Annotated in this window: 43 protein-coding genes and 1 pseudogene (1 of these 44 running past the window's edge); 17 read left to right on the top strand and 27 right to left on the bottom strand. The window is 34.9% G+C overall.

Annotated features, from left to right (window positions below; translation table 11 throughout):
* Positions 1 to 65: 65 nt before the first annotated feature.
* The 16 genes and pseudogenes from ACODSB_RS18095 to ACODSB_RS18170 form a co-directional block, all read right to left on the bottom strand.
* The gene (locus ACODSB_RS18095; protein WP_053471687.1) at positions 66 to 1,460 is read right to left on the bottom strand and encodes a RagB/SusD family nutrient uptake outer membrane protein; all 1,395 of its coding nucleotides are present in this window, start codon (positions 1,458 to 1,460) and stop codon (positions 66 to 68) included.
* Between the two features lie 10 nt (positions 1,461 to 1,470).
* A complete protein-coding gene (locus ACODSB_RS18100) occupies positions 1,471 to 4,449 on the bottom strand; it encodes a SusC/RagA family TonB-linked outer membrane protein (protein ID WP_488938063.1) in 2,979 nt (992 codons plus the stop codon).
* A gap of 343 nt (positions 4,450 to 4,792) precedes the next feature.
* Positions 4,793 to 6,724, bottom strand: a complete 1,932-nt coding sequence (locus tag ACODSB_RS18105; RefSeq protein WP_488938064.1) for a family 2A encapsulin nanocompartment cargo protein cysteine desulfurase — start codon at positions 6,722 to 6,724, stop codon at positions 4,793 to 4,795.
* Positions 6,708 to 7,502 carry a family 2A encapsulin nanocompartment shell protein gene (locus tag ACODSB_RS18110; protein ID WP_488938109.1) on the bottom strand — a complete coding sequence of 265 codons (795 nt, stop codon included), beginning with the start codon at positions 7,500 to 7,502 and terminating at the stop codon, positions 6,708 to 6,710. The genes ACODSB_RS18105 and ACODSB_RS18110 overlap by 17 nt, the downstream gene beginning before the upstream one ends.
* Positions 7,445 to 7,591: pseudogene (locus ACODSB_RS18115) on the bottom strand (cysteine synthase A); the annotation flags it as partial. The gene ACODSB_RS18110 and the pseudogene ACODSB_RS18115, both read right to left, overlap by 58 nt.
* A 193-nt stretch (positions 7,592 to 7,784) precedes the next feature.
* On the bottom strand, positions 7,785 to 8,609 hold the full coding sequence (gene epsC / locus ACODSB_RS18120; RefSeq protein WP_053471682.1) for a serine O-acetyltransferase EpsC: 825 nt from the start codon (positions 8,607 to 8,609) through the stop codon (positions 7,785 to 7,787).
* Positions 8,610 to 8,839: 230 nt separating this feature from the next.
* Complete coding sequence (locus ACODSB_RS18125) at positions 8,840 to 10,495, bottom strand: arylsulfatase (protein ID WP_488938065.1); 1,656 nt, start codon at positions 10,493 to 10,495, stop codon at positions 8,840 to 8,842.
* Positions 10,496 to 11,393: 898 nt separating this feature from the next.
* A complete protein-coding gene (locus tag ACODSB_RS18130; protein WP_488938066.1) occupies positions 11,394 to 12,653 on the bottom strand; it encodes a YeiH family protein in 1,260 nt (419 codons plus the stop codon).
* 114 nt (positions 12,654 to 12,767) lie between these two features.
* Entirely contained in the window at positions 12,768 to 14,381 is a 1,614-nt protein-coding gene (locus tag ACODSB_RS18135; protein ID WP_488938067.1) for a sulfatase-like hydrolase/transferase, read from the bottom strand.
* Between the two features lie 364 nt (positions 14,382 to 14,745).
* On the bottom strand, positions 14,746 to 15,453 hold the full coding sequence (locus ACODSB_RS18140; RefSeq protein WP_488938068.1) for a rhodanese-like domain-containing protein: 708 nt from the start codon (positions 15,451 to 15,453) through the stop codon (positions 14,746 to 14,748).
* Between the two features lie 88 nt (positions 15,454 to 15,541).
* Positions 15,542 to 16,609, bottom strand: a complete 1,068-nt coding sequence (locus tag ACODSB_RS18145) for a sterol desaturase family protein (RefSeq protein ID WP_053471677.1) — start codon at positions 16,607 to 16,609, stop codon at positions 15,542 to 15,544.
* 290 nt (positions 16,610 to 16,899) lie between these two features.
* Positions 16,900 to 18,822: an arylsulfatase gene (locus ACODSB_RS18150; protein WP_488938069.1), complete on the bottom strand. Its 1,923-nt coding sequence runs from the start codon at positions 18,820 to 18,822 to the stop codon at positions 16,900 to 16,902.
* Positions 18,823 to 18,882: 60 nt separating this feature from the next.
* Positions 18,883 to 20,778, bottom strand: coding sequence for an arylsulfatase (locus ACODSB_RS18155; RefSeq protein WP_488938070.1), 1,896 nt, complete (start codon positions 20,776 to 20,778; stop codon positions 18,883 to 18,885).
* A gap of 233 nt (positions 20,779 to 21,011) precedes the next feature.
* On the bottom strand, positions 21,012 to 22,580 hold the full coding sequence (locus ACODSB_RS18160; protein ID WP_488938071.1) for an arylsulfatase: 1,569 nt from the start codon (positions 22,578 to 22,580) through the stop codon (positions 21,012 to 21,014).
* Between the two features lie 4 nt (positions 22,581 to 22,584).
* Complete coding sequence (locus tag ACODSB_RS18165; RefSeq protein ID WP_488938072.1) at positions 22,585 to 24,057, bottom strand: RagB/SusD family nutrient uptake outer membrane protein; 1,473 nt, start codon at positions 24,055 to 24,057, stop codon at positions 22,585 to 22,587.
* 18 nt (positions 24,058 to 24,075) lie between these two features.
* The gene (locus ACODSB_RS18170) at positions 24,076 to 27,201 is read right to left on the bottom strand and encodes a SusC/RagA family TonB-linked outer membrane protein (RefSeq protein WP_488938073.1); all 3,126 of its coding nucleotides are present in this window, start codon (positions 27,199 to 27,201) and stop codon (positions 24,076 to 24,078) included.
* Between the two features lie 1,231 nt (positions 27,202 to 28,432).
* On the opposite strand from ACODSB_RS18170, the gene ACODSB_RS18175 reads away from it, so the two are divergent.
* The 16 genes from ACODSB_RS18175 to moaA all read left to right on the top strand — a co-directional run bounded on the left by ACODSB_RS18175 (position 28,433) and on the right by moaA (position 44,163).
* Positions 28,433 to 29,908: an MFS transporter gene (locus ACODSB_RS18175; protein WP_488938074.1), complete on the top strand. Its 1,476-nt coding sequence runs from the start codon at positions 28,433 to 28,435 to the stop codon at positions 29,906 to 29,908.
* Positions 29,909 to 29,933: 25 nt separating this feature from the next.
* The gene (locus ACODSB_RS18180) at positions 29,934 to 31,526 is read left to right on the top strand and encodes a magnesium transporter MgtE N-terminal domain-containing protein (RefSeq protein ID WP_488938075.1); all 1,593 of its coding nucleotides are present in this window, start codon (positions 29,934 to 29,936) and stop codon (positions 31,524 to 31,526) included.
* Between the two features lie 28 nt (positions 31,527 to 31,554).
* Positions 31,555 to 32,604: a hypothetical protein gene (locus ACODSB_RS18185; protein WP_053470288.1), complete on the top strand. Its 1,050-nt coding sequence runs from the start codon at positions 31,555 to 31,557 to the stop codon at positions 32,602 to 32,604.
* 150 nt (positions 32,605 to 32,754) lie between these two features.
* A complete protein-coding gene (locus ACODSB_RS18190; RefSeq protein WP_488938076.1) occupies positions 32,755 to 34,971 on the top strand; it encodes a molybdopterin oxidoreductase family protein in 2,217 nt (738 codons plus the stop codon).
* Positions 34,972 to 34,990: 19 nt separating this feature from the next.
* A complete protein-coding gene (locus tag ACODSB_RS18195; protein ID WP_053470286.1) occupies positions 34,991 to 35,560 on the top strand; it encodes a 4Fe-4S dicluster domain-containing protein in 570 nt (189 codons plus the stop codon).
* 9 nt (positions 35,561 to 35,569) lie between these two features.
* A complete protein-coding gene (locus tag ACODSB_RS18200; protein ID WP_488938077.1) occupies positions 35,570 to 36,079 on the top strand; it encodes a QcrA and Rieske domain-containing protein in 510 nt (169 codons plus the stop codon).
* A gap of 44 nt (positions 36,080 to 36,123) precedes the next feature.
* Entirely contained in the window at positions 36,124 to 36,372 is a 249-nt protein-coding gene (locus ACODSB_RS18205) for a DUF6755 family protein (protein WP_053470284.1), read from the top strand.
* A 162-nt stretch (positions 36,373 to 36,534) separates the two neighbouring features.
* Positions 36,535 to 37,707 (top strand): molybdopterin molybdotransferase MoeA, encoded by a 1,173-nt coding sequence (locus tag ACODSB_RS18210; RefSeq protein ID WP_488938078.1) that lies wholly within the window; start codon positions 36,535 to 36,537, stop codon positions 37,705 to 37,707.
* 170 nt (positions 37,708 to 37,877) lie between these two features.
* A complete protein-coding gene (locus tag ACODSB_RS18215) occupies positions 37,878 to 38,624 on the top strand; it encodes a sulfite exporter TauE/SafE family protein (protein ID WP_488938079.1) in 747 nt (248 codons plus the stop codon).
* Between the two features lie 254 nt (positions 38,625 to 38,878).
* The gene (locus ACODSB_RS18220) at positions 38,879 to 39,451 is read left to right on the top strand and encodes a molybdenum cofactor guanylyltransferase (RefSeq protein ID WP_488938080.1); all 573 of its coding nucleotides are present in this window, start codon (positions 38,879 to 38,881) and stop codon (positions 39,449 to 39,451) included.
* A 5-nt stretch (positions 39,452 to 39,456) separates the two neighbouring features.
* Positions 39,457 to 40,245, top strand: coding sequence for a uroporphyrinogen-III C-methyltransferase (cobA, locus tag ACODSB_RS18225; protein ID WP_488938081.1), 789 nt, complete (start codon positions 39,457 to 39,459; stop codon positions 40,243 to 40,245).
* A gap of 2 nt (positions 40,246 to 40,247) precedes the next feature.
* Entirely contained in the window at positions 40,248 to 40,487 is a 240-nt protein-coding gene (locus ACODSB_RS18230; protein ID WP_488938082.1) for a MoaD/ThiS family protein, read from the top strand.
* A gap of 10 nt (positions 40,488 to 40,497) precedes the next feature.
* Complete coding sequence (moeB, locus tag ACODSB_RS18235) at positions 40,498 to 41,568, top strand: molybdopterin-synthase adenylyltransferase MoeB (RefSeq protein WP_488938083.1); 1,071 nt, start codon at positions 40,498 to 40,500, stop codon at positions 41,566 to 41,568.
* 245 nt (positions 41,569 to 41,813) lie between these two features.
* On the top strand, positions 41,814 to 42,245 hold the full coding sequence (locus tag ACODSB_RS18240) for a molybdenum cofactor biosynthesis protein MoaE (protein ID WP_007807486.1): 432 nt from the start codon (positions 41,814 to 41,816) through the stop codon (positions 42,243 to 42,245).
* 9 nt (positions 42,246 to 42,254) lie between these two features.
* On the top strand, positions 42,255 to 43,169 hold the full coding sequence (gene moaCB / locus ACODSB_RS18245) for a bifunctional molybdenum cofactor biosynthesis protein MoaC/MoaB (protein ID WP_488938084.1): 915 nt from the start codon (positions 42,255 to 42,257) through the stop codon (positions 43,167 to 43,169).
* A complete protein-coding gene (gene moaA / locus ACODSB_RS18250) occupies positions 43,156 to 44,163 on the top strand; it encodes a GTP 3',8-cyclase MoaA (RefSeq protein WP_488938085.1) in 1,008 nt (335 codons plus the stop codon). Before moaCB ends, moaA begins: the two co-directional genes overlap by 14 nt.
* 273 nt (positions 44,164 to 44,436) lie before the next feature.
* Here the strand turns inward: moaA and ACODSB_RS18255 are convergent, their stop codons facing one another.
* The 3 genes from ACODSB_RS18255 to ACODSB_RS18265 form a co-directional block, all read right to left on the bottom strand.
* Positions 44,437 to 45,099, bottom strand: a complete 663-nt coding sequence (locus ACODSB_RS18255; RefSeq protein WP_488938086.1) for a hypothetical protein — start codon at positions 45,097 to 45,099, stop codon at positions 44,437 to 44,439.
* 428 nt (positions 45,100 to 45,527) lie between these two features.
* Positions 45,528 to 46,970: a rubredoxin gene (locus ACODSB_RS18260; RefSeq protein ID WP_053470273.1), complete on the bottom strand. Its 1,443-nt coding sequence runs from the start codon at positions 46,968 to 46,970 to the stop codon at positions 45,528 to 45,530.
* 291 nt (positions 46,971 to 47,261) lie between these two features.
* Complete coding sequence (locus tag ACODSB_RS18265; protein ID WP_488938087.1) at positions 47,262 to 50,780, bottom strand: molybdopterin-dependent oxidoreductase; 3,519 nt, start codon at positions 50,778 to 50,780, stop codon at positions 47,262 to 47,264.
* A 175-nt stretch (positions 50,781 to 50,955) separates the two neighbouring features.
* Here ACODSB_RS18265 and ACODSB_RS18270 point away from each other — a divergent pair, with 175 nt between their 5' ends.
* The gene (locus ACODSB_RS18270) at positions 50,956 to 51,660 is read left to right on the top strand and encodes a Crp/Fnr family transcriptional regulator (protein ID WP_488938088.1); all 705 of its coding nucleotides are present in this window, start codon (positions 50,956 to 50,958) and stop codon (positions 51,658 to 51,660) included.
* Between the two features lie 14 nt (positions 51,661 to 51,674).
* Here ACODSB_RS18270 and ACODSB_RS18275 read toward each other — a convergent pair whose 3' ends face one another.
* From ACODSB_RS18275 to ACODSB_RS18310, 8 genes are all read right to left on the bottom strand, one after another.
* A complete protein-coding gene (locus tag ACODSB_RS18275; protein ID WP_488938089.1) occupies positions 51,675 to 51,896 on the bottom strand; it encodes a hypothetical protein in 222 nt (73 codons plus the stop codon).
* 20 nt (positions 51,897 to 51,916) lie between these two features.
* Complete coding sequence (locus tag ACODSB_RS18280; protein ID WP_488938090.1) at positions 51,917 to 52,459, bottom strand: transglycosylase domain-containing protein; 543 nt, start codon at positions 52,457 to 52,459, stop codon at positions 51,917 to 51,919.
* A 59-nt stretch (positions 52,460 to 52,518) separates the two neighbouring features.
* Positions 52,519 to 53,139 carry a class I SAM-dependent methyltransferase gene (locus ACODSB_RS18285; protein WP_488938091.1) on the bottom strand — a complete coding sequence of 207 codons (621 nt, stop codon included), beginning with the start codon at positions 53,137 to 53,139 and terminating at the stop codon, positions 52,519 to 52,521.
* 444 nt (positions 53,140 to 53,583) lie between these two features.
* Complete coding sequence (locus ACODSB_RS18290; RefSeq protein WP_488938092.1) at positions 53,584 to 53,856, bottom strand: hypothetical protein; 273 nt, start codon at positions 53,854 to 53,856, stop codon at positions 53,584 to 53,586.
* 22 nt (positions 53,857 to 53,878) lie between these two features.
* Positions 53,879 to 54,583 (bottom strand): hypothetical protein, encoded by a 705-nt coding sequence (locus ACODSB_RS18295; protein ID WP_488938093.1) that lies wholly within the window; start codon positions 54,581 to 54,583, stop codon positions 53,879 to 53,881.
* A gap of 139 nt (positions 54,584 to 54,722) precedes the next feature.
* Positions 54,723 to 55,088 carry a hypothetical protein gene (locus ACODSB_RS18300; RefSeq protein ID WP_180858798.1) on the bottom strand — a complete coding sequence of 122 codons (366 nt, stop codon included), beginning with the start codon at positions 55,086 to 55,088 and terminating at the stop codon, positions 54,723 to 54,725.
* Positions 55,089 to 55,229: 141 nt separating this feature from the next.
* Positions 55,230 to 56,495 carry an alginate export family protein gene (locus ACODSB_RS18305; protein ID WP_488938094.1) on the bottom strand — a complete coding sequence of 422 codons (1,266 nt, stop codon included), beginning with the start codon at positions 56,493 to 56,495 and terminating at the stop codon, positions 55,230 to 55,232.
* A gap of 79 nt (positions 56,496 to 56,574) precedes the next feature.
* Positions 56,575 to 57,671, bottom strand: the 3' portion of a protein-coding gene (locus ACODSB_RS18310) for an MFS transporter (protein WP_488938095.1). The gene runs 403 nt beyond the window's last position; the window shows 1,097 of its 1,500 coding nt (coding positions 404–1,500); its start codon lies off the right edge, out of view — the gene reads right to left on this strand; it ends in the stop codon at positions 56,575 to 56,577.

Genomic DNA, 57,671 nt, shown 5'->3' on the forward strand with positions numbered 1-57,671 from the left:
CTTAATTAAATATTTTTGTCTAATTAAATCTGTATCGATTATTTAGGACTAGTCAAAAGCTTCAATTAAATTCTATACCCGGGATTTTGAGTGATTTTTTTGTTAGCATCTGTTTCTTTTAACGGAATTGGGAATACTAATTTATCAGCATCATAAGTTAATAATAACGGATCTCCATCTGGGGTTTCAGTTAAAATGGAACGTTTGGTTCTTTTAATATCGTGAATTAAAAATCCTTCCATTCCAAGTTCTAATTCTCTTTCTAATAAAATATCATCAATTGTAACTGTTGCCAAATCATCAGCATGAGCTCTTTCTCTGATAATATTGATATCATCAACGGGAGTGTTTCCTATTGCAGTTCCTTCTTCAAAATTTCCTTCGGCCCTAATTAAATACATTTCTGCCAGACGAATAATTCCAACATTAGCAAACTGATCAGTAAATTTAGAAGTTAAAATTCTGCCATTATCTTCATTTTCATAGATAAACTCAGCTCTGTCATCAGGATCACTGAATTTTTCCAAATAAGCATCACGAATAGAAAAATCTCCGCCGCGTCCTCCGTTACCTTCAGAGGCATAAAAAGTTACAGCATCATTTACACCCGTTTGTTTCGTGATTTGAATTGAGAAAACATCTTCAGCCTGATCTGTATCATGATTAAAAGCAGCTGCGTAATTTTGTGACAATGCATGTCCGCTGTTTTCAATAACGTCATTTGCGGCATCTCTGGCTAAATCGTATCGGCCTTGCTGTAAATACACTCTTGCTAATAAAGCTTGTGCTGCGTATTTATCGGCATAAAAACCATTATCTTCCGGTAAGTTTGTGTAGGCAAGATTTAAACCGTCTATAATAACTTTATAAACTTCTTCAACCGTGCTTCTTTCTTTTGAAAGATCAACACTAAAATCATAAATAGCATTTGGTCTTATTACAACTCCAAGCTGATTATTTGTCTGACCCGTTTCATAAGGTTTTGCGAAAAAACGAACCAAATCAAAATAAGCCAATGATCTTAAAAAGTTAGCTTCGCCAATCATAACTGCTTGTCTGTCCGGATCTTTTACTTTGTCGATATTTTCGATAACCGTGTTTGATGCGTTTATAATTTCATATAATCTCGCATATGTGCCTTCGATAATTACGTTATCAGACAACATGTTTTTACTATACATTTGTCTTAATTCTCCAAAAGTACCGCGCCATCTTAAATCGGTTGTGCTTAAAACTCCTGTTACACCAAGTAAGTCTGCGTAAAGTAAAACCCTTCCGCCGTAAGCATTTCCATTTGCTGCCAGAGCGTAAGTTCCGGTTAGTACATTTGTTACTCCGGTTTCGGTACTTAATGTTGTATTAGCGTCTTCTCTCTGTTTAGGTTCTATGTCTAATTCATTTTCGCAGCTTGTAAAAAACGCAGCGAAAAATATAAATAGGATTAGTTTATTTGCTTTCATCTTTTTCTTTTTAAAAATTAAAGTTTACACCAATTGCTGTTGTTCTCGCCGGAGGTGCTGAATAAAAATCTTCTCCAATTCCGCTGTCATCTCTTCTTGCTTCAGGATCATTTCCTTCGTAGTTTGTAAAGGTTAATAAGTTAACAGCCGTAAAATAAACTCTTAAACTGCTCATTCCTAAATCTTTCAAAACATCTTTAGGAAGTGTATAACCCAAAGTTAAATTTCTTAAACGAACAAAATCGGCTTTATCAAGGTAACGAGAAGAATCTTGTGTACCGTTTGAACCTCCAAATCTGGCTTGAGGAACATCTGTAATATCACCAGGATTTTGCCATCTGTTTAACTGATCAGCTGTTTGGTTGTCAAAATAATCAGCCGCAGTTGATTGATAAATCCCTGCTGAATTATAAATACTCGCGCCCCATTCTCCCTGAAACGTAAAGGTAAAATCAAAACCTTTGTAAAGAATTGTGTTTGTTAAACCAGACATTAAAGTAGGGAAAGGGTTTCCTGCAATAATACGTTCTGCTTCACTATAATTTCTTGTTGTAGTACGGTCGCGTGTACCATCGGTTTTTTTAGTGTTTTTGTAAAATAAAGCATCTCCATTATCAGGGTCAACTCCTGCATATTCAACTAAATAGAAAGAGGAAATGTTTTCTCCACCTCTGTTTATATTGTATCCAACTATAATGTCTCGGTTATCGTTTGGAAGCGATTTAACCTTTGATTCATTTGTTGTCAAATTGAAACTCGTATTCCATTTAAAGTTTTCTGTATCAATATTTTTAGTGTTGATAGTAAGTTCAAAACCATTACTTCTTATTTTTCCAATATTTTTATTGATAGAACCCGCTCCGGAACTTATTGGTAACGGAACTTCAAATAGTAATCCGTCAGTATCTTTTTGGTAATAATCTGCTTCGATTGAAAATCGGTCTATAAAACCAATTTCAACACCAAAATCTGTTTGAGCTGATTTTTCCCAAGTCAAATCATCATTTCCAGGCTGATCAAAAGTAAGCCCTGATTTTAAATTATAAGGATTTGGTCTGTAAAGCTGACGAGAAGCAAAATTCCCGATTTCGGCATTTCCTAATTTACCCCAGCTTCCTTTTATTTTTAAGTTGGAAATAGCTTTACTGTCCTTTAAAAACTCTTCTTGCGAAATAACCCATCCTGCAGAAAATGCCGGGAAAACTCCAAAGCGTTCATTTTTTCCAAAACGAGATGAACCATCACGACGAATACTGGCTTTTAAAAGATATTTATTCTGGAAAGAATAATTTAATCTTCCAAATTGAGAAACAAACGCATAATCCGTTTCATTTCCGTGGCCTTCATTTACTTCAGCTCCACCGTCAACAGTTTGAAAATCATCGCTTGAGAAATAAATACTGTTTACATCCTGATATCTTCTGTTGTATTTGTTGAATTCCATACCAGCTACAACGTTAAAAGTATGTTTTTCTGCAAATGTTTTATCAAATGTAAAATAGTTACTCGAAACATAATTTTCTGTATTTACAGAAGTTGCAAATACAGCTCCGTCTGTGGCCATAAAAGGAGCATTTTTACCTTGCCAGTAATCTTCAGTTTGTGATAAAAGATCGTATGAGAAATCAGAATTAAATTTTAATGAATTAAGGATTCTAAATTCAGCAAAAAGTTTACCTGTAAGTCTGCGCATAATCGTTTTCCAGAACGTATTATCTTTTGCTAAAAGGTAGTTTGAATATTCTGTATTAGGGTTTGCACTTCCATCTTCTAATCTTGCTGGCGAAATAGGCGCCTGAGCAACAGATTGAAGCGGAGAAGAGAATGAATTATCATCCTGAACCCTGTGAATTAAAGATCTCGAAAAACCCAGGTTCATTCCCAATGTTAAACGATCTGTAACTTTATGCGATACGTTTGTTCTCGCTGTAAATCTTTCTAACGTATTACTGTCAACAATACCCGTTGTATTATTGTATGCACCAGAAAAGAAATACTTTGTTTTTTCATCTCCTCCAGAAGCAGAAAAATCAGCATCTGTAGTATAACCTGTTCTTAAAGCAATATCCTGCCAGTTTGTATCGACTTCACCATTTCTCCAGTCCGTTCCCTGAGATAGATATTCTAACTCATCTTCAACAGATTCTAAGTCGTTAACGTTTCTTCCGGCTTCCTGCAATAATTCAACGTATTGTTTTGCATTAAGCCATTTTCTTTTATGGGTAGCCTCACTAACTCCTTGCGAAAGGTTTACCGTAAAAGTTCCTTTTCCTTCACGGCCTTTTTTAGTAGTAATTAAAACAACTCCGTTTGCTCCACGTGCACCATAAATTGCTGCCGAAGACGCATCTTTTAAAACGTCTATAGATTCAATTTCATTAGTACTTAAAGTCAATAACGGGTTGGTTGGCGCACCGTTGCTTGATTCATCATCATTAATTAACGGAATTCCGTCAAGAACATACAAAGGCTGCGTGCCTGCACTAATACTCGCCGCACCACGCACACGAATATTAATACCTCCGTCTACCTTACCGTTTGTCTGCGTAATCTGAACTCCGGCCAGTTTACCTACCAAAGCATTTTGTACGTTTGAAACCGGAATCTGCTGAATATCTTTTGCAGTTACACGCGCGATATTATCCGTTAGATTTCTTTTCGATTGTGTTCCATAACCTACAACCACTACAGTTTCAAGTTCATTTTGAACTTCATCGAGTTGGATTGTAATATTATTAGAAGCAGGAACTTCTACAGTTTTATAACTTACATAAGTTACAACCAATATTTCGCCTTTTTTAGCGGCGATTTTAAATAGACCGTCAAAATCAGTTTGAGCACTGATATTTTTTCCCTGTACTACAATATTTGCTCCGGGAATTGGCAGGCCTTTTTTATCTGTTACTTTTCCGGAAATAGATTCTTGTGCTGCAACTATTTGTACAAATAGTAAAAACAACCACAAGTAATGTTTTAATTTAATTTTCATATTCATTTCGTTTAAATTAGTCTCTCAAATATCCTAATTTAATGTTAATTTTTAGTGATAATTTAACACTAAAAATAACAATTATAACCAGTTTTGTGATATTGATAACTTTTATATACGTGTTTGTTGGTTTTTGATGAAAATTGTTTGATTTTTTGATAAAAATGTAAGGCAGAATATTTTCGTTAAAAAAAATGCTGTTTTTTTAGCGCCAAAAAACATAGTTTTAATAAAAAAAGCGACTGTTATAAAACAATCGCTTTCAGGGTATAATTACTTAAAATATCAAAAAAAGCAATTATCTTTTTTGAGAGAATGTATCAAATACATTCTCTCTATTTTTTTAGAATCTAACTTTTTTAAGCTCCCAAATGGTTTTAATAAAAGTGTCGACATCTTCGGTTGTATTATAAAATGCTAATGAAGGGCGAACAGTTGTTTCAACTCCCATTCTGCGTAAAATAGGCTGCGCACAATGATGTCCGGTTCTTACAGCAACACCTTCTTTATTTAAAGCTTGTCCAACCTGATCGTTTGAATAACCTTGTAAATTAAAAGACAATACACTGGCTTTATCTTTTGCAGTTCCAATTAATCGTACACCCGGAATTTCTTTTAAAAGTCTTGTGGCATATTCTAACAAATAATGCTCGTATTGACCAATAGCTTCAATTCCTAATTTGGTTACATAATCAATTGCGGCACCAAGGCCAATGGCATCGGCGATATTTCCTGTTCCGGCTTCAAAACGATTCGGTGCTTTGTGGTATTTTATTTCCTCAAAAGTTACGTCCTGAATCATGTTTCCGCCAGATTGATACGGCTGCATTTCGTTTAGTAAATCTTCTTTTCCGTATAATGCTCCAATTCCCGTTGGACCAAATAATTTATGTCCGGAGAAAACCAGCCAATCCGGATTTAAATGTTGCACATCCACTTTCATGTGTGAAACCGATTGTGCGCCGTCGATCAAAACTTTTGCTCCGGCAGCGTGTGCCATTTCGACTATTTTTTTCGCCGGAGTTACCGTTCCTAATGCATTTGAAACTTGCGTAAAAGCAACCAAACGTGTTTTTGAATTCAGCAGTTTTGCATATTCGTCCAACAAAATCTGACCGTCGTCGTCAACAGGAATTACTCTTAATTTCAAACCTTTTTTATCAGCAAGACGTTTCCACGGAACGATATTCGCATGATGTTCCAGATTACTCACAATAATTTCATCTCCCGAATTTAAATTCTGTTCGCCCCAAGTTGCAGCTACCAGATTTATTCCTTCTGTTGCGCCTCTCACAAAAACAATTTCATTTACAGAAGAAGCATTTAAAAAAGCTTTTACTTTTTCACGAGCGGCTTCATAAGCATCAGATGCGCGGGCAGCTAATTCATGTGCCGCACGATGAATATTTGAATTTTCATGTTCGTAGAAATATGCAATTCTATCAATTACCGATTGTGGTTTCTGCGTTGTTGCCGCATTATCAAACCAAACTAATGGTTTTCCGTTTACAGTTTCTCTTAGAATTGGAAAATCTTTTTTAACCAATGCAGCATCAAAATGGTGTCCTTTAAAAAGATTAATTTCTTTATGTTCGAATGAATTTCCAACAATGATATCTGTACTTCTTTTATCAAAAGCAAAAGGATTCTGATCTAAAAAATAGTACGAATTTGTTGTTTCATTTCCGTTTAACGGAAAACCTTCACGTTTCTTAAATTGTGTATCAACCGATGCCAAAGCAGCTTGTAATTCAATCTCAAAAGATGAATTCTCTGTTTGAAATGGCAGATATTGATTATTCAAAGAAAAACCCGAAAAAAGACTTTCTTCATTCAGCTGCTGCGCATTTCCATTTTTTAAATTAACATCATGAAATCCGGTATGCGGATCATTGATATTTAAATCATGGTTTTCCTGAACTCCTGAAGATGAATTTCTGTTTTGCGGATCAAATCCTGCTCCGGCATTTGGGTACAAAGCTGAAGCTCCATTTCCGTAATTTATTACAGATGGAGAAGCTCCAAATCCGCTAAATGCAGGCGGAGAAGGCACCGTACTCGACGGACTTGCGACAGGAAACTGACCAAATTGATCAAGATTTCCGGCGTGCAAAATCGTTTCTGCAATCTTTGTCGCACGAGGATGTTCGGCTTTATCCGGACTTAATGAGATTTCTTTTGGAAATTCATTCGGTAAAGCTTTAAACAACTCGTTTGCTAAATTTTGCAAATCGTCGATGTTTGGTAAACCGTTGTTATTAATATTTGTACTCATGATACTTTCCTATTTCTACATCTTCTAAAACAGCAATAGCATCATCTACCAAAATAGCCAAAGAACAATAAAGAGATACTAAATAAGAAGCAATGGCTCTTTCGTTAATTCCCATAAAACGAACTGATAATCCAGGAGATTGTTCGCCTTGTAATCCCGGCTGAATTAATCCGATAACGCCCTGACGGCTTTCACCTGTTCTTAAAAGAATAATTTTTGATTTTCCTTTTACGATTGGTAATTTATCAGATGGAATAAGCGGAATTCCTCTCCATGTTAAAAATTGTGATCCAAATAAAGAAGTTGTCGGCGGCGGAACTCCACGACGTGTACATTCGCGTCCAAAAGCTGCAATTGCTAACGGATGTAAAAGGAAAAATCCTGGTTCTTTCCACACTTTTGTCAATAGTTCATCTAAATCATCTGGAGTTGGCGCTCCGGTTCTTGTTTTTATAATTTGAGATGGCGCAACGTTGCTTAATAATCCGTAATCTTTATTATTGATTAATTCGCTTTCCTGACGCTCTTTGATGGTTTCAATAGCTAAACGAAGCTGTTCTGAAATCTGGTTGTATGGTTTGCTGTATAAATCAGAAACACGTGTATGTACATCAACAATTGTTTGTACAGCAGCCAGATTGTATTCTCTTGGATTTTCGATGTAATCCACAAAAGTGTTCGGTAAAACTCTTTCATCACGTGCCGAACAATCTACCTCGATATCATTGCCAGCGCAATTCTGTCTTTGATACTCGATCCCGGATTTGCTTTTTCTAATTTAATCTATACCTCGTGGGTTTTAAAAAGCTTGTTGAGCTTGATGTGCGGCGTATTGCCAATGGTTTCTAAAATGTTCTGATATTTCATGTGTTTGATATTTTTATGCTTCAATTAACTGAGTAATTTAAACACATAGAAACATAGCTTTTAGTTACTTTAAAAAGTCGTTTCACTTAGAAATAAATAACATAGCTATGTAAAAAAAATATGATTTTCTAATAATCATCTTTAAGCTCCACTGTAATCTATGTTTCTATGTGTTAAAAACATTCACTCAATTTTAAATAGAATAAAAAATGGGTTCGGGAAAAGGATTATTGTCCTTAACCTTCATTTCATTTTTATGGTAAACAACCGAATTGGAAGGCACAGAATACGTCAGCCATACATTTCCTCCAATAATAGAATCTCTGCCTACAGTTGTTTGTCCGCCAAGAATTGTGCTGTTGGCGTAAATAATAACATTGTCTTCAATTGTAGGATGCCTTTTGATAAAAGCTTCCTCTTTTTTAACGCTCAAAGCACCAAGCGTAACGCCTTGATAAATTTGAACATTATTGCCAATAATTGTGGTTTCGCCAATAACGATTCCGGTGCCGTGATCAATTGCAAAATCATTTCCTATTTTGGCTCCGGGATGAATTTCGATGCTGGTTTTAATATGCGCGTATTCTGAAATCGTTCTGGCTAATAATTTTAAATCCTGCTTCCAAAGCTGATGAGAAAATCGATAAACGGCAATAGCGAAAAAACCTGGATACGAATATAATACTTCTTCTAAAGATTTGGCTGCAGGATCTTTTGCAAAAATAGTTTGAGCATCATTCAATGCTTTTTTATGTAAATAGGGCAGGGCTTCAAAAAAAGTTTCCGTCTGCCTTTTGGTATTTTGATTTTTAGGAGCAAAGTCTAAAACCAGCTCATCAAATTGTTTTTCCAAGCCATCAAATTTATTTTCAATTATAGCCACAATACCGTAGGATTTTGAAGTATTCGAAAACAAAATCGAAAACAATTCATCTATAAATTGATGGATTAATTTCTTTTCAGGAAGTATTAATAATTCCTGATGCTGTCTTGCAATTTCCTGATAAAATGAATTCATATCGATTTGATTTTATGATTAGAAAATAATTTTATTTTAAACACATTTTATTTTTTAAACACATAGGTACATAGAATTTGTTGCGGGTAAAGGCGTTTCACTTGCATTAACTTATCCCGATAGCTATCGGGACTATGTGTGATAACCTGTTATCTTTTAAATCTTTTTTTTCAGTTTTATCAAAAATCTATGTCTCTATGTGTTTAAATATTTTTCGATTTTAAATATTTTTATTTTTTCAACGCCGCACCGCCCGGCATTGTCTCTGGTTTTAGTTTGAATTTACTGTATTCAACCACTCCAGTTTTGTCTGCCCATTCAAAATAAGAAGCCGAAAGTTTGTTTACAATTCCCGGATTTTGCTGTGCTACGTTAGTAGTTTCGCCTCGGTCTTTTTCAAGATCGTACAATTCCCATTCGTAAGAAGGATAAATTGAAACCAATTTCCATTTTCCGTCGCGAACAGCTCTGTTTCCTGCTCTTTCCCAAAATAATGGTGCGCCTCTATCGACCTGTGAAACATTATTAAATAAAACAGGCAACAAACTTTTTCCAACCAAAGCGTTTGTCGTCACACCATTATATTCTTTTGGGTATTCTATTCCGGCTAATTCGTAGAAAGTAGGAGCGAGGTCAATAATATGTCCGGTTCCTTTTTCGATTCTGCCTGCTTTTATTTTGGATGGAAACCACGCAATAAACGGAGAACTAAAACCGCCTTCGTGCATATTATTTTTATATTGCTGCAACGGAGTATTGGATAAATAAGCCCAGTTTTGTTCCTGATAATCAAATGAGCCCGAAGTTCCAACTGGACCATCATTTCGAACCAAACCTCTTCCAAGCGGATTATACGTATTGAATCCGCCTTGCGCGCCATTGTCTGAAATGAAAACAATCAATGTATTTTTGTCTTTTTTAAGCGCTTTTAATTTGTCCAGAACTTTGCCAACGTTTTGATCCATATTGTCGACCATTGCGGCGTATACTTCCATTTTAGCTTTCCAGAATTGTTTTTCGTCGTAGCTTAACTTATTCCATTCCGGAACTTCAGGATCTCTTGGTGATATAGTTTGATCGGCAGGTAAAATTCCGCTGGCTTTTAGTTTCTGGATTCTCTTTTCTCTTAAAACATCCCAGCCTTCATCAAATTTTCCTCTGTATTTAGCAATATCAACAGGTTTTGCCTGCAGCGGCCAGTGCGGCGCCGTAAAAGCTAAGTATAAAAAGAAAGGCTTGTTTTCTTTGTTTTGCTCGTCAAGGAAAGTGACGGCATTATTTCCTATTTCATCTGTAAAATAATACGAATCATCTTTTGGATGTAATTCTTCATTATTGCGGATTAATTTTACCGGATAAGGTGTTTTTCCGAAAGGCAAAGGTTTTGTGTCAAAATAATTCGATGCTCCTTTTAAGATTCCGTAAAACTTATCAAAACCTCTTTGGTTTGGCCATTGCGCCTGATCTTCAGAACCAACATGCCATTTTCCGGATAAAAGTGTGCTGTAACCCCCAGAACGGAAAACTTCTCCCAAAGTCAAAGATTCTTTATTTAAATAACCCTGATAAGCTGGTAAACCTAAATTGATATCAAAAAATCCAACTCCCGCTTTATGCTGATATTGTCCGGTTAGGAGGGAAGCTCGTGTTGGCGCACAAATTGAGTTATTATAAAATTCGCGTAAACGTAAACCTTCTGTAGCTAGCTTATCTAAATTTGGTGTTTTAATTTCTGAACCATAATTTCCTAAATCTGAATAACCCATATCGTCCACCAAAATCAAAATAATATTAGGTTTTGATTCTGTTTGAGCATGTAACTCGTGAGAAGTTGCAACTCCGGTTAAGAGAATAGAAAAAAGAAGTTTTGTAATTTTTGTATTCATTGCAATGTACTTTTTGTTGTTTGTTTTTTGTTTTTGTAAGTGATAAATGTTCTTAAAATCAGGTCATTTCTGTTGCCGCAGAAATGACCCTTAGTAATCAAAAAGAATGTTAGTTGTCGTCTCTATTTTCATTTTGATTTAGTATAACGTGATATCTTCTGAGGCAAAGCATCAAAGGAATATTTCAGTATAATTTGGGAATAAACACTGTTCGATTTATAGTTTCCGATTTTAATTTTAAACCGATTCAAAGCGAACGTATAAGGAAGAATTAGCAACAGCTGCACATATAACAAGAGGCGTTATAAGTGTGTTTTTTACGAAGAATGTGATACGTATTATTGACTGTTGTTTTCAAAATGTAAGTTTTTAATTTTAAACTCTACTAATTCTATAGACAAAGTTATATTTAATATTGTAATATCCAAATTAATCTTTGCTTTTTTTGAAAAAAAGATGTGATATAATGGGGTATGGGTTTTTGTTTTAAGTTTAGTTTGTTGATTTTTAGTTTGTTGGTGTTTTTTTTTGTTTTCGCAGATATTTTTTATTACGAATTGTTAGAATCTCGCAAAGTCGCGAAGACGCAAAGTTTTTGTTTCACGCAGATTTTAAAAGATTTAAGCAGATTAAGCAGAGATTTTATAATTAAATCTGCAATAATCTGCAGAATCTGCGTGAAAAAAAATCTTTTTAATCCGTATAATCTGTGGCTATGAATAAAAACTTTAAGATATAAAGTTTGATTTAGCAAATGAGATTGCTTCGTTCATCCGCAAAGACATGCTAAATGTTTTTATCGCCACGAATTTCACGAATTTCCACAAATCAATTCGTGAAAATTCGTGAAATTGCTTCGCCCGTTCGCTATCGCTCGGGTCGTGGCAAAAAATAATGATTAACGAAATAGCAAAAATGCAATAATCAACGTAACAATCACATTGAATAATTGTGCAATTAAAAAGGCATACAACGGCTTACGGCTGTTATTGCTCAATAAATCTTTAAAATTAGTTTCTAAACCTATGCTTGTAAAAGCTAATGCAAACCAAATTCCCTGCAGGTTTTTTAAACTGTCTTTTACGCCGTCTCTGGTTTCGGGCGTAATTAAAAAGGAGAAGATTAAAGAAGCACCAATAAAACCAATTACAAATTTTGGAAAACGTTCCCAAATCACTTTTAAAGTTGGTTTTGATTCTACAGCTTCTGAAGAAGTATTATGTGAATACGTCCAATAAACGGAAATGGCAAAAGCGGCTAATCCTAATAAAACGTTTTGAGAAAATTTTACAATGGTGCTGATTTTTAAAGCCGTTTCGCCAACTAAAGTTCCAGATGCTACAACGGCTCCAGATGTGTCAATACTTCCGCCAAGCCAGGCTCCGGTTACTTCTTCAGGGAAATTGAAATATTTGGCAATAATCGGCATGAAAATCATCATGGGAATTGCGGTTACCAAAACAATCGAAATGACATATGATAATTTCTTTGAATCACCTTTTATCGCGCCCGAAGTTGCAATGGCTGCTGAAACGCCGCAGATTGAAACGGCACTCGAAATCATCATCGTTAATTCGTCGTCCACCTTTAATTTTCGGCAAAGCCAAAAGGCGAAATACCAGACGGATATCACAACAACCAATGCCTGAATTAAGCCTAATGAACCTGCCTTTAATATATCTGAAAAAATTACTCCGGTTCCCAATAATACCAATCCGATTTTTACAAAGACTTCTGTAGAAAGCGATGAACGAAACCATTCCGGAAGTTTGAAGAAATTTCCAATGGCTAAACCAATTATCAAACTAAAAATTACGGCTTCTAAATTGATGGATTTTATGGCTGAATTTCCTGCGAGAATAAGTGCAATCAATGTTAATAGATAAACGATTGGAAAAGTAAAAAGAAAATATTTTACGGATCTTCCAATTAAAAAAGCTCCAATTGCGCCAATTGAAATGAGATATAAAAACTGAATTAAAAGGATTTTAAGATTGGCTAAATCAAATACTTTCGTAAATAAATCAGAAGTATTTGACCAGCTGAAAACAGGAACTTCGGGAAGAAATATAAAAAGGGAAATCCCGATGATTATAAATCCCAGAATTACAACAGTCCAGTCTTCGTGTATATTAAATTGTTTGGGTTGAGTTGACATTTGTTTTTGATTTCCTGCAAGGTTTTTAAAACCTTGTAGGTATTAGTTATTAATATAGTATTTAAAATGAAAGACCTGCAAGGTTTCCAAAACCTTGCAGGTCTGTTGTAATTGTTATAAATCAACAAAGTATTTTTGTTTACCAAAGTCGAATTCATAATAAGTCAAATTAGGCCAAAGCGGTTTAATTAAACCTTTTTCCCAAGTTTGTAAAGCGGTTTGTAATTCTTTTACTTTTTCAGGATTTTTTGAGGCCAGATCTGTAGTTTCAGATTTGTCTTTTGATAAATCATACAACCATTTTTCATGCGTTTTTCCGCTGATGATTAATTTCCAGTCACCGCTTCTGATGGCTTTTGCATCGCCCGAACGCCAGTATAAATGTTTGTGTGCTTCTTTATTGCTGTTTACAACATCAACTAAATCAATTCCGTCATAAACACGGTCTTTTGGTAAACCAGAATTTGTAACGGCTGCAATTGTGCTAAAAATATCCAAAGAACTTACCGGAGTTTTATAAACAGTATGCGGCTTGATTTTTCCCTTCCACGAAAGTGCAAACGGAACATTTATACCGCCTTCAAAATGAGAAAATTTCCCGCCTTTTAATGGTGCATTTGTTGTTGCAAAAGTATAATCGGCACCACCGTTGTCGCTGATAAAAAATATTAGAGTGTTTTCTTCTAAACCTTCTCTTTTAACTTTTTCCCTAATTCTTCCAACGGCATCGTCAAGTGCGCTGATCATTGCAAAATAGACACGTTTGTTTTCGTCTTTTACATTCGGGAAACGATCGTAATATTTTTTACGAACCTGAAATGGCGTATGCGGCGCATTAAACGGAACATATAATAAAAATGGTTTGTCTTTATTTTTGTCGATAAAAGCTTCTGCTTCATCAGCAAAGGTTTCCGTTAGATATTTTTTATCTTTTATGATAGTGGTGTCACGGCGAATTTGTCCAATTCCAACGCGGCCATTACCCCAAATCGTTTTATCAGTAAAATCTTTATGATGATGATTGATAATATCTGGATTATCATCTTCAGGTGTATAAAGCGAGAATGCCTGATAAAATCCGTAATGATAATCGAAACCTCTGTCTAAAGGAAAAAATCCTTTGTTGTGACCCAAATGCCATTTCCCGATAATGGCGGTATTATAACCTTGTTTTTTAGCTAAATCAGCAAAGGTAATTTCAGATTTTGGTAAACCCTGCGTTGCAATCGAAGCTTCGTTTGGATAATTAATTTTATCATTTAATCGCCAGCTGCTCGTGTTGATTAAATATTTAAAAGCATAATATTCTAAATTGTTTTTCGGATAACGATCTCCCGGCTGATATTCATGCCCGAAACGTTCCTGATAGCGTCCGGTTAATAATCCCGCACGCGATGGCGAACAAATCGATGCCGAAACATATCCATCTGTAAAAGTTACTCCAGATGCTGCAAGTGAATCAATTTGTGGTGTTGGCGTTGATTTTCCTCCGTAAAGAGAAATATCATATTTACCCAAATCATCGGCAACGAGAATGATAATGTTCGGCTTTTTTGCTGAAGTTGTATCTTTTTGAGAAAGAAATGCTGTTTTTCCTTCGGCTAGTTTTTCATCTACTTTAATTAATGTTCCGTCGGTATTTATGGGCCAGAATAAGAATGCTGCGAGGATAAGAAGCACTAATAAAATGGGTAGAATAATTTTGGTTATTTTTTTATAGTTTGCCATTATGGTTGGTTATATTTTGTTTTTGAATTAGGGTATATTTCATAATCTTTGTCATTTCGACGAAGGAGAAATCTTCGCAAGAAACTCTACAGAGATTGGATTTTCGTTGCGGAGTTACTCGTGGAGATTTCTCCTTCGTCGAAATGACAAACTGTGTGGGTTTCGTTACGGAATTACTAGTGCGATTTCTCGTTCCTCGAAATGACAAGCTATGTGAAGTCCTTTGTACGAAAATTCAATCTTTGTAGAGTTTCTAGCGCGGGCTTCGACTTCGCTCAGCCTGACATTCGACTTCGCTCAACCTGACAAGATTGTAGCGAACTTTGTCAAAGTTTTAAACTTTGGCAAAGATTTACGTGTATGTTTATTTCGAAGCCAAAGCCACATCAACATCATTTTTCAAATCGCCCAAACCGTCTTTTTTGAAAACGATTTTGCCATTTTGATATAAAATCAAAGTAGGGAAGACCTTTACCGTTTTTAAATCGGCGATTACTTGCGGGCTGGTTTCTAACTCGATTTCTACGATTTTTAAATTTTCTCCGTATTGTGCTCTAATGGTTTCCAGAACTGGTTTTACTTTTATACACGCACCGCAATATTTAGAACCAATATCAACCAAAACAGTTTTATTATCAGCAATGATTTTGTTGTATTCCGCTAAAGTCAGTTTGCTTTTAGAATTGGCATAAAAAGGTTTTCCGTTTCCAATCCAGTTGGCAATTCCGCCTTCTAAACTATAGGCTTCTTTGAAGCCTTTTTTTAATAAATCGTCTGCCAGCCAAACGCTTCTTCCTGCTCCAATTGAGTAAGTGAAAACAGGTCTTGATTTATCTAATTTTGCAACTTGTTCGGCATAATCTTTTGACTCTAAATTGAAGTTTACTGCGCCGTTAATATGGTTTAGGGCAAATTCTTCTGCACCTCGGGCATCAATTATCTGCGGTTTTTTTTCAGCCTGAATTTTACTGTAATAAACATCTAATGAAACGGTATTTGAACTTTTATTCTGCGAAAAACCTACTATTGTAAACAGCAGGATTAGTGTAATAATATTTATTTTATTTTTCATAACAGTATAGTTTTGATAAAAGCTGGCAGCGTATTCAAGGTTAATTTGAATACACTGCCGTACTTTATATTTTTATTGCTTTTTAAGATTAAGCTTGTTCTAAAACCGGAGTTTGTTCAACAGTTTCTGCTGCTTTTTCTACAGGTTTTGCTTTTAGAGGAAATGCTAATACACCTTCGGCAAGAGAACTTCCTTCTTTTTTAGATTTGAATATTGGCCATAAAAATTGTGCGTACCATTCTTCTTGTTTGTATGATTTTGTTCCGTAAGATTCCGGGAATTTACGAGTGATTAATCCAGTTCCAAAAATCATATCCCAAATGAAAAACATGTTTCCGAAGTTTCCTTTAAAGTGTCCAACACCGTCACCGCTTGTATCTGCGTGGTGTGCGTGGTGTGTTGCCGGAGTAGAAATCAATCTTTCTAAAACCCATGCAATTGGATGTAAAACTCTGTATTTGTAAAATGGTTTGTCCCATGCAATGCTTGAATGTGCGCCTAAAGTGATGAAACTTTTAATTACCAAAACAAATAAAGCCGGTAATCCTAAACCTAAATAGGTTAAAGTTGCAGTCAAATAAATTTGAGAAAAGAAAACCGTGTAAATAAAGTTTTGTCTTGAAGCCATCGCCATTCCCATATATGGAGCAGAGTGGTGTGTTCTGTGAAAACGCCATAAAAACGGAACTTGATGGTGTAATCTGTGGTACCAGTATTGCGTTAAATCATCGGCAATTGCGATTAGGAAAAAACCTCCCCAAAATGGAACCCATGAAAGTGTGTTAGCTAAATTTGGTAATAAATATGGTAAAGCTGTTAAGCTGAAAAATGCAATTACAGGAGGTAAAAGTAATTTTGGAGCTAAGAAACAAACGATATCTACTTTACGTTCTTCGCCTGTCCATTCGTCATCGTAAAGACCTGCTGCAAATTCTATAATTCCTAAAACCACCATGAAAACGGTTAATCCCCACGTGCGGATGTTTTCGAATGCTGGTTTTGCGAATTCTAAAAATGAAGGAAGTGCAATATGCGATTCGCTTACCGCTCCGCCCGTTAATTTAAAATACAGGAAAATTGCCACTACCGGCAAGCTGTAAATTAATAAACTGATACTTAAATCTCTTGTTAGTTTTTCTTTTTGAACTATTGCCATGATTTCTTATTTTAAAAATTGATTAATTAATGCTAATCCTCCGGCTAATATTACCAGCGGAACTAAAAATACAATTGCCCCAACGACAATTTTTTTTCCTATGATTTCATAATCTACTCGTTTCATATCTTTTTGAATTTTAATATGTTAATGTAAAAATAAATAATTTAACTTCTAATTCTATGGATATAGTCGAGTTTTATTTTTTATTTTTTCACTAATTTGTTAGAATCTTCTGTTTTTATTGAAAAACCTACAAGGTTTTGAAAACCTTGCAGGTTGTAAAATTATTATTTTGCAGTTTCAGTATCTGCAGGTTTAGTTACTTGCTTCACTAAATCTTGTAACGTTTTACCTTTGTCTGCTCCAGTATTGTGAATTCTTCTGTTGTAAACATCCTGCCAGTCAATCAATGGGTAAACATTGTTTTCTTTTGCCTGTTCATCAAATAATTTTTGAAGTTCAGCTAACTTTTCAGGATATTTTTTAGCTAGGTTATTACGTTCGTTAAAATCTTCGTTTAAGTTGTATAATTCCCAAACATCAGTATCAAAATTGCTTGCAACTGGTTTTTCGTTTTTACCTAATGATTGTTTTACAGCAAATGAATCTGGTAAGTGTGCCGCAGCCGCTTTCCATCCATCTTTATAAATAGCTCTGTTTCCGAAGATATAGTAATACTGAACTTTGTGCAAAGATTCTGCTTTTGGATTGTCTAAAGAAGCCTGGAAAGAAGATCCCTGAATAATATCTTGTTTAATTCCTTTGATATATTCCGGAGCTTTGATTCCTGCAATTTCTAAAGTTGTTGGCAGTAAATCGGTTACGTGGCTGTATTGATTTCTGATTCCGCCTTTGTCTTTAATTCCATTTGGATAAAAAACAATTAACGGGTTACGCGTTCCACCTTCAGAATGTGCATCTTGTTTCCAGTTTTTAAAAGGAACATTTGTTGCCTGCGCCCATCCTAACGGATAGTTTGTGTTTAAACCTTTTGCAGTTCCAATTTCTCCAATATTATTTAAATTACTTTGAAGATTTTCTGCTTCTGTTTTTCCTTGAGAAAATAAACTTTGGTTAATTGTTCCTTGTAAAGTTCCTTCTTTGCTTGCTCCGTTATCACCAATAGCAACAAAAATTAAAGTGTTGTCAAGCTGGTTGCTTTCTTTTAGATAATTAACCACTCTTCCAATTTCAGCATCAGTATAAGTCAGGAAACCAGCGTAAGCTTCCATGAATCTTGCGTATACTTTCTTTTCATCCGGAGTTAATTTTTTCCATTCTGTAATTAGTGCATTACGCTCTGGTAATACCGCATTCGCAGGAACAACACCTAATTTCTTTTGGTTTGCTAATACTTTTTCACGGTACACATCGTAACCTTCGTCAAATTTTCCTTTGTAAGGCTCGATCCATTTTTCAGCAACCTGATGAGGTGCATGAACAGCTCCCGGCGCATAGTATAAAAAGAATGGTTTTCCAGGTGCCGCTTTTTGTTGTTTTTGAATGTAGCTGATTGCTTTATCTGTAATTAATTCATTTAAGTGACGTCCGTCTGGTTTCACATGCGCCTGATCTTCCACTAAATCAGGATTGTATTGATCTGTTTGAGAACCAAGGAATCCGTAGAAATGATCGAAACCTTTTCCAGTTGGCCATCTGTCAAACGGACCTGCATCTGTAGCATCTTCATCTGGAGTTACACCGTATTTACCAACGGCAAAAGTGTTGTATCCGTTTTCACGTAAAATCTCTGCAATTGTTCCTTTATCAGATGGAATTCTTCCGTCCCAGCCTGGAAAACCAGCCGATAAAATAGTGTGCGAAAATCCGCTTTCGTGCACTCTTCCAGAATTTCTTCCCGTTAATAATGCAGCACGCGTTGGCGCACAAATTGCTGTTGTATGAAAGTTGGTATAACGTAAACCGTTATTAGCCAGATTTTCAAAAGTTGGCGTTTGGATTAAACCTCCAAAAGCACTTGCAGCTCCAAATCCAACATCATCTAATAAAATCCAGACAATATTTGGTGCACCTTTTGGCGCTTTTACAGGCTCTGGCCAATATTCTTTAGAATCGGCTAATGTTTTACCAATTGTTCCTTTGAACTCTTGAGTATCTTGTGCAAAGCCAAACTGTACAGCCAGCAATGCCGTAATCAAAAGCCCTTTTCCAGAGCTTTTGATTTTTGAGTTAATTTCAAATTTTTTCATTATTTCTTTTTTTAATATTTATTTATCTATGGATTTAGTAGAGTTTTTGAGTAAATTTTTTTACTTGTTTGCTTTGGTTAATAATTCCTGAGCAGATTTTCCTTCGGTAGACGGCGTTTTGTGTATTTTTCTCAGGTAAACATCCTGCCAGTCTATTAAAGGATATAAATTGTTTTTCTTAGCTTGCTGATCGAAAAGTTTTTTTAGTTCGGCTACTTTTTCAGGGTATTTTTTAGCCAAATCTTTTCTTTCGTTAAAGTCTTCGTTGATGTTGTATAGTTCCCAAACATCTTTGTCAAAATCACTTGGCGGAAGATTTACTTTATTATTCAAAGCTTCTTTAACTTCAATTGAATTGGGATGATGTGCCGCAGCTGCTTTCCAACCGTCATTATAAATGGCTCTTGATCCAAAGATGTAATAATGTTGAATTTTATGTAAGGAAACGGCTTTTGCATCATTCAAGGAATTGTAAAATGAATATCCCTGAATCGTGTCTTGTTTAACTTCTCTAATAGATTCCGGTGCTTTTACGCCCAAAATATCAAGAGTTGTTGGTAAAATATCAATTACGTGACTGTATTGCGTTCTGATTCCCGGAGTTTTGATTCCTTTTGGATAATAAACAATCAAGGGATTATGTGTTCCTCCTTCAGAATTGGCATCTTGTTTCCAATATTTGAAAGGTGTATTAGTTGCCTGAGCCCAACCCAAAGGATAATTGGTGTAGGTTTGAGCTGTTCCAATTTCGCCAATTCTATTTAAATTATTTTGGAATACTTTTTCTTCTGTATCACCATTTACATAGGTTTGTCTGTCTACAGCTCCTTGAAGTGTTCCTTCTTTACTGGCTCCGTTATCGCCAATTAAAACAAAAACAACAGTATTTTCCAGTTGATTGCTTTCTTTTAAATAAGTAATCAATCTTCCAATTTCATAATCGGTATACGTCAAATATCCGGCATAAACTTCCATGAATTTTGAATATACTTTCTTTTGATCCGGCGTTAATTTTTTCCAGTCTGCAATAAGTGAGTTGCGTTCCGGTAAAACAGCATCAGCAGGAATAACACCAAGTTTCTTTTGATTGGCTAGTGTTTTTTCGCGGTAAGCGTCCCAACCATCATCAAATTTTCCTTTATAAGGATCGCTCCATTTTTGAGCTACCTGATGAGGTGCGTGAACGGCTGCGGGAGAATAGTATAAAAAGAATGGTTTTCCCGGCGCTGCTTTTTGTTGTTTCTGAATATAACTAATTGCTTTATCGGTTATTTGTTCGCTAAGATGTCTTCCGTCAGGCGTAATATGAGCTTGATCTTCAATTAAATCAGGTTTGTACTGATCTGTAGCTGAACCTAAAAAGCCGTAGAAATGTTCAAACCCTTTTCCGGTTGGCCAGTGATCAAACGGTCCGGCATCTGTTGCTTCTTCGTCAGGCGTTATCCCATATTTACCTACGCCAAAAGTATTGTATCCTTTATCACGTAAAATTTCGGCAACGGTTCCGTTTTTAGAGGGTAATCTTCCGTCCCAACCTGGAAATCCTGCCGACATAATCGTATGAGAAAATCCTCCAACGTGTACTTTATGCGAATTACTTCCGGTCAACAAAGCAGAGCGGGTAGGAGCACAAATTGCCGTTGTATGAAAATTGGTATATCGTAATCCGTTGTTGGCTAAACTTTCTAAAACCGGAGTTTCGATTTGACCTCCAAAAGCACTTGAAGCGCCATAACCTACATCGTCCAGAATAATCCAAACGACATTTGGGGCACCTTTAGGAGGTGTAACCGGTTCCGGCCAATATTCTTTAGATTCGGCTAAGGTTTTGCCAATAACTCCTTTAAATTCTTCTGGTTTTGTTTGCGTAAAACTTAATTGTGCAAGAAGCAATGCAGTAATCAAAAGCCCTTTTTGCGGACTTTTGATTGCAATGTTATTTTTAAACTTTTTCATTAGATTAAATTTTTAGTTATTTAATTCGTAATCACTGTTTAACTCTGCTATTTTGACTCGTTGATGTTAATTGTTTAACACATAGAAACATAGCTTCTGTCCTCTCAAAAAAAGGCGTTTCACTTAGTTAAATACACAGAGTTTAACTATGTGAAAGAAATGTGTTTCTTTTTGCATTCTTTTTTAGTTATAAAATCTATGTTTCTATGTGTTTAAATATTATACCCAGCGAGTTATTTTATTTTATTCCAATCTTCGACACCTACTTTTACTGCCCATTTTTGATGTACCTCAATTAGGGTTTGGAGTATTTTCGGTTCTAATTTTGCCACGTTTTTTGTTTCTGTTCGGTCTGTAGCAAGATTGTACAATTCCCAAGGCTGATTGTTTTCGGCTACTGCTTTCCAGTTGCCTTTTCTTATTGCTTTGCTGCCTTCATGTTCCCAAAACAAAGCTACATGCGCATCAGATTGCTGTCCTTCAAATTCTTTTTTTAAGCTGAGACCTTCTAAAGGTGTGAGACTTTTTCCTTGAAAAACATCAGGATATTGAAAATGGGCATATTCCAGACAAGTAGGGAAAATATCAATCACATGACTTACTCTGTTACTTACTGTTCCGGCCTTAATATGCTTTGGATAATAAGCTATAAAAGGAGACGCAATTCCGCCTTCGTGCGTGTTCTTTTTGAATAGTTGAAAAGGCGTGTTGCTCACATTTCCCCACGGACTTTCGTAACTATCAATTGATGCAGCTGATCCTGGTGTTCCATTTTTTTGTGTAACATAATTCCAGTTTTTTACATCATCGGCACTTCCGCCATTATCCGAAAGAAAGAGAACAAGCGTATTATCTTCTTCTCCCAACGATTTGACTTTCTGCAGGATTTCTCCAATTCCGGCGTCCATTCTGTCTATCATGGCAGCGTAAATTGCCATTCGGGTATCCCATTTGTCTTTTTCTTCGGTACTTAGTTTTTCCCAATCCGGTACTTTTTCAAAACGATTGGATAAGTCCCAGTTTTCATCAATGATTCCGAGTTCTTTTAATTTTTTAAAACGGCTTGCTCTCAATTTATCCCAACCTCCCAGATATTTGCCTTTGTATTTTGCAATATCTTCCGGCAATGCCTGAATGGGCCAATGCGGAGCATTATAAGCAACATACAGAAAAAAAGGTTTTTGCTGATTTTGCTGTTTTTCTAAAGAACTAATGGCGAAATTGGTAATTTCCTGAGTCAGATAAGTTGAAGTATCTGTGCGGATAATTTCTTTATCTCCTTTCAAAAAAGTGACTTTTCTTCCGTCATTATATAAAGGTTCCGAGTTAAAATAACTGCTCCCGTTGTTTTGTAAAGTAAAAGAATCATCAAATCCTCTGTTAACCGCCCAGGCTGATGGCACTAAACCAACGTGCCATTTACCTGAAACAATTGTACTGTAACCTGCCTGTTTAAGTGCTTGCCCAATGGTGATACAATGTTCGTTTAGATATCCCTGATAAGCCGGAAATCCTTTGTCCTGAACCATGTCTCCAACACCTGCCTGATGGGAATACAAACCCGTGAGCAATGAAGCCCGCGAAGGACAGCAGCGACCTGCATTATAAAACTGGTTTAGAATAAGCCCGTTTTTAGCAAGTTTATCCAAGTTTGATGTTTTAATCTCTGAGCCAAAAGCGCCAATATCTGAGAAACCTAAATCATCCGCCAAAATGACGATGATGTTAGGTTGCTTTTTCTGTGCAAATAGGTGAGATTGTGCAACAACCAATAGGGCAAGGATGAACAGTTTTTTAATCATTTTATTAATAACCTGGATTTTGTGGCAATCCTACCGGATCAATATTTCTTTCGCTTTGTGGAATTGGATATAAATTATTACGTTCTGAAACCGAGTTTTTAGCCGTAACTTTTTTAACTTCAGTAACCAAAGTTCCCCAACGAACTAGGTCAAACCAGCGTTGTCCTTCCTGAACAAATTCTTTTTTGCGTTCTTCCTGAATGGCAGCTCTAAAAGTGGTTTGGTTTAATCCAACTAAATCTACAGTTGCATCTGGTGTTGCAATTGGTTTTCCGTAAGCTCTTCTTCTTACCTGATTAAGCAATTCATAAGCTTCTGCAGTTGGTGCACCTTGCTCATTTATGGCTTCCGCCAATGATAATAAGATGTCTGCATAACGAATTAAAGGGAAGTTGATAGCTACGTTTCCTGGAGTTGCTAAATTGGTTAAATCCAAATATTTTTTGAAAATAGGTTTAGGAAAAGTATACAGCGTTCCGGTTGTTGGATTAAGTAATTGTTTAGCATAACTTACATCTCTACGAGTATCTCCAGGTTGATAAATATCATAAAACAAGGCTACATCTGAAATAATATCTGCAGGTTCAGTTGCTGTAAATCCGGTAAATGAAGTTGATTGAAATGTGCTTCCGCTAGATCCGTTTCCGGCTTGGTTTGGCTCAAACTGAACAGAGAAAATATGTTCTTTTCCATTCTTTTTTGTTTTCGTAAAAATGTCCTGAAAGTTTTCGAACAAAGCATAACCGTATCCGCCGTTAATTACTTCTCTTGCTTTTAAAATAGCATTTGGCCAATCTTTTCTAGTTAAGTACACTTTTGCCAAAATAGCTTTTGCAGCTCCAGAAGTAGCACGTCCGGCATCTGCAGCAGAATAAGCTGCAGGTAAACTTTCGGCAGCGGTTAGATCTGAAATAATTTGAGCATACACATTATCTACAGTTTCTCTTCTTGATTTTAAACTTTCTAACTGAATAGAAGTTGGTTCGTGTAAAACAATTGGAACTCCGCCCCAAATACGAACAGCCTGAAAATAAAGTAATCCGCGGATAAATTTAGCTTCATTAATTAATCTTGTTTTTACAACTTCAGAACCAGATACTTTTGGGATATTATCAATGGAAACATTCGCTCTGTTGATTCCCGCATAAATTTGTCTCCAAGCCACTTGTACACGGTCATTTGTTGCATCATGCGTTAAACTGCTCATCGCTCTAACTTGTGGGTTTGTTGCAGAAACTCCGGCTGCAGCATAATCAGAACCCATATCTGTAAGGAAATAAAGGTTTCTTCCGAATAAACTCTGCTCTCCCGGATCAAGGCTTAAAGAAGCATAAACTGCAGTTACACTCGCAACGGCGTCATCTTGGGTTATAAAGTATTTATCTTCGGTTACAAAAGAGGTTGGTGTTACCTCCAGGTCCGTGCACGATACAAATAGTCCGGCACTTAAAAGGAATGTTATTATAATCTTTTTCATTTTGATATATTTTTTTACTTAGAAAGTTACGTTCAAGCCCGAGATGAATGTTTTTGAGTTTGGATAAGAACCAAAATCAATTCCCGGATATAAGTTGTTTTGTTCGTATGAACTTACCTCTGGATCATAACCAGTGTATTTTGTCCATGTAACAAGGTTTTCTGCAGAAACATAGAATTTTACGCTTTTTGCTCCCAGTTTTTTAGAGGTACTTTTAGGTAATGTATAACCAAGCGTGATTAGTTTTAATCGCAAGAAAGAAGCATCTTCAACATAACGCTCAGAAACAATTCCTAACGGTGAACTTGTTGCTCTCGGAATTTCGTTACTTGGATTTGTTGGTGTCCAACGATCTTCTAACGTAACATTAGCATTTGTTCCAAGAGTAGAAATTTCTAACTGCTGGTTTAAAGCGTTGAAGATTTTCGCGCCATAAGAACCCTGGAAAGAAAAGTTCAAATCAAAATCATTATAAGAAATCGTGTTACTGAAACTTCCAACAAATTTTGGCTGAGATGAACCTAAATTTCCTTTGTCAAGAGCAGTAATTACACCGTCTCCGTTTGTGTCAACATATTTTCTGTCCCCCACTTTTGTGTTCGCTAAACTGTTGATTTTTGGCTGTGTATTAACTTCTTCCTGAGTCTGGAAAATTCCATTTGTTCTGTATCCCCAAAAAGTTCCTAATGGTAATCCCACTTTTACCGTAACCGGCTGCTGCTGTAATAAAGAACCGTTTGGTACTACAGGGAAAAACTGATTTACTCCGTTTCCTATAGCTACAACCTTATTTCTGTTAGCAGAGAAAACTACATTTGAATTCCAAGAGAAATTTTCTGTTTTAAGGTTTTCAGTTGTTAAACCAATCTCGATACCTTTATTTTCAACACCTCCAATATTTTGAAGTACACTTGCATATCCTGAAGTTAAAGGCACCGGAACGCTGATTAACAAATCGTTTGTTTTTTTGTAATACACATCAAAAACAAAATTGATTTTTCTTTCTAATAATGATAAATCCAAACCAACATTATACTGCGTTGTTTTTTCCCATTTCAAATCCGGATTTGCCAATCGGGTAGGAGCAAGTCCAGTGTATAATGTTCCGCCAAAAGAATAGTTTACAGAACCCATTTGAGCTAAAGCTAAATAGTTTCCAATCTCCTGATTTCCTGTTGTTCCGGCTGTAAGTCTAAGTTTAGCTTCTGTTACACCTTTAATGTTGTTTGCAAATTCTTCATCGGTAATATTCCAGGAGAAACCTGCTGAAGGGAAATAACCCCAAAGTGATTCAGAACCAAATCTTGAAGATCCATCCGCACGTGCAGAAAGTGTAAAGTTGTATTTTCCTTTATAAGAATAGTTAACTCTCGCCAGCCATGATTTTAAAACACTTTCAAAAGCATCACTGCCAGGTTTTACCGCAACACCATCCTGAAGTGCATTATACGTATTGGCATCATTTACAAATGTATTAGCTCCAGCTGTAACGACTTCACCTTGGGTATATTGAAGTGTATAACCTCCTAAAGCTGAGAATTTATGGTTTTCACCGAAGTTGGTATTATAATTTAAAGTGTTTTCATTTAATACAGAACTTACCAATCTGTCTCCAACAGCTGCTGAACCTTTTGTTCCTGCACCATTTGAAGTATTTGCAGGCGCATAATAGTTTTGTTTTGTATTGATTACGTCACCGCTTACAGCAACTTTAGCAGTCAGTTTTTTAGTGATTTTATATTCACCAAATAAGCTGGTTAGGATTCTATTGATTTTAGTTTCGTTAATTGTATTTTCCAAATCATTAATAGGGTTTGGAATATAACCGTTTACAGAAGTTGCATATGGATTGTTAGTTACATTATAACTTCCATTTTCATTTCTAATTGGCACTACAGGAGCAGTCAATAAAACACTAACTAAAGGGTTTGGATTTCTTCCTCCGCTTCCGTTATTAGCTATACCATTAGAAAGTGAGTTGCTGTAATTGGCATTAATACCAAATTTAAAATTTTGAGAATAGTTTCTTTCGTAATTGATGCGAAGAGAGATGCGTCTAAAATCAGATCCCAGAACAGTACCTTCCTGATCAAAATATCCTGCAGAAACGGCATATCTTGATCTTTCGTCTCCGCCTGAAAATGATAATTGATGATTTTGAACCGGAGCCGCAGTTCTAAATGCTGCATCCTGCCAGTCGTAACTTCCAGAAGTTTTAAAAGCTTCGATCTGCGCTGCAGAAAAAGATGGAGCCTGACCAATACTTGCCTGAACATCATTTCGTAAACTTGCCCATTGGCTGGCATTCATTATGTGAAGTCTTTTTGAAACATTTTGAAACCCAAAATAACCTTGGTAAGAAATATTATCCTGTCCTTTTGTTCCTTTTTTAGTTGTAATAATAACAACTCCATTTGCACCACGAGAACCGTAAATTGCAGTTGCAGAGGCATCTTTTAATACTTCAATAGATTCAATATCAGCAGGATTTATAGTAGACAAAACATTTAAACTTGCTCCGGCATTAGATATTCCGGCAGAACTGTTATTATTGTCATTGTAAATTAAAATTCCGTCTACTACATATAAAGGCTCGTTACCCGCTGTGATTGAGTTTCCGCCACGTATACGTACACTTGAAGAGGCACCCGGACGACCCGAACTTTGCGTAACTACCACACCGGCAACAGCGCCTCGTAATAAGTTATCTGCCGATGAAGTTACCTGGGATAAGTTAGCTTTTGGAACAGAAGCTACAGAACCCGTAATGTCTTTTCTCTTTTGAGTTCCGTAACCCACAACAACTAATTCGTCCAGTTCTTGTCTTTCTTCCTTTAAATGAATCGTAACCGGATTTTTCTCTACTATAAATTCTAATTTCTTATATCCTATGTAACTTATGATTAAGGTGTAAGGAAATTTCTGACCCGTTTGAAAATAAAATTTTCCCTCAGCATCTGTCTGTACACCGTGAGTTGTACCTTTAATTGTTACTGATGCGCCTATAATTGGCTGATTTGTAATATCATCGACTACCGTTCCGTCGAGTTTAGATTGAATAAGCGGTGTTGTATTTTGTGCCTGAAATTGCAGGGATGTTAACAAAATTGTAACCCATAAAATGAGGTTTATATTTTTTTTCATTTCTTTGTAATGGTTTAAGTAATTAACAAGGCGCCCTGAGAGCTGAATTTTCAGCACTCTGATTGTTTCCTTGATTTAGTGATAAATGTTCTTTAAGCCTCGCCATTTCTGTTGCCGCAGAAATGGCTTTTTTTATTTACAGCAGCAGGTTTGCATTGTTTTCATTTTAGTTATTTTTTAGTTGGTTAATTGTTTTCTTTTAAAATATAGGTATATTCAAAAATCCTTTTGCTGCAGTTATGCATCAATTAGATGATTGTATTTTCAATAAAAGTAATCTGGTGGTGAAATTGAAATTTCGTTTTTTAGATTTAGAATTTAATCTAATAACGAACGGATTGCGTTGGTAATTAACAACAGAAGCACATATAACAACAATTGTTATAAGTATCATTTTTTGGAAGAATATAATACGATATGCTTTCGGTTGTTTTCAAAATATAGCTTTTTTGGTTTCGAATATTATTTTATAACTCTACTAATCCTATAGACAAAGTTAATTTTAATATAATAAAAACCAAAAGTTTAGTAAACTTTTTTTAGAAAAGCATAAAATATTTTTTTTATTAAAACTTTTAAATTTAATTAAATTATTGATTTTCAATTATTTAAATTAGGTTTGTAGGCTTTTAAATATGTTAAATTATTTTTTTAGAAGACTTAAAAATGTAGTATTTTACATTTAATTTACTCGTTTTTAAATCCTTAGCAAATTAAAAATCGGACATAAAAAGACCTGAAAAAGATTAAAAAACGTCTGCATGTGGAAATTTTAGTTGATACAGCAAAAAAATTTCACTTATTAAAATAAAATTCCCAATTATGGTTATCAAATTTGTTTAGCAATTTTTTTAATAAAAATTAATATGTAAAATATTAATAATTAACATATTAGTTTGTATTTTTTATAATTTTAGAGAATCAATTTTGTATTTGAAGTTTAGAACCTAATTTCTTGGCTATTTATACAGAGAAAAAAAGAAAGACCACCCCTTAAAGAATTAAAAACATAATTCTTACAAATAAAATTTCAGCTATAAGCCTTTATTTGATAAAAATATTATTTATATATTTTTATAACTACCTAATTAATAATATTTTATTGTGATTGTTGTATTGAGGACTTATTGGTCTTTAATATGATATATGTCATTTTTTGTCAGTTTTGAAGATTTTAATTTTGTCGTTTTACTGAAGCATATTTAGTTTAATACTATTTTAAATTTTTTATATGAGTAATCTTTCTCAATCTCACAGAATTCTATTTCTAAATACACTGGCCTTTACAATATGTTTTGCCTGCTGGACGCTAAATGGTGTTTTAATTACGTATTTAGCAGACAAAGGAATATTTAATTTTACTGTTGTAGAAACAGGATGGTTATTAGGAATTCCAATTCTTTCGGGCTCGATTTTCAGACTTCCAATAGGTATCTTGACAGATAAATATGGAGGTAAAATTGTATTTTCTATATTGCTTTTATTATGTTCCGTACCACTTTTTTTACTGCCTTTTGCAAATTCGTTCTGGAGTTTTGCTGTTTTAAGTTTTTTCTTCGGATTAGTTGGAACAAGCTTTGCAGTCGGTATTGGATATACATCAATTTGGTATCCAAAAGAATGGCAGGGAAGAGCCTTGGGAATTTTCGGAATGGGAAATGCAGGCGCAGCAATTACTACTTTTATTGCACCAACTTTGTTAAATCATTTATCCGAAAAAGATCCAATAAACGGTTGGAAACTGCTTCCTGTTATTTACGCCGTTACACTTGTTATCATAGGGTTTCTTTTTATTGTTTTTGCTAAAAATAAAAAGAACCCAACAGTTTCAAAAACAATAACACAATTAATCTCTCCGCTCAAAAATGTCCGTGTCTGGCGTTTTGGAGCTTATTACTTTTTAGTATTTGGTTTCTTCGTGGCATACTCACAATGGCTTCTTCCTAATTTCATGAATGTATATCATACAACCTTAGTAATGGGCGGTTTGTTTGCTACAATGTTCAGTTTACCATCTGGTGTAATCAGAGCTTTTGGCGGATATCTCTCAGATAAATTTGGAGCCAGAAAAGTAATGTATTGGGTTTTAGGCTCATCAATCGTAATCAGCTTTTTATTAATGTTTCCAAAAATGGAAATTTACACCGCAGGTCCTGGCGTTTTGGCAATGAATAATGGAATTGTAACAGAAGTTTCGGCTGATAAAATTATGGTTGGCGAAAAAATACATTCCATAAATAAAAAAGAAATATTCCAGCATAGCGAAACATCAATTTTTCCCGAAAAAAGCTCTTGGCAGGAAATTATTGTCAAACAAAATCAAGAAGTTAAAAAGAAAGAATTGTTAGCACAGGGAATAACTCAAATTAAATTCAGTGCAAATCTGTGGGTATATCTGGTTCTGGTAATTCTAATAGGAATTTCATGGGGAATTGGAAAAGCGGCTGTTTATAAACACATTCCGGAGTATTTCCCAAATGAAGTAGGAGTTGTGGGCGGCATGGTTGGATTAATAGGAGGTTTAGGCGGATTTGTCGGTCCTATAATCTTTGGTTATTTATTAAACTATACAGGACTTTGGACCAGCTCTTGGATATTCATTTTTGTAGTTTCTGTGCTTTGTTTATTGTGGATGCATCGAACAATTATAAATGCAACACGAACTAAACTGCCAAACTTTACAAGAGATATAGAAAGTAATCATTAAAAAATAAAAATTAAACAATAGATATATGAAAACTTGGTTAGACAAATGGGAACCGGAAGATGAAGCGTTTTGGAACTCTGGCGGAAGTAAAATTGCATGGAGAACATTAACAATAACAACATTAACATTAATATTATCATTTGCCTCTTGGTTTATGATGAGCGTAATCGCGGTTAAACTACCCGGCTTAGGATTCAGTTTTTCTAAAGATCAGCTTTTCTGGTTAACAGCAATTCCGGGATTAGCGGCGGGATTATTACGAATTATTCATACTTTTTTATTACCCATTTTCGGGACACGACATATTGTATCTTTTGCAACATTAATTAAATTAATTCCAGTTATAGGGATTGGTTTTGCCATTATGAATGTAAATACACCATTTTGGGTTTTTGCAGTTTTGGCTTTTACCACAGGTTTTGGCGGAGGAGATTTTTCATCTTATATGCCAAGTACAAGTTTATTTTTTCCTCAAAGATTAAAAGGAACCGCATTAGGAATTCAGGCAGGAATAGGAAATTTTGGAGTTTCGATCGCGCAATTTGTAACGCCTCTTATAATTAGTGTTGGTATTTATGGTGCTGCATCTGGTTTTACAAGCGTTGATCCTAAAGAAACATTAACCCTTTTACAAACATCCAGTCTGGAAAAACAAAAAGAAGTTTTTGCAACATTTGATGCAGAAGTTCAGACTAAAATACTTTCTAACGTAAAGAAAAACGTAATTGATTCTGTAAGTGCTGCGGTAAACTCTACTGATAACGTTATTATTTTTAATGCATTACCAGTAAAAGCAAAAGCAAAAGCGATTGCAAATGCAAATCCAAAATTAGCCGAAAAAATCTTAGACAACATTAATCCTGAAAATACAGCCGTTAAAAAATCAGAGATCTACTTACAGTCTGCAGCATTTTGGTACGTTCCATTTTTACTAATCATGGCAATTTTAAGCTGGTTTTATTTAAAAAGTATTCCAATGATGGCCTCTGTAAAAGAACAAATGGACATTTTTTCAAATAAACATACCTGGTATTGTACGATTACTTACTTAATGACTTTTGGAACTTTTGCAGGTTTATCTGCGGCTTTTCCATTAATGATTAAATTTTTATACGGAGATTTTCCCAATGCACCAGATCCTTTAGTGTATGCGTTCTATGGCCCATTATTAGGTTCTGCAAGTCGAATTGCTTTTGGATTTGTAGCTGATAAAGTAGGAGGAGCAATCTTAACAACCATTACAGGTTTAGGGATTTTGTGTGGAGCCATTATATTGGTAACACAAGGATTGGTAGCACCAACAAGTATGGATCAATTTCCGCTTTTTGTTACAGTTATTTTAGTGATGTTCTTTTTTACGGGAATTGGCAATGCAGGTACTTTTAGACAATATCCAATCATATTTAAAGAAAATCCGCGTCAGGCAGCCGGAGTTATTGGCTGGACAGCTGCAATAGCTGCTTTTGGACCTTTTATCTTTTCTAAATTAATAGGGAATAATATTTCTGCTAATGGAACTGTAAATCAGTTCTTTATAGGTGTTTGTTTTTTCACTATATTAGCTACAGGTATCAATTGGTGGTTCTACAATCGTAAAAATTGTGAGAAACCAAGTTAAGAAGTAATCATTAAATTAAAAATTAAGGATGAAAGATAAAACATTTAATACCAAAGCCTTACTTGTTGCGACACTAGTTTCTATACTTACAATTGTGCTAGTGTTTTACGGATCAAGACAATTACAAAATTTTGATGCAGCATTAGTCACTTATTTATTCGGAACTGTTTTTGCCTTCTTCGGAATCGTTTATCGATACACTGTTTGGCTGCAAAGACCTCCAACATGGATGTATTTTAAAAGAAGCCTAAAATTTCTTTTTACCGGAAAAATAATTTCTCATTTATGGTTTCTGGGAAAAGAATCCGTACAAAATATTGTCGTACAAAAATTTATTTATCCAAGAAGCAAATGGCGTTGGTTTGCCCATTTTTGTATTGCAATAGGATGTTTATCGGCTTTTGCCATCACAATTCCGCTTACATTTGGATGGATTCACTTTACGCTCGCACCAAATTCAATTTCCATTTACGAAGCACATTTCTTCGGATTTAAAATGATGGATTTTCAGATAAATTCATTTCTGGCTTTCCTGATTTTTCATGCCTTAAACTGGTCATCGTGGTTAGTTATAATTGGTTCTGTTTATTATTTAAGAAGAAGATTAACCAATCCCGGATTAATCGCGACCCAAACTTTTGAAGGTGATTTGTTGCCCTTAATTCTATTAATAGCTATTTCAGTTACCGGATTATGTCTAACATATTCCTATCAGTTCATGAAAGGTTTTGCATATGATTTCTTAGCCGTAATTCATGCTGTAACGGTAATCATGTTTTTGATCTGGATTCCGTTTGGGAAATTCTTTCATATCATCCAGCGTCCGGCGCAAATTGGAGCACACATCTATAAACAAGAAGGAATAAAAAAAGGAATGGCAGTTTGTCCGCATACCGGAGAAGAATTTGCAACCCAGCTTCATATCAATGATTTAAAAATCGTAACCAAAGAATTAGGTTTTGATTTCACCCACGAAGACGGAACTTCTCACCTCGATTTAAGCCCAGAAGGAAAAAGATCACGCCTGGCACAAGCACACCTAAAAGCCAGACTAGAAGGCGGAAATTTATTTGGATAATTTATAAAAAAAGTGTTCAGTCGCAGTTTTCAGTTTACAGATGAAAACTGGAAATTATATGAAAAAAGTATTCAGTCGCAGTTATTAGTTTAGTGATTAAAACTGAAACCGAGACTGAAAACTGCGACTGAAAACTGAAAACTAAAAAATATGGCAAAACTACCCGTATCAACTGAAAAAATAATTGAAGCATTTGGACCACATCTAAACTATGCGCCTGTAGATGGTTACGACGGAAGAGACGAACCAGATGACGTGGTAAAAACACATTGCTGCTTTTGCGGCATGCAATGCGGAATTCAATTATTAGTGAAAGAAAATAAAGTAGTAGGTTTTGAACCGTGGATGGAATTTCCGTTTAACGAAGGACGTTTGTGTCCAAAAGGAGTTCAAAGGTATCTTCAAAATAATCACCCAGACCGACTTTTGCATCCAATACAAAGAGTAGAAGGAAAAGGTTTTGAAAAAGTTTCTTGGGATGATGCGATGGATAAAACCATTTCTGAAATAAAAAGGATTCAGGAAAAATACGGAAAACATGCTTTCTCCATGTTATCTGGAGTTTCATTAACCAACGAAAAAAGTTATTTAGTTGGAAAATTTGCCCGTGTTGCTTTAAAAACAAGAAACCTTGATTATAACGGAAGGCTGTGTATGGTAAGCGCCGGAGCCGGAAATAAAAAAGCATTTGGTTTAGACCGGGCTTCAAACAATTATTCGGACTTAGAATATGCCGAAGTTATTATTGTAGCCGGAGCCAATATCAGTGAAACCTTCCCAACGCTAACACATTGGATTTGGAAAGCCAGAGATCGTGGTGCAAAATTAATTGTGATTGATCCAAGAATGATTCCGTTGGCAAGAACAGCGGATATTCATCTCGATGTAAAACCCGGAACAGATTCTGCTTTATATGGCGCAATGCTGAAATATTTGGTAGATCACGACATGTTAGATCATGATTTTATAGATAATTATACATCAGGATTTCAGGAAACAATTGATGCCGTTAAAGATTATACTTTAGAATGGGCAGAAGAAGTTACCGGAATTGATAAAGAAAAAATAAAAGCTGCCGCCGAATTATGGGGAAAAGCAAAAACAAGCTTTTTATTGCATGCAAGAGGAATCGAACATCACTCAAAAGGTGTTGATAATGTTTTAGGCTGTATTAATCTTGTTTTGGCAACAGGAAGAATTGGAAGACCATATTGTGGTTACGGAACGATTACCGGACAAGGAAATGGTCAGGGCGGAAGAGAGCACGGACATAAATGCGATCAATTGCCCGGAAACAGAGATATTGAAAATCCGGAACACCGAAAATACATATCAGAAGTTTGGGGAATCGATGAAAAAGATTTACCCGGAAAAGGACTTACGGCTTATGAAATTATAGAGGCCATTCACAGAGACGAAATCAAAGGATTAATTTCCATTTGTTTCAATCCGCTGGTTTCACTTCCAAACAATAATTATGTGCGTTCTGCCTTAGAAAAATTAGAATTTTACGTATGTATTGATTTCTTTTTAAATGAAACGGCGCGTCATGCCGATATTGTTTTGGCAGGATCTTTACAGGAAGAAGAAGAAGGAACAACAACTTCTGCAGAAGGAAGAGTGATTAGAATCAGACAAGCGGTTACACCTCCTGGTGAAGCCAGAACTGATACTTCAATTTTATTAGAAATTGCCAAAAGACTGGGAGAAGAAGATAAATTCAATTATGATAATAGTGAACAAATCTTCAATGAATTGCGTGTCGCTTCAAAAGGCGGGACAGCAGATTATTTCGGAATTACGTATAAAAAAGTAGAAGATAATATGGGCGTTTTCTGGCCTTGTCCAACCGAAGATCATCCGGGAACGCCAAGATTATGGGAAGATAAAAAGTTTAAAACCCCAGACGGGAAAGCGCATTTTAATCCTGCACCGTATAAACTTCCTGGCGAAGTTACAGATGAAGAATATCCAATAACATTAACAACAGGTCGTGTCGTTTCACAATATTTAAGCGGAACTCAAACACGCCGAATTGGAAAACTGGTAGATCAATTTCCGGAACCAATGTTAGAAATTCATCCAGAATTAGCAGCGAAATACGGAATCAAACAAAGAGAATTAGTAAGAGTTGCAACAAGAAGAGGCGAAGGAACTTTCCCTGCCAATATTGTTGAAACGATTAGAAAAGATACCGTTTTTATACCGTATCACTGGCCGGGACACAAATCTGCCAATCAATTAACGCCGGGAACTTTAGATCCAATTTCTAAAATTCCGGAATTTAAAGTCTGCGCCTGTTTATTAGATCCGCAGGGAAAAATAGCACCGCCAGCCAAAGAATCTGAAGCGTATGCAAGTGTTTAATCTATAAAAAAATGAAGTTATGAATTTGACCAATTTTAATACAAACGAAGAATTTTTTGTAGATATGCAGCGCTGCATTGGCTGCAAAGCCTGCGAAATGGCTTGCGCCGAATGTGAAACAAACGGCCAGCAAACTTTAATAAGCGTAAATTATGTAGATCGTGCTTCGACAATCCAGACAACAGTTCAGGTTTGTATGCATTGCGAAGATCCGGTTTGTGCGAATGTCTGCCCCGCTGATGCGATTTCACAAGATGAATTTGGTGTGGTACATACTGCTAATACGGAAAGATGTATAGGATGTTCAAACTGCGTTATGGCATGTCCTTTTGGTGTACCTAAAAAAGTAGAAGAATACGATTTGATGATGAAATGCACGATGTGTTACGACAGAACCAGCGTAGGTAAAAAACCAATGTGTGCCACAGTTTGCCCAAGCGGTGCATTGTTTTACGGAACAAGAGAACAAATTGAAGAAATGAGACCAAATAGTACGCCAGTGAACAACTTTATTTTTGGACAGGAAAAAGTCAAAACAAAAGTCAATATCATGATGCCAAAAGGCAGTACAGAATTAAGAATTTATTAAAACAGAATCATGTCAAAAGAAGATAATTTAAATCAAAACTGGAAAAAAGATTTCCCCATAAAAAAACAGGAATCAACTCAGGTCAGCCGACGCGATTTTGCTAAATTCCTGACTTTTGTTTCCGGCGGATTAATGGTAGGAAGCGGATTCGTAACCGCAAAAGCATTTTTATTACCAAAAGAAGAAGTACAAGGCGAACATTTTATCTGTAATAAAGAAGATGTTCCCGTAGGCGGAACTCGTGGTTTTGTTTTAGAAGGAAGTACAATTCCGTATATATTAATTCACTTAGAAAGCGGTGATTTTAGGGCTTACGAGCAAAAATGTACGCATCTTTCGTGTTCCGTATTTTACAAACCCGGAACCGGAATCATTCACTGTCCTTGCCATGAAGGTTCATTTGATGCCATGACAGGAGATGTAATTGCAGGTCCGCCACCAAGAGCTTTACCACAGTTAGAATTGATATTTAAAGAAAATGCTGTTTTTGTAAAAGCAATGATAGATAAAAAAGAATGATAGATAAAAAAGACAGTTAGATTGTATAATTTAAATTTATAGATATGAGTACTTTTAGACGAAGCCAGAATCGCGCTAACCCTAATAAGCTGAACAATATACTTTCGACACTTATTTTTATTCTGATTTTAAACGTCAGCATTCAAATCTGGCTTTTATATGCGTCCTTAAATAATGCATTAGAAAATAACAAGGAAATATTAATTCCAGCCTTTATAGCTTCTGCAATACTATTTTTTATTGGTTTTGCGTGGTTATATTATCTTCCTAAAGGTAATTTTAAAAGAAAGTAAATCAAACACTTCAACTTTAAAAGCTATTTGATTTTTTCGCTCGGTATTTAAAAGAATTAAGCTAAATTTATATTTTTAAAAAATTTAGGTACTTAATTGATTTAACTAAGTAAAAATACTTATATTTGTAATAAGTATTTTTTGCTTATAAAAATAACACGAATGATTAAAGTAGAAGATGCTATAGCGATTATTGAGGCGAACAGCAATAAAATGTCCACAAAGCTAATTCCGGTTAGCAAAGCGTTAGGATATGTTTTGGCAGAAAAAGTAATTTCGCCAATCGACATGCCGCCATTTCGCCAGTCGGCTATGGACGGATATGCCTTTACGCACAGCATCAAACATCAATATGATATTGTTGGGACTTCACAGGCTGGAGATCATTCAAATGTAAAATTAAAAGCAAATGAAGCAATTCGAATATTTACAGGCGCATTTGTCCCTGATAACGCAGATACTGTAGTGATGCAGGAACATGTAATGGCAAATAAAAATTCTATTTTGATTGCCACAATGCCTGAGAAACTTTCAAACGTTCGCCCAAAAGGAGAACAAATTACGAAAGATGCTGTAGTTTTTGAAGCCAATACTTTAATCACTCCCGCAGCAATTGGATTTCTGGCTTGTTTAGGAATCACAGAAGTTGAGGTTTACAAAAAGCCCAAAGTAGCCATTTTAGTAACCGGAAACGAATTAGTTCAACCGGGAAAAAAGCTTAAAAAAGGAAAAATTTTCGAAAGTAATTCATTTATGCTGGAAGCAGCGCTGGAAACTATCGGAATCAAAAAAACAAAAGTTTACAGAGTAAAAGATAATTTGAAAGCGACAAAAAAAGCGCTTAAAAGCATTCTGAAAAAATACGATGTTGTTTTAATTTCCGGCGGAATTTCAGTTGGCGATTATGATTTTGTAAAAGAAGCTTTATTGCAAAACGGCGTTCAGGAATTGTTTTATAAAATCAATCAAAGACCTGGAAAACCAATGTTTTTTGGTTCAAAAAATGAAACCTTAGTTTTCGCTTTACCCGGAAACCCAGCTTCATCGCTGACGAATTTTTACATTTACGTTTCGCCCGCAATTAAAAACAAATTAGGATTTTCGGAAATTCATAAAACAAAAGTAGTTCGAAAATTAAATTCGGATATTAAGAACAATACAGGAAAAACATTATTCTTAAAAGCCAAATACGACGAAACAAAAGTTACCGTTCTCGACGGACAAAGTTCCGCAATGCTTAATACATTTGCCGTAGCCAACAGTTTACTTATTGTCCCGGAAGATATTCAGGAATATAAAAAAGGCCAATTAGTTACATTATTGCCGATAGATTGAGAGGATTTTAGATTTTAGAATTCAGATTGTAGATTTTTAGAATAAGAAAATAGAATAAAGAGTATAGAAAATAGATTTTTAGTAGTAAGAATGAAAAGCAGTGTGTAATATAAAACATATAGCTTGGCAACTTGAAACATTAAACCTGAAACAAAACAAACAAAAAACCAATGAACCTATTAAGTTCTGAAAACATTTTACTATTCAGTTTTACATTAATCGTTATTGCATTTTTATATTCAAGCGTTGGTCACGGCGGCGCATCGGGATATTTGGCTTTGATGAGCATTTTTGCTTTTCCAATTTCGATTATGAAACCTTCGGCTTTGTTGTTGAATTTGTTTGTTTCGAGTATTTCGTTTTTGTTTTATTATAGAAAGAATTATTTCAAACCAAAGCTCTTTTATCCGTTTGCGATTGCCTCAATTCCGGCAGCATTTATCGGCGGATTTATAACTTTAGATAATGCGATTTATAAAATAATTTTAGGAATAGTATTGGTTTTTGCAGCATTGAGATTGTTTGGCGTATTTAATTTTAAAGAAAAAGAAGAAGTAAAAATCAATCTTCCAATTGCATTGCTAATTGGTTTTGCAATAGGTTTATTATCAGGAATGTTAGGAATTGGCGGTGGAATTATCCTGAGTCCGATTTTATTGTTTTTAGGATGGGCATCAGTAAAAGAATCGGCTGCAGTTTCGAGTTTATTCATTTTTGTGAATTCAACTGCCGGAATGTTAGGATTCTTTTTAGGAGGAAAAACAATCCCGATGGAAAGTTTTTATTTGGTTCCAATTGCAGTGATAGGAGGAATGTTAGGCGGATTTTACGGAAGCGGTTCTTTCTCTAACAGAACATTAAAAATGGTTTTAGGAACAGTAATTTTGATTGCAAGCGTCAAATTGATTTTTCCTTGAAATATAAAAAATGAAAGTCTGAAATTTCTGTTTGCAGAGTTTTTGCCACAGATTTCACAGATTTAAAAGGATTTTTATTTGCCACGAATTGCACGAATTAGCACAAATTTTTATTCGCAAAATCAAAAAATTAATTCGTGAAAATTTGTGTAATTCGTGGCAAAAGAATCAAGACAAAGCATTTTAAAAATAATCCGTCTAATCTGTGAAATCTGTGGCAGAATAGATAAAAGAAAATCTGAAACAAAAAAGATATGGAAACACTAACAACATTTATTCTTTGCGGAGGAAAAAGCTCTAGAATGCAGTCTGAAAAAGGATTAGTGCTGTTTCAGGAAAAACCATTTATAGAACATATAATTAAGGCAATTTTGCCTATTACAGAACAAATAAAACTAATTACGGCATCAAAAGAATACGATTATCTGCCGTATGAAAAAATACCCGATATTATTTCAGATAAAGGACCCTTAGGCGGAATTTATACCGCCTTATCCCATTCTGATACCGAATTTAATTTGATTTTAAGCTGTGATATTCCGTTGATTTCTACTGAATTATTACAGGAATTAATTTCAAAACATACAGAAGAAGCCGGAATTACCGTTTTTGCTTCCGAAAGTAAAACGCATCCGTTAATTGGGATTTATTCAAAAAAGATTGTTCCGATTATTAAAAGTGCGATTGATTCAGATGAATTAAAAATGATGGATTTATTGGCAAAAGTGCCGCATCAAATTTTGAATATAGAAGAAAGTGAAAACTTTCCTTTGACGAATATTAATTCGGCCGACGAATTAAATGATCTGAATATCAATTTAAGTTAAAGATTATGCAAAACTTTAAAACACCAAAATTAACGATTGTGGGCGCAGGTCCGGGCGACGTTGAGCTGATTACGATAAAAGCGATAAAAGCTTTAAAAAGTGCCGATGTAGTTTTGTATGATGCTTTGGTAAATGAAGAATTATTAAAATATGCATCAAATGCAGAAATTGTTTTTGTTGGAAAACGTTTAGGCTGTCACGCTTATACGCAGGACCAGATTAACGATTTGATTGTTTCAATGGCTAAAAGTCACGGACATGTAGTGCGTTTAAAAGGCGGAGATCCGTTTGTTTTTGGAAGAGGAAGTGAAGAGATCGAGTTCGCAGAAGAATTTGGAATTGAAACCGCTATTGTTCCCGGAATTTCATCTGCTTTGGGCGTTCCTGCTTCCGTTGGAATTAGTTTGACGCAGCGTAAAGTAGCCGAAAGTTTTTGGGTAATTACTGGAACAACTTCAGATCATAAATTATCAAAAGATGTTCTTTTAGCTTCAAAATCGGCGGCGACGGTGGTTATTTTGATGGGAATGCATAAATTGAACGAAATAATTTCGATTTATCAGGAAAACAGAAATGACGATTTACCAATCGCAATTATTCAAAACGGAACAAAAAATTCAGAACAAAAAGTGATTGGAACTATCAATACAATCACTAAATTGGTTGCTGAAAAAAACATATCATCGCCCGCTATTATTGTGATTGGCGAAGTGGTTAGAAATACTTCAAGCTGGATTTCCTATTTTCAGGAACATTTTGAAGATGAATTCATTTTTCAGAATTTAAATTTATAAAAATGATCGAGATTAAATATTTTGGAGCTGTCGCTGAAAAGACAAAATGTGAATTCGAAAAATTATCTTTTTCCGAAGAATTGTCTTTGCAAAAATTATTGTATGATTTAAACGAAAAATACCAATTTGAATCGCTTTCTTTCAGCGTAGCAGTAAATCAAAAAATAGTTTCAAAAGCAGCTGCTTATAATTTACAAACAAGTGATATTGTGGCTTTATTACCGCCGTTTGCCGGAGGATAAAAATTAATTTATGAGTGCATCAAACCGATATAACCGACAAATAATTCTTCCTGAAATAGGAGAGGATGGTCAGTACAAATTATCGAAAGCGAAAGTTTTGGTTATTGGTGCCGGAGGTTTGGGAGCGGCGATTCTGCCTTATTTAGCAGCTGCCGGAGTTGGCGAAATTGGGATTGTAGATGATGATGATATTGAGATTTCGAATTTACATCGTCAGGTGATTTACAAAAGTTCGGCTGTTGGAAAATCCAAAGCTGAAGAAGCGAAACTGATGATATCAGAATTGAATCCGCTGGTAAAAGTCAACGCTTTTGCAGAGAAATTATCAGGTAAAAACGCCATTTCGTTATTTCAAAACTATGATATTATTGTTGACGCAACAGATAATATTTCAATTAAATATTTAATAAACGATGCTTGTCTGTTAACCAATAAACCAATGGTTTACGGATCAATTTTTAGATTTCAAGGACAAGTTTCAGTTTTCAATTATCAAAACGGACCAACATACAGATGTTTGTATCCAGATGAAAACAATAACGCTTTAAACTGCGAAGATGCCGGAGTAATCGGAATTTCGGTTGGAATTATCGGAATGCTTCAGGCAAATGAAGTTCTGAAAATGATTCTCGGAATTGGAGAAGTTTTAAGCGGTAAAATATTAGTTTATAATATTCTCAATAACGAACAGCAAAAATATGATTTTGATAAAAGTGATTTTAAGTCAATAAGCAGAGAATCATTCGAAGAAAAATACTATAAATCTGAAGTTGAAGAAGTCAATTTTGAATCGATTTTGGATGAAATAAATAATGATGAGGTTCTATTTTTGGATGTTAGAAATGAAGAGGAACTTCCAAAAATCAATTTAAAAAATCAAATCCAGATTTCGTTGCCGCATTTAGAAAGTGAAATTGAAAAACTGGATAAAAACCAAACAATTTATGTTTTCTGTCAATCCGGAATTAGAAGTAAAATTGCAGTTGAATTGCTTCAAAAGTATCAATTTAAAAATATAAAAAGTATTGCTGGCGGAGTTTTAGCAATGAAAGATTTATTGAAAGAAGAAATAAAAATATAGCCACAAACTTTAAAATGTTCGTTATAGTTTGTCATTTCGACGAAGGAGAAATCTTCGTAAGTAGCTCGATAAAGATAAGCGAATTACTGCGGAGTTTCTTGCGAAGATTTCTCCTTCGTCGAAATGACAATATTGAGGTTAATTCTCTTTACTACAGATTTTAATTAGTGAAAATTAGTGTAATTCGTGGCAAAAGAAAAAATCATTTTAATCCATATAATCTGTGGCAAAAAAAAACATAAAAAATGAGTAAAAATGTATTTGTAGAAGGGCCGATATCTCCTGAATTTATAGCCGAGTCGATTGCGAAACACCAATCGAAACATACAATTGGGGCGCACAATATTTTTTTGGGACAAGTTCGTGCCGATGTAATTCACGATAATACAGTCGTGGCGATTGATTATTCAGCTTATACTGATATGGCAAATGAAGCTTTGCATACCATTCGCGAAAAAGCTTTCGCTAAATTCGATTTAACCTGCATGCACATTTACCATAGTTTGGGCGTTGTAAAAGCAGGTGAAATTTGTTTGTTTGTGTTTGTTTCGGCAACACGTCGCAAACAAGTTTATGAAGCAACAGAAGCGATCGTAAACTGGATTAAAACCGATGTGCCGATTTTTGGTAAAGAAATGTTTGAAAACGATACATTCACCTGGAAACAAAATACCTAATAAAACAGAATGGTAGATATTACGCATAAAATAAGCACATTAAGAAAAGCAACCGCAACAGCAATTGTAAAAGTCAGCAGACAAGAAACGATTGACGCTGTGGTGAACAATTTGGTTCCGAAAGGAAATGTGCTCGAAATGGCAAAAACGGCAGGATTATTTGCGGTAAAAAATACCCATTTATCGATTCCGGATTGTCACCCGCTTCCAATTGAATTTACTTCGGTTGAATATAAAATTGAAGGATTGGAGATTCAGATTATTTTCAATGTAAAAACCGTTTATAAAACCGGAGTTGAGGTTGAAGCCATGCACGGCGCATCGATTGTAGCGCTTACGATGTACGATATGCTGAAACCAATTGATAAAGAAATCGAAATTTCAACCATTAAATTGATTAATAAAGAAGGTGGAAAATCTTCTTTCAAAAATAAATTCCCGAATGCTATAAAAGCGGCAGTTTTTGTTTGTTCTGATTCGATTTTTGCAGGAGATAAAGAAGATAGATCGGGAAAAATTATTGTAGAGAAATTAGAATCATACGGAGTTGAAACTTCACATTATGAAATTATTCCCGATGAATTAGATATTATTCAGGAAAGAACAAAAGCTTACGCAAAAGATAATCAATTGGTGATTTTTACGGGCGGAACTGGATTATCTCCAAGAGATGTAACGCCGGAAGCTTTATCGCCAATATTAGAAAGCAGAATTCCGGGAATCGAGGAAGCAATTCGCGATTACGGACAACAAAGAATGCCGTATGCCATGCTTTCGAGAACTGTAGCCGGAACTTTGGGTAAAAGTTTAGTTTTGGCTCTGCCGGGTTCAACAAACGGAGCGAGAGAATCCATGGACGCTGTTTTTCCGCATGTAATGCACGTCTTTCATATTTTAAAAGGAAAAAATCATGACAGCCTCTAACACAATTTTGACGGATGGTTTTGGGCGCAGACACAATTACCTGCGCATTTCGCTGCTGGAAAAATGCAACCTGCGTTGTACGTACTGCATGCCGGCCGATGGAATTGCGCTTTCTCCTAAAGCCAGTTTAATGACGGCTGATGAGATTTTTGGTATCGCCCAGACTTTTGTACAAAATGGTGTTGACAAAATAAGATTAACAGGTGGAGAACCACTTTTGCGAAAAGATTTTCCAGAGATAATCGCAAAATTAGCAGCTTTAAATATTTCACTTTCGATAACTACAAACGGAATTTTAATTGATCGTCATATAGACACTTTAAAGCAGTTTAAAGTCAAAAAAATCAATTTGAGTTTAGATACGTTGGTTTTGTCTAAATTTCATTCTATAACGCTTAGAAATCAGTTTGAGAAAGTTGTTGATAATCTGCATTTGCTTTTGAATCATGATTTTCAGGTAAAAGTAAATGTCGTTTTAATGAAAGGTTTTAATGATAACGAAATTGTTGATTTTGTTAAATTAACGCAGTTTTTACCAATTTCAGTTCGGTTTATTGAGTTTATGCCGTTCGCAGGAAACGAGTGGGACAGAAGCAAAATGGTTTCTCAAAATGAGATTTTATCTTTGGTTGGAGATACTTTTGCAGAAGATGAAATTCAAAAACTGGAAGACGAAAAAAACTTCACTTCCAGAAATTATAAAATAAAAGGCTTTCAAGGTGATTTCGGAATTATAAGTTCAATTACAAATCCGTTTTGTGATAGCTGCAACCGAATTCGTTTAACAGCTGATGGGAAAATAAAAAATTGCCTTTTCTCGAATTCTGAAACTGATTTATTGACGCCATTTAGAAATAGTGAATCGATTACGAATCTAATTTCGGAATCTGTTCAAAATAAAAAGAAAGTCCGCGCCGGAATGGTTACAATTGATGAAATGAATGATCCTGCAAAACATTTTGATAATCGTAGTATGATTGCGATTGGAGGGTAGTCCTTCGACTTCGCTCAGGATGACAGAGTGTTGGTGAGGTTTATATAATTACTGCTCATTGCAAAAAGCCCTTCGACTTCGCTCAGGGTGACACAAGTATTGTCAGGCTGAGCGAAGTCGAAGCCCTTCGCACAGTATGTCCTTGCGAGGAACGAAGCAATCTCACTATTATGAGTAACGTACCTATTGCTAGTGCGGTTGCTTCGTTCCTCGCAATGACTGGAATGCATAAAAAAAGGTTCAACTTTATTAAAGTCAAACCTTTCTTAGATATTATTTTTTCTTTTTAGCTTTAGCCTTCTTTTTAGACTTAACTTTCTTTTTAGCAATTTTTTTTGCTTTCGCTTTATCTTTTGCTTTTTTAGCTTTTTCTTTTTTCTTAGCTGCAGCTTTTAATTTTGCTTTCTTAGCTTTTTCTTTCTGCTTGTCTTTTTTAGCTTTCTCTTTTTTCTTAGCTAATTTCTTTTTCGCTTTGTCCTTTTCTTTGTCCTTCACTTTCTTTACTTTTTTATCAGATTTATTTTTAGCAGCTTCTACAGTTGTAGCTGCTTCATTTGTGCTTTCTTTTTTTGCATCAGAAACAGCAGTTTCTGTAACGACTGTTTTTGCTGCCTCCGGTTTAATAGTTGGCGTCAATACTTTTTTAGCAGGCGCTCTGCGTGCAGCAGGTTTTGGTGTGGTTACAGCTGTTTTTGAAACAGATGCTGCCGGAGCTTTTGCTGTAGCTGCTGGTTTTTTCACAGCTGTTGCAGCAGGTTTTGCAGTTGTTGATGCTGGTTTAGCCGTTGTCGCAGTTTTAACTGGAGCAGCTTTATGAACAGGTGCTTTTGCTGGTGTTTTTTCTTCAGCTTTTACACTTTCTGCTGCGGGCTGAATATTTTCAGTTGTAGGTGAATCGATTTTCTCTGGGGTTACTTCTTCGTTCTTGTTTTCCATATTTTTAGTGCTTTTAATGAGGATTATCATTAACAATGTAACTAAATTGTTAATTTACAGTTAAGTAAAGATAACTATAAAACAAGTCTCCCAATGTTAAGTTTTTTGATAAAATTTTAATTTAACTATCTGAAAGTGAATTTATTGAGTTTTTAGTAAAAAAATAAAATCAAAATTTCTTAACAATTCTACATGAAAAAATAGAGGAAATTGCTGTATAAATGCTGATATTGTTAAAAAGAGAGAGGTAAAATTGAATTGTGAATGTAAGATGTAAAATGTATTTACTTGTTGTTTCTTTTGAAAACGAGTTTCCTAGCCCTGATGGGAGCGGCATCCTTTTATGGTCTCGTCATTACGAGATAAAAGATATAGCGGACAGCAGGAATAAGCTCCTAATTATTCTATAAATATTAATTCTCGGTAATTTACTTCGTCAGTTCGCTATCGCTCGTGTCCAGAATTTTAAAATTGTTTTTTGGAGCTTCGCATAAGGAACAGCAATAATCTTCGCCTAAATCTGTAAATAAAATACCTTTTGGAATACCTTGGCTTTCGTCTCCGTATTCAGGTTTATAAAGTGTTAAGCATTCCTGACATTGATAAATATCTTGTTGTGGCTTTTCTTTTTTCTGCGTTTTTTCGGTGGATTCTGTTGTTGCGTTTCCGAGTTCATTAAAATATTTCCGACTTAATTCAATTAAAATCGTTGGCAGTTCGAGTTTGTCAATGTCTTGCGAATGTACAATGTATTCGCGTGTATTTGGATCGAAATTCTTGGCAAACAATACATTATAGGTATCTCGAATTTTAATGGATTCTAAAGCAGCTGGAAGTTCGTTTTTTTCAATTACGATAGAAGTAAAATAATGACCATCACGATTGTATTCGGAAATTCCGAAATTCAATCCGTAAGTACTGATATCAAATTGATCGAGCGTACGAACCAAAAATGTTTTCAGGTTCAATGCCCATTCCATTGCAACGGGTAAATGCCAGTTGAGTTCTAACAGCGAATGGCGAACGTTGATTCCACGTTTGCCTAAGAATTTTTCCCATTCTAGTTTTCGATCTTTTGGAATTCCTTTTATGATAAAAGATTTCCAGGGCGTGATACAGATTTTCCCAATTTTACAGTCGAAACACAAATCGCACATTTCTTTTAGGAAATCGAGATCGTATAAATTATTTCGCCAATACAATCCTAGCCAATATTGATCGATTCCCATTCTGTTCATTCCTTCGTAATAAGGAAACGGATAAAACGGAATGTTCAAAGGTTTGTCAATAGTTCTGTTATTGGTGTCTAAAGCTTCGCTTACCAGATTAAAAATCAAATCGATTCCTATAGATTCTTCGGCGGTAATTTTTTCGATTTCATAATAGAATTTGGCAATATCCCAGCTGTAAATTAAAACAGGATAAACTTCCATGCGTTCCCATTTTGGTAAACGAATATATAAGTACCAATAATCTTCGTGTTCTGAAGCAATGAAGTTTAAATGTCCGGTAAACAACGGAACCAATTGCTGTTTTGGATCGTTTATATTGACTTTAAGTTTGGGCTGTTCTTTAAAAAGTTCCAATATATAAAGGAATTTATTTCCGGTAAGCCAATTTGTATTTCTGAAAATATCTGTCGAAACATAAGACGAAACAATATTATTACCGCTTTTTTGATCGGGATAAACAAAATGATGTTTTCCTAAAGCTGTTTTGTCCAAAGATTTAAAGCCTTTAGGAAAAATAATGTCTTGTCTCGACCCAAATGAAATAGAATCCAGTCCTTGATCTGCAGCCATATTAACGACTTCTCTCAACTCTCCCGGCGAAATAACGCCTCCTTTTACTATTAATCTTGTTAACTCCATTTCTTCTTTGTTTCAGGTTTTCTTTGTTTCAGGTTTCAGGTTGCTTTACTTTGGGTATAAATTTTACCGCAAAGTTCACAAAGGATTTTCGCAAAGTTTAGCAAAGCTTTTTTACTTTATCTTTAGTAAGTTGCCAAAGTTCACAAAGCATTAAGTAAAGATTTAGCGCATAGCTTTGTGAACTTTTTTCTTTAGAAAATAATCTTAAGCAGAGAATATAAATCTTTGCGAAACTTTACAAAAAACCTTTGCGAACTTTGCGGTTAGATCTGCACAATCTAACAAAATCAACTAAACTTTACACTTTGCCAATATCTCTTTTACTTCTGTTTTACAACTTCCGCAGCCTAAACCGGCGCCTGTGTTTTTGCATAAATCGGTGAAATTGTTTACACCGCTTTTTATTGTTTCTTCGATATTTCCGGCTCCAACCTGACTGCAGGAACAAACTAATTTTCCTAAAACAGGTTTTGCGCTTGAGCTTCCTCTTAATAATAAATTTCGTTTGTCTGATAATTCGATTTTGCTTTCGATCATCGTTTTGAATTCGGCAAACTCGTTTTTATCGCCCATTAAAATCGCGCCAACAAGCAAATCGTCTTTTACGATACATTTTTTATAATAACGTTTTTTTAAATCAGCAAAAACAATTTCTTCAAATGAATCGTCGTTTTCCGGAATTTCGATATCGCCAATACTGCAAAGATTTAAATCTTCGAGTTTTAAAATATTCATTAAAACCGAACCTTTATAATAACTGCTGATATCACCCGCTAAAAAGTTAGCCAGAATATCGGCCTGTTCTTCGGCAGCAGAAGTGATTCCGAATAGTTTATTGTTGAATTCGGCGATTTCTCCAATCGCAAAAATATCTGGATTTGAGGTTTGTAAATACTGATTTACTTTCACGCCGCGTCCGCAGGAAAGACCGCTTTCTCGGGCAATTTCTATATTTGGAATAGTTCCGATGGTATAAACAATAGCATTTGCCGTAATGATTCTGCCGCTTTTTAAGGCGATTTCAATTTCGTTAGGATTATCGGTTTCAAAAACGGTGCTGACTTCATTATCAAAATAAATCTGAATATCACGAAGCTGTACTTCTTCGGCCAATAATTTACTGGAAATTAAATCCAACTGACGTTCCATTAAACGGGAAGCTCTTTGAATTATGGTTGTTTTTACTTTTTTATGTTTTAAAGCGGCGGCCAATTCTAAGCCTAATAATCCACCGCCAATAATCACAACATGCTGTTCTTCGGGCGGAAGATTAGTGCTGTCAAGATGTTTTTTTAAACGATCTGCATCTTCTTTTCTTCGTACGGTAAATCGGCCCGGAAGATGAAGCTGTGCATTTTCTGGAATAAAAGGACGGCTTCCGGTGGCTAAAATTAACGAATCGAAAGTGTGCGTTTCGCCCAAACTGTCTTTTATAATTTTGTTGGTTGTATCTATTTTATCGATCGCAACTCCGGCTTTCATGGTAATGTTGAGCTTATTTAAAGCTTCGCCGTCTTTTACTTTTAAAAGCTGTTCCCAAGTGAATTCTCCCGTCATATATTCCGGAAGTAAAACACGATTGTAAAACGGATTTATTTCATTCGAAAAAACAATAATTTCATCGGTTGTGTTGAATTCGTGGTAGTTTTGAATGAACCTAAAAGAAGCTGCTCCGGCACCCACAATTGCGATTTTTTGAAATGGTTTTACATATTTTGTAATCGAAACGGTGGTGAATTTAAAATCAGGTTCTTTTGAAACCGGATCTACAACGGTATTGGTTAAATTGTTGGTTCGGTTTAAATCATTTTCGAGTTGTTTTCCCCAATGCATCGGCAGGAAAACGACTTTTTCTTTAATTGAATCCGTAACTTTTGCTTTTACACGAACTTCGCCATTTTTACTTGTAACGGTAACAATATCACCATTTTTAATTTCATTTTTAAAAGCATCAATTGGATTTATTTCTAAAACCGGACTCGGAATATGAGTCAACAATCTTGATACTTTTCCGGTTTTTGTCATGGTATGCCATTGATCGCGAATTCTTCCTGTTGTTAAAATAAACGGAAATTCAGCATTTGGCTGTACCGATGTATTTTCTATTGAAACCGGAAGGTTGAAAATTGCTTTTTGTGACGGCGTATAGAATTTTTTATCAGTAAATAGTCGGGGAGTTCCCGGATGTCCGTAATCTGGAACGGGCCATTGAAAAGTGCCTTCGGTTTTTAATCGATGATAATTTAAAAATGAAATATCGATGTTGGTGCCTTTTGTAAGTGCACAATGTTCTTTGTAGATTTCTTCGGCACTATTAAAATTGAATCCATGAAAATTCATTTTTTTAGCAAAACGAATTAGAATTTCAATATCCGGAAGTGCTTCTCCGGGCGCATTTATTCCTTTTGAAAGATAAGAAATACGACGCTCTGAGTTGGTCATCGTACCTTCTTTTTCTAACCATCCGGCAGCAGGTAAAAGTAAATCGGCAAATTTTGCGGTATCTGCATTGTGTGAAATATCCTGAACGACTACGAATTTAGCGTTTTGAAGTGCTTTTTCGATTCTTCTGGAATCTGGTAAACTTACTAACGGATTGGTACAGATAATCCAAACGGCTTTCATTTTTCCAGATTCTAAAGCATCGAACATTTCGGTTGCCGTTAAACCCGGTTTATCTGAAAGTTCGTCAACGCCCCAAAAGTCCGCAACTTCTTTACGATGTTCGGGATTTGCGATATCTTTATGTGCGGCCAAAAGTGTTGCCATTCCTCCAACTTCGCGTCCGCCCATTGCGTTAGGCTGCCCCGTTAATGAAAATGGGCCAGAACCCGGTTTTCCAACTTGTCCTGTTAATAAAGATAAATTAAGCAAAGCGGTGTTTTTGTCAACGCCAACAGCACTTTGGTTTAATCCCATTGCCCAAAACGAAAGGAAACCTTTTGCTTTTCCGATTGTGTCGGCGGCGAGTTTTATATCGTTTACCGGAATTCCGCAGAGTTTGGAAGCTTTTTCTAAAGAAGTTCCTAAAACTAAATCTTTATATTGTTTGAAATTTTCTGCGTGATTTTTAACGAAATCATGATCTACGTATCCCTTTTCAATAATACGTTTGGCGATGGCATGATATAAAATAATGTCTGATCCGGGAATAATCTGCAAATGGATATCGGCAAAAGCGGCTGTATCTGTTCGCCTCGGATCGATTACGATTATTTTTGTTTTCGGATTTTTCTCTTTGTGTTTTTCAATTCTTCTGAATAAAATAGGATGACACCAAGCGGGATTTGCGCCGGTAATTAAAAGTGTATCAGAAAGTTCTATGTCATCGTAAGCAATTGGAACAGAATCTTCTCCAAAAGTCTTTTTATAGCCCACAACGGCAGAACTCATGCAAAGTCGGGAATTGGTATCGATATTATTGGTTTTCAAAAAACCTTTTACGAGTTTGTTTACCAGATAATATTCCTCTGTCAAACATTGTCCGGAAATATAAAATCCAACGCTGTCTGGGCCATGTTTTTTTATAATAGAAGAAAATACAGCTGCAGCGCGATCAAGTGCGGTATCCCAACTCACGCGTTCCAGCGGATAAGATTTACTGCCTCGCATTTCTGGATATAAAATTCGGTCTGAAGTATCATTAACTACGTAATGCAGATTCATTCCTTTAGAACATAACATTCCTTTATTAACCGGATGATCTTTGTCGCCTTCTACCATTACGCCGTTTTTGGCATCGTTGGTTACGATTATGCCGCAGCCAACGCCACAATAGGAACAGGTAGTTTTGATTTTGGTATTTTGCATTACAGTTCTTTTTTAGATACTATTTCTTGAATCTGCAGGGATTTAGATAAATCACTTATACAAAAATAAGTATTTTTACGTATAAATACGTATTTTTTAAATTTATTTTTCTATTTTTGATCAAATCAAATGAGTAACAACAAATTAGTTTTTAATCCGATAAAAATTAGGACTCATGAAAGAAGAGCAAACCGTTTGTTATTCTTGTACCAATGAAAATTGTTTTATCAAGAAACACCTGCATTTAGAACAAATGAGCCAGTTTGTTTCTGAAAAGCAGAATATTGTCTGCAAAAAATCGGATCAATTTATTACCGAAGGCGCGCCGTTGCAAGGACTTTACTTTATTTGTAAGGGAAAAGTAAAAACGGTAAAAACCGGAATTAACGGACGTGAACAAATTGTTCGCCTCACAAAAAACGGAGATACAATAGGTTTTCGCGGATTTGGAACGGGTAAAAAATATTTGATTGGTGCTTATGCGCTGGAAGATACGGTTTTATGTAATTTTAGTAATGAAACTATGCTCGATATTTTAAAACAAGTTCCTGAATTTACATATGCTTTAATGTTGTTTTATGCAGAAGAACTAAACAAAAGCGAAAACAATATTCGTAAAATTGCACACATGAATGTTCGTGAACGCGTGATTGATTTGCTGCTTTATATCCATCGTAAATTTGGACAAATCAACGGTTTAATTGATATTGATCTTTCTCGAAAAGAAATTGCTGATTTTGCCGGAACGACTGAAGAGCAGGCGATACGTGTTATTTCAAGTTTGAAAAAAGAAGAGTTGATAAAAACAGTTGGAAAACGTATTGGGATTTTGGAAGTTTCAGAATTGCGTTCTGAAATTATGGAGCATAAATACTTTTAAATGAATAAGTATAATTACTTATATTTTTCTAAAATTTGAATTGTAGTTTTATATCTTTCATTTTTAAAATCATCTTCAGATTGGTCAATTCTTTTATTAAGTTCTTCAATAGAAATTGAATTTGAAGACTTCGGATCTTTGTTGTATAATAGATTTTCAAGTTTGGAAATTAATTTTTCATCTTGAATATTTAAAAATTCTTTTATAAACTCTATTTTTCTAGTTTGTAAATCCATAACAGTGATTATTTTCGAAATTAATTCTGTTTTAATATTTTTTCAAATAATATAACCTTAGTATCAAGTTTTTCTTTATTCCGAATAGGATTGTATAATGCTGAATTTCTAAGCATAACCACTAAAGTTATTATTTCTTTTTCATTCAGTTTTTCTAAATCTTTTTTGAAGTAAAATTTTGAAGCATCTTTTATTCCAATGTTATCAAATCCAAAATCGTAGTGTACTAAAACGAATTTAAGACATTCGTCATGACTAAATTCTTTTTTTATTTTTAGCAAATAAAGAGCTCTTTTTAATAAAGATGTATTTCTAATATCAGTTCGAATATTATTTGCAGCATTTTGACAAGGACAACTTGGTTCTTTTATTTTTTTATAAATTTTATTGTATGTAAAAATAAAAGCTTGGAAATCTTCTTTTTGAGCATTTTTTAATTCTTTGGTTATAAATAAAAACTCTTCATTTTTATAAATAGGATTGAAGTCGCTCAGTAAATAGATAATTGAGATCATTAAAAAGATTGTAAATCCTAAAAGTATTTTTAATGATTTTTTGAGCATAAAAAAGAGAGGTTTTTTTGTAGAGACGCACCGCAGTGCGTCTCCACGTCGAGTATAATTTATTTTTTTCTGCCAATAAAACGAATTACAGAACCTTTTCCGTTATGGAATAAACCTTCGTTGAGTTCGATTTCTTTTTCTTCTAATTCGATGATTTCATAATTAAGGAAATCGGCTTTGATTTCTTCGATAGAAAATAAAGATTCGATATCTTTTGGACCGCCTACTTTTTCGTTTACGGCTAGATATTCTAAATGTTTTTTGCTGAAAGCCTCAAAAATAATAATACCATTTTTGCGTAATAGTTTGTCAAGCTGTTTGTGAATTGCCGATTTAATTTCTGCCGGAAAATGCGCGTAAATTAAAGCAATCGCATCAAATTGATCTTCGTGAAAATCCAACGTTTCTAATTCGCCGACTTGATAATCAATTGAAACATTGTTTGCTTCAGCCAGTTTTAAAGCTTTGTTTTTTCCTTCTTCGCTAATATCAAAAGCAGAAACGTTCCAGCCTAATTTTGCTGCAAAAATGGCATTTCTTCCTTCGCCTTCAGCAGGAAAAAGAATAGCGCCGGGATTTAGTTTTTCTAATTGTTCTTTTAAATAATTGTTGGGGTCTTCGCCGTACGCAAACTCTTCGCTGCTGTAACGGTCGTCCCATCGCTGAGTCCAGTTGTTCATGGTTTATATATTGAATTTAATTATTAAAGGTTTGTGGTCGCTGAGCGCTGTCCAATCTTGATAAGTTCCTATTTCGACACTTTCCAGGGCTTCAATAAAATCATTTGAAGCAAAGCAATAATCCAGATGATACGGTTTGTTTTCGTGTCTATAAAGATATAAAGTTGGATGCTCTTCTTTACCCTGAATTTGATTAAAATATTTATGATAAGTGCTAAAAATATTTTTGCCTCCTAATTTGTTTACAACCGTTGTATGATTGCCTTCTCTTCGTGGTTTATCCCAAATCGTATTGCTATTGAAATCGCCAATTAAAATGGTTTTGGTTTCTTTAATTAGATCTTCATAATAATTAATGGCTTTCCAGACCTGAGTTACATATTGTCCGTCTTTATCTTCAGGATTGTTTGCCCAGATTGCAAATAAGATAAAATCTAATTTCCCTCAAGTTACGGCTATTGGTAAGATATTTTTAAAGCTTGGATTATGGCAGTCTAACAATTGAAATCGATAATCGCTATAAGAGAAAACGCCAAGTCCTTTATGCGGATTTGTTCCGTACCAAAGAATATCGTTTGGCAATTGAATATTAGCAGGAAACTTTAATTTTTCAGGATTTTCACACTCAGAAATTACAGCAATATCAGGATTGTGAGCTAGAATGAATTCTGCTTTTTTTCTGAATGCCATGTTGCAATTCCAAGCTATGAGTTTCATTTACTGGAAATTTTAAAAATGACTAAGCAATCCAAGTTCCTTCAACTTCATCAATAATCCATTTATTATTGACTTTTTTAATATAAATTCTAAATCCTTGTCCGCAGCGGTCACCACAAGCAAAGCCAGCATCTAAAATTCCAAATTTTTTATCCTTGTCAAATTGTATTCTGGAAAAGAAAACTGCTCCGGAAAAAACAAAATCGTATTTGGCTAACCAAATCAGACCTCTTTCTTTTGGAAATTGAGAAATATTTCTAAGTTCAAATTTATTGTTGAGTTTTATGTTTTTAAAATCAAAAACATATTCACTTTCTCTTTTTTCTTTTGATGTAAAGATTTTAGCATTTTTAAAGTGTTTTTTGAAATCTTCTCTTAGATCTTGACTGTTATCTTTTAGTAATGGATCAAAAGCAACAATAATTTTCGAAGTATCTTTTTTAATTTTTTCTGTATTGATTTTCCATTCTAGTAATTTTTGCTTTTGTTCTTTCGTAGCTTTTGTACTATCCACACCAATGTAATGACCTGTTTTATCATATATTGATTCTCCATATTTAGGTGGGAAATTTGTATATAATCTTATATCAATACAAGTTGAATCGATTAAATCCGGAAAAATTTCGGTCATTACATTTTTCTCAAATTCTAAATCTGTGATTTTCTTTTCACAACTAGAAAAAAGGATAATTACGATTAGCAATGCTAAGTTTAAAAGTTTCTTCATTTACCAAATATAGCAATTTAAAAAGCAAAATAAATTTAAGGAAAACCAAAAAAATACCCTTTTCCAAAACTGAAAAAGGGTAAATTAAAAATGTATATTTTAGAAAATTAGATTAAATAGTGCTTGGTATTTTTCAATCTTAACCAACAAATTTTGTTTCACCACTATTAATGTCAATTTCAGCAAAATTATGTTTTCCAATAACGATAAGCAGCTTATTTGCATTATATCCTACATATCTAATTTCAGGTTCTCCTTTTTTTGGTTTTCCACAAACAGAAATTACATTAGTCTGCCATTTTAATTTGCTTCTTTTGTAGGCTGATATGGTCTGCAGATCATTTTCAACATAATAAATAATGTTGTCTTTTTTAATGCCTCTTTTTTGTGTTTTTGCGAAATTAATTTCAGAGTTTTTTGAAATTAAAGCATCATTGTATTTTTGGCCAATACCAGGTTGCGTAACAATGAAGGTTAACATTGATAGTTTTAAAAATTGTTTCATTTGGGGGATAGAATTTGGGGTTCGTAATCGATTCAAATATAATTAATTAAACGAGATATCGTAACTTTTTTGTAAATAAAAAAAATACCCTTTTCCGAAATAGGAAAAGGGTAAAATATTGAAGTGAATTTTGAAGAAAAATTATTTTTTCCAGCTAAAAATTCTAGGATTTACAGAAATCATTAACCACGCCCAATTGTTGGTATGTCCGGCATCTCCATTTTTGATAAATTCTAAAGTTTTAGAACCAAACATTTGAGAATAACCTCCTGAAACTGTAATGTCTTTTTTGAAGTTATATCCAAAAGTTGCGTCGATTTCAGTTCCTAAATAAGAATCTAATTTTTCAACTGGCGTCACTACATCAGCAGCAGATAAAAATACATGCGGAATCAAAGCAAACTGCCATTTGTTTACATTGTAATTCAATTTGACAAATGCATCTTGTAAACCAACATTATTTAAGTGATTTCCAACATAAAAATAATCCATATAACCGTTAAAGCCATGGTTGGTTCCAAAAATAGGATTGAAAGATTTAATAACAGTACTTCCGTCATTTGTATCTTTTCCAGAAAGGAATTCATATCCTAAACCAGCTTTAAAAGATTCCGTTATTTGATATCCAAAGTTAGCAGCAGCATTCCACGCACTTACTTGTTGGTCTGTGCTTTTTCCGGTTTGACCGTATGCCCAAAAATTAGTATCGATTTTACCTTTTTTATAAGCTATATAAGGTCCAAAAGTCTGTTTGTAATCTACTAATAGTTTGGTAGAAGGTGCAGGCTCAGGAGCATACTCGTAACCTGTATTCAATAATAAGAAACTCAAACCAAAAGCGTCATTAAATTGATTATGATACCATGCATATTGCAAAGCTTTATAGCTGGCAACAGTATAAGGAGTCTGAAGCACATTTTCGGCAGTAGAGTTATAAGCTCCCCCAAAATCTAATTTTTGTTTTTCAGTATGATATGAAACTGTAAGTGCATCATGGCTTTGTGCCTGCTGTCCCCAGTCTTGTTCTCCTAAAATACGCTGATTATCGTATGAAAGTACCTGACGTCCCATTCTGGCACTCCATTTTTCAGTAAAATTATATTGTGCCCAGGCTTCAAAAACAGCAACTCCGTTTTTATCTGCTGGAGCTGTTGGTGCAACGTCACCCCAGGTTCTGGTATTTTGCAACGTTAATTTTACAATTAAATCTTCTTGTTTATAATTGAAATTCAAACGAGAACGCTGTGAAATTTGTGAAGTTCCTTCCTGACCTTCTTGCAAAAGTTGTTTATATCCGTTTCGGTATTCAAAACGAGGCCTTATTTGTAAATTTACATCTAATTCTTGTGCTTGCATCGCTGCGCCAGTACCAAAAAGGAATAGAGCAATTAATTTTATTTTTTTCATAAAACTTGTAATTTTTTGATGGCGTAAATTTATAAGAAAAATAAGCCCTTATTAATGATAAAAGTCATTATTTTAAAATTTAATTGGTTACAGGTACAAGTTGCTGTTTTTCAATTGTTTTTACTGTTTTATGTTGTTTTTTGCTCATACTTTTGGTAATGGCATAATGCATCCAGACTAAACATCCGGTTGAAAAAAGCAGAATAAAAATCCATGAACTTGACCAGATTCCGGTTGCAGTTAATAAATATCCAAAAATAATAGGACCGAAGAAACCGCCCAAGCCGCCAATCATACCAACCATTCCGCCTACAACACCCACTTCATTTGGGAAATATTCGGGAATATGTTTGTAAACTGCTGCTTTTCCAATTCCCCATGAAATTCCAATCAGGATTACTAAAACTAAGAAAACCCACATATTAGCATCAAATTTAATAACGGTAATTCCTTTTGCCAGAAGTTCTTTTTTCTTCACGCTTTGATTTTCTGCTACTACAACTTGCTGCCATGAAGTTGAAGTTGGAAAAATAGCATTTTCGGCATTGTTTTCTTTTTTCTGTGCGACCGCAAAATCTGTTTCGCCAATCTTAATTTTATCATTTGTAACAGCGGTAATAGTTCCTTTTTTGGTTGCTAAAACGCCTGGGCCGGTAGTTGTAATTTCCATTTTCGGAATGGCTAATAAAGCACTCAAAATTACTGAAGATCCTAAAACCCAATACATCACTTTTCTTGCCCCGAATTTATCTGATAAATAACCTCCAAAAGCCCTGATTACGCCAGAAGGAAGACTGAACATTGTTGCAAACAAACCTCCCATAACTAAACTGGTTTGATAAACGTTCATGAAATTTGGCAGTAACCATTGTGAATAAGCTACAAAGCAACCAAAAACTAAAAAGTAATATGCTCCAAAACGCCAAACTCTGGCTGATTTTAAAGGAACCAGCATTTGAGAAACGGTTTTAGTATTGTTTTCCGGTTTTTTGTTTTGAGTGAAAATCAAAAAAGCAATCCCAATTACTACTAAAGAAATGGCATAAATAACAGGAAGTATTTTCCAGCCGTTTTGTGGATCTTCAATCGAAAAATGATTTAATAGGGAAGGGGCTAAAAAGGTTGTTATGGCTGCGCCGGCATTTCCCATTCCGAAAATTCCCAATGCGCGTCCCT

The sequence above is a fragment of the Flavobacterium sp. FG68 genome (assembly GCF_057808895.1).

What these genes read in the sequence shown, in the direction of transcription:
- ACODSB_RS18275 (WP_488938089.1), bottom strand. Translation starts at nt 51,896, where the DNA reads ATGGATTTACAAACTAGAAAAATAGAGTTTATAAAAGAATTTTTAAAT.
- ACODSB_RS18295 (WP_488938093.1), bottom strand. Translation starts at nt 54,583, where the DNA reads ATGAAGAAACTTTTAAACTTAGCATTGCTAATCGTAATTATCCTTTTT.
- ACODSB_RS18175 (WP_488938074.1), top strand. Translation starts at nt 28,433, where the DNA reads ATGAGTAATCTTTCTCAATCTCACAGAATTCTATTTCTAAATACACTG.
- ACODSB_RS18255 (WP_488938086.1), bottom strand. Translation starts at nt 45,099, where the DNA reads ATGGAAAACAAGAACGAAGAAGTAACCCCAGAGAAAATCGATTCACCT.
- ACODSB_RS18140 (WP_488938068.1), bottom strand. Translation starts at nt 15,453, where the DNA reads ATGAAAAATAAAATAAATATTATTACACTAATCCTGCTGTTTACAATA.
- ACODSB_RS18100 (WP_488938063.1), bottom strand. Translation starts at nt 4,449, where the DNA reads ATGAAAATTAAATTAAAACATTACTTGTGGTTGTTTTTACTATTTGTA.
- ACODSB_RS18130 (WP_488938066.1), bottom strand. Translation starts at nt 12,653, where the DNA reads ATGTCAACTCAACCCAAACAATTTAATATACACGAAGACTGGACTGTT.
- ACODSB_RS18300 (WP_180858798.1), bottom strand. Translation starts at nt 55,088, where the DNA reads ATGAAACAATTTTTAAAACTATCAATGTTAACCTTCATTGTTACGCAA.
- ACODSB_RS18305 (WP_488938094.1), bottom strand. Translation starts at nt 56,495, where the DNA reads ATGAAAAAAATAAAATTAATTGCTCTATTCCTTTTTGGTACTGGCGCA.
- ACODSB_RS18270 (WP_488938088.1), top strand. Translation starts at nt 50,956, where the DNA reads ATGAAAGAAGAGCAAACCGTTTGTTATTCTTGTACCAATGAAAATTGT.
- ACODSB_RS18160 (WP_488938071.1), bottom strand. Translation starts at nt 22,580, where the DNA reads ATGATTAAAAAACTGTTCATCCTTGCCCTATTGGTTGTTGCACAATCT.
- ACODSB_RS18290 (WP_488938092.1), bottom strand. Translation starts at nt 53,856, where the DNA reads ATGAAACTCATAGCTTGGAATTGCAACATGGCATTCAGAAAAAAAGCA.
- ACODSB_RS18195 (WP_053470286.1), top strand. Translation starts at nt 34,991, where the DNA reads ATGAATTTGACCAATTTTAATACAAACGAAGAATTTTTTGTAGATATG.
- ACODSB_RS18125 (WP_488938065.1), bottom strand. Translation starts at nt 10,495, where the DNA reads ATGAATACAAAAATTACAAAACTTCTTTTTTCTATTCTCTTAACCGGA.
- ACODSB_RS18165 (WP_488938072.1), bottom strand. Translation starts at nt 24,057, where the DNA reads ATGAAAAAGATTATAATAACATTCCTTTTAAGTGCCGGACTATTTGTA.
- ACODSB_RS18170 (WP_488938073.1), bottom strand. Translation starts at nt 27,201, where the DNA reads ATGAAAAAAAATATAAACCTCATTTTATGGGTTACAATTTTGTTAACA.
- ACODSB_RS18180 (WP_488938075.1), top strand. Translation starts at nt 29,934, where the DNA reads ATGAAAACTTGGTTAGACAAATGGGAACCGGAAGATGAAGCGTTTTGG.
- moeB (WP_488938083.1), top strand. Translation starts at nt 40,498, where the DNA reads ATGAGTGCATCAAACCGATATAACCGACAAATAATTCTTCCTGAAATA.
- ACODSB_RS18105 (WP_488938064.1), bottom strand. Translation starts at nt 6,724, where the DNA reads ATGAGTACAAATATTAATAACAACGGTTTACCAAACATCGACGATTTG.
- ACODSB_RS18210 (WP_488938078.1), top strand. Translation starts at nt 36,535, where the DNA reads ATGATTAAAGTAGAAGATGCTATAGCGATTATTGAGGCGAACAGCAAT.
- moaA (WP_488938085.1), top strand. Translation starts at nt 43,156, where the DNA reads ATGACAGCCTCTAACACAATTTTGACGGATGGTTTTGGGCGCAGACAC.
- ACODSB_RS18205 (WP_053470284.1), top strand. Translation starts at nt 36,124, where the DNA reads ATGAGTACTTTTAGACGAAGCCAGAATCGCGCTAACCCTAATAAGCTG.
- ACODSB_RS18215 (WP_488938079.1), top strand. Translation starts at nt 37,878, where the DNA reads ATGAACCTATTAAGTTCTGAAAACATTTTACTATTCAGTTTTACATTA.
- ACODSB_RS18240 (WP_007807486.1), top strand. Translation starts at nt 41,814, where the DNA reads ATGAGTAAAAATGTATTTGTAGAAGGGCCGATATCTCCTGAATTTATA.
- ACODSB_RS18145 (WP_053471677.1), bottom strand. Translation starts at nt 16,609, where the DNA reads ATGGCAATAGTTCAAAAAGAAAAACTAACAAGAGATTTAAGTATCAGT.
- ACODSB_RS18230 (WP_488938082.1), top strand. Translation starts at nt 40,248, where the DNA reads ATGATCGAGATTAAATATTTTGGAGCTGTCGCTGAAAAGACAAAATGT.
- ACODSB_RS18185 (WP_053470288.1), top strand. Translation starts at nt 31,555, where the DNA reads ATGAAAGATAAAACATTTAATACCAAAGCCTTACTTGTTGCGACACTA.
- epsC (WP_053471682.1), bottom strand. Translation starts at nt 8,609, where the DNA reads ATGAATTCATTTTATCAGGAAATTGCAAGACAGCATCAGGAATTATTA.
- ACODSB_RS18220 (WP_488938080.1), top strand. Translation starts at nt 38,879, where the DNA reads ATGGAAACACTAACAACATTTATTCTTTGCGGAGGAAAAAGCTCTAGA.
- ACODSB_RS18285 (WP_488938091.1), bottom strand. Translation starts at nt 53,139, where the DNA reads ATGAACAACTGGACTCAGCGATGGGACGACCGTTACAGCAGCGAAGAG.
- cobA (WP_488938081.1), top strand. Translation starts at nt 39,457, where the DNA reads ATGCAAAACTTTAAAACACCAAAATTAACGATTGTGGGCGCAGGTCCG.
- ACODSB_RS18095 (WP_053471687.1), bottom strand. Translation starts at nt 1,460, where the DNA reads ATGAAAGCAAATAAACTAATCCTATTTATATTTTTCGCTGCGTTTTTT.
- ACODSB_RS18280 (WP_488938090.1), bottom strand. Translation starts at nt 52,459, where the DNA reads ATGCTCAAAAAATCATTAAAAATACTTTTAGGATTTACAATCTTTTTA.
- ACODSB_RS18265 (WP_488938087.1), bottom strand. Translation starts at nt 50,780, where the DNA reads ATGCAAAATACCAAAATCAAAACTACCTGTTCCTATTGTGGCGTTGGC.
- ACODSB_RS18190 (WP_488938076.1), top strand. Translation starts at nt 32,755, where the DNA reads ATGGCAAAACTACCCGTATCAACTGAAAAAATAATTGAAGCATTTGGA.
- ACODSB_RS18200 (WP_488938077.1), top strand. Translation starts at nt 35,570, where the DNA reads ATGTCAAAAGAAGATAATTTAAATCAAAACTGGAAAAAAGATTTCCCC.
- ACODSB_RS18155 (WP_488938070.1), bottom strand. Translation starts at nt 20,778, where the DNA reads ATGAAAAAGTTTAAAAATAACATTGCAATCAAAAGTCCGCAAAAAGGG.
- ACODSB_RS18260 (WP_053470273.1), bottom strand. Translation starts at nt 46,970, where the DNA reads ATGGAGTTAACAAGATTAATAGTAAAAGGAGGCGTTATTTCGCCGGGA.
- moaCB (WP_488938084.1), top strand. Translation starts at nt 42,255, where the DNA reads ATGGTAGATATTACGCATAAAATAAGCACATTAAGAAAAGCAACCGCA.
- ACODSB_RS18150 (WP_488938069.1), bottom strand. Translation starts at nt 18,822, where the DNA reads ATGAAAAAATTTGAAATTAACTCAAAAATCAAAAGCTCTGGAAAAGGG.
- ACODSB_RS18135 (WP_488938067.1), bottom strand. Translation starts at nt 14,381, where the DNA reads ATGGCAAACTATAAAAAAATAACCAAAATTATTCTACCCATTTTATTA.